Origin of the sequence: Sphingopyxis sp. OPL5 (assembly GCF_003797775.2) — a bacterium.
In the GTDB taxonomy this organism is placed as follows: domain Bacteria; phylum Pseudomonadota; class Alphaproteobacteria; order Sphingomonadales; family Sphingomonadaceae; genus Sphingopyxis.
The window spans coordinates 342,221-396,040 of record NZ_CP060725.1 but is presented as its reverse complement, the minus strand read 5'-3'; the positions used below and the strand labels follow the sequence as shown (position 1 = coordinate 396,040).

The following is a 53,820-nucleotide window of genomic DNA, read 5'->3' as shown; positions in this document are numbered from 1 at the left end:
TTGGCTGTGGGTTCTGGTCCAAGAAACCCTTGGACGCGGGCGAAAGTTGCCTGCGATCGCCCAGATTTATCTTCGCCGCCGTGCGCAACTTTGGCCGCATCGCGGCGTTTCGCGGCGCGAATAAAAGAGTGACGACGGCGAGGCTTGGCCATTGCCCTGACGCCTGCGAACGCCCTTCGGCGATCGTCGCCGAACCGCAACTTTTGTACCCTGCAGGCGTTCGCCCGTCATCATCGACGGGAGACGGGCGTGATCCACCAACAGTTCGAACTTGACCGCATCGATCGAAGCGCGCCCGACGCGATGCTCGCCTGGGCGCGCATATTGGGCGTCAGCCAGTCCGAGATATTGATCGCGGTCGCGGCAGTCGGCGATCGCGCCGATGCGGTTCGTACCTATCTCGCGCGGCCGTGGCCGGAGCCCCTCGCTTGACGGCGGGCCCCGAGGGGACGGGCGGCGACGCGGCTGCAGCGAACAGCCGTCGCCCGGACGGAATCAGCGAGAAGATGATCTCCGGGCAGCGCTGGCACCGCCACGCGAGCCCCGTTTCCTTCGTCCTGCTCGCTGCCATCGTCGCCGTCGCGCTATCGGGCCTCGTCGGTGGCCAGCCTAGTCCGCTGCGCGTCGAGGATTTTGGAGCAGCGCGGCTCGAGGTGAAGACGCCCTCGGTCATTCGCAACGGCGAGTTTTTCGAAACCCGCATTCGTGTCGAGGCGATCCGCGATGTTTCCGATGCGGTGCTTGCGGTCTCCCCGTCGCTCTGGACCGACATGACGATCAACACGATGCTCCCCGCCGCCGCCGAGGAAAGCTACAAGGACGGCGCCTATCGTTTCTCCTATGGGGAGCTTCGCGCGGGCGAGACGCTGGTCGTCAAGATCGATGGCCAGATCAACCCGCCGCTCTTCGCAGGAACCAAGGGCGAGATTGCGCTGTTCGACGGCGAGCAGCGGCTCGGCAGCATGCCGCTAGAGATCAAGGTCCTGCCCTGATGGATATCGTCCTTCGCGCGAGTGCGATGTTTTTCCTGCTCTATGCGCTCCTCCGTCTCATGGGGAAACGCGAACTGGGGCAGATGACGCCTTTCGAGCTGGTTCTGCTTGTGGTGATGGGCGACCTTATCCAGCAGGGCGTCACCCATAATGATTTCAGCCTGACCGGCGCGTTGCTCGCGATCGTGACCTTCGCCTTCTGGGCGCTCACCCTGAGCTGGGCGACCTATCTCTTTCCGCGACTCAAGAATCTGCTCGAAGGCCATCCGCGCGTCGTGGTGAAGCAGGGCGAGATCATCCGCGACAATCTTCACCGCGACCGGCTTACCGCCGACGAGATCGAGTCCGAGATGCGGCTCGCGGGGATTGCCCACATTTCAGACGTGGAATGGGCGATCCTCGAGCCGCAGGGCAAGATCAGCTTCATCAAGCGGTCCGAAGGCGCGTCGCGCCAGCGCGATGCCGACGACGGCGCGGTTTGAGCGGATCGAGCGCAACTTTCGGGCTCGCCGCGCGCTGAACAGGCGCGGGGCATGACGATGGAGACTGCCATGAAACCGACCGAAATCGACACCGACGCCACCCATATCCTCGCGGCCGATCACCGTGCCGTCGAAGCCCTGTTCGAGGAATTCGAGAAGGCCAGCGGCACCGATCGCAAGGCGAAGATCGCCGACCGGATCTGCACCGAGCTCAAGATCCATGCGCAGATCGAGGAGGAGGTCTTCTATCCGGCGCTCAAGGGAAAGATCGACGACGATCTCCTCAAGGAAGCCTATGTCGAGCATGATGGCGCCAAGATCCTGATCAACGATATCGTCGCTTCGGGACCCGACGACGAATTTTTCGAGGCGAAGGTCACGGTGCTGTCGGAAGAGATCAAGCATCATGTGAAGGAAGAGGAAAAGCAGCACGACAATATGTTCCAGCAGGCGCGTGCCGCCGACGTCGACCTCGACGCACTCGGCGAAAGGATGCTTGCCCGGAAAGAGGAGCTGAAGCGTCAGGCCGAGACCGCGGGTCTTCCCCCCGCCGAACTCGCCACGATGTAGGGTGAGCGCTGCAACGCTGATCGAACAGCGGACGCGCAAGCTGGCCCGGCATCTGGCCGGAAAGACGCTGCGTTTCGTGACAGCCGAAAGCTGCACTGGCGGTCAGCTCTCAGCGGTTCTCGCAGCCGATGCCGCGCTCGGAGTTCATCTCGAGCGCGGCTTCATCGTCTATTCGGTCGACGCCAAATGCGAGATGCTCGGCGTCGCCCGAGAAGACGCCGAGCGAGATGGAGCGGTGAATCCCGAGGTCGCCGCCGCGATGGCGACTGGCGCTCTTCGGACAAGCCATGCCGACATTGCAATTGCGATTACGGGGTTCTGCGGCCCTCGCGAAGGCCGCGAAGAGGTAGGCCTTGTCTACATCGGCGCCGCCGACGCCGACGCGGTGCGGGTCATGGATTTTCATTTCGGCGATATCGGGCGCCGCAATGTGCTCGATCAGGCCGTGGCCGCAGCGCTACAGATCATGATCGATGCGGCATCGTGAACGAGCGTGCGGGCGCTCCCGCGGGCGGGACCGGAGGCGGGAGCAGAGCCGAGTTCGGCAGCCGTCCTTAGCGCGGCGCTTTCCGCTTCAAGGCGCCGGCCTTGTGGGCCGCCCGCTTGCCTTCGGCCGTTTCGACCAGATATTCGGGGTTCGCCGGCGATGCCGCGACATGATGGCCTTTGATGTCCATTGCTTTCGTCACTTTTCGCACGACCTTGCCCTCGGCGCGTCCGCCGTGGCTCTTCCACGTCACCTCGTCGCCCTTCTTGGGTTCGTCTTTCATGGTCGCTCTCCTTTCCGTAAAACAGTCCGCGTGCGCGGCAAAGGTTCCTCTCTTGGAGCGGCGAGCAGCAAGACATCTGGCGCAGGCCCGTTCGTTGCAGTTGCAGGTTAAGGTGGGGAGGCTGCGATGAATGACGATCATGCCCGCGGACAACGCGACGGTTTGCGGCTTGCCCTGGCCGTCCTTGCCGCTGAAGAGGCGAAATGGGCGGCGCTGCTCGGGGAGAGCCGATCGTGGCGGACCAATCGCGAACGCGAGGTACGCCACAAGGTCCTGCAAGTCGCCCAGAAGCGGATTCAGACATTGCTCAATCGGCTGGCACCCCAAGGGTCGGATGCGGCCGATCGCGAAGTCGCCGCCGCCCTTGAGAAAGCAGGTCTCTGATCGGCGGTGCGATCTTGCGTCATTTTGAAGCGAGGCTGGCTAGCGCGGCTTCGAGGCTGTCGACGGTGAAAGGCTTCGCAAGGATCGGTCGATCGTTCCAGCAGGGGCCGGGCTGACCGACAAAACCGCCCGTCGCGACAAGGAAAGGGATCGAGCGTGTCGCGAAAGCCTCGGCTACCGCATCGCAAGGCAAGCCGGATTCGAGGTAGACGTCTACAATCGCGGCATCGAATTCGCCTGTCGCGATATGTCTGAGCGCCGATGCGATATCGCCGGCGTCTCCGACAATATCATGCCCCAGCGCGCCCAGCGCATCTTCGAGCATCATGGCGACAAGTGGATCATCTTCTACGACCAATATCCTTTTGGGCATATTTTTCCTGCATTATCTGCGAGGCGCTTGCGGCGCGCTCACGAAGCTCGTCTTACGGCGGCATCCGAGTGAATGTCCTCCCGGTGCCGCGCCTACGCCCGAGCATCGGCGACCCTCATCCAAAATCATATTGATCCATGTTAATCGCCACCCAGACCGCCTGCAATCTCGGCAGATAGGGCTAGCAAGGCTGCTTGCCACGAAGGGCATGGCAGTGCATGCACGGCACAAATTGTTCGACCGGGCCGAGGGGCATATCGATGGAATCGGCCAGGATCTCGTCGCTCGGCCGCGACACGCGGGCGAGTCGCCTCATCATCCTTCTCCTGACGATCGGATTTGTTGCGCTCCTCGCGGCGGCATTGACTGCTTTTTATGTGCAGCGTCAGAATGAGGCCGACGCCCGAAAGGTGGCGCACACGCTCGCTGTCGAGGCAAATCTCGGGGCTTTCGCCAGCGCGACCGAAAGAATGGAAACGGCGCGCCGCGGGCTGATCCTCACGCAGAACCCGGCCTTCGCGGCGATCATGGATGAGGCCGAGGACCGGTCGCGCGCCCAACTCGCCTCGCTCGAGGCGCTGATTAGCGACAATCCAAACCAGCGCGGCCGCGCCGCCAGACTCCGCGCGCATCTCGACGCCTATGGCCGTCATTACCAGGCGACTCTCGGCCTTCGCGGCACGGACCGCGCGGCACTGATCGCCGACTTCGCGAACGACAAGGGGGTGCTCGAGGTGCGCGCTGCGCGCGCGGTCATCGAGACGATGCTCGAGAGCGAACTCGCCCTCCTCAAGGATCGCGAAGCACGCCAGCAGCGCACGCAGTCGCTGTTCACCCTGACGCTGATCGGAACCGGCATTCTCCTGCTGGTCGTTGCAGCCGCCACGCTGCTCCTCGTTCGCAACAATCTCGTCGAGCTCCGCGCATCGCGCGCGGAACTTCGCCGTCTCAACGAAGGGCTTGAGGAACTGGTCGATGCGCGCACGGGCGAACTCAAGCGCGCCAATGCCGAAATCCAGCGCTTCGCCTATATCGTGTCGCACGATCTGCGTTCGCCACTCGTCAATGTGATGGGTTTCACGGCCGAACTCGAGACCGCGCGCAAGGCGATCTCGGGCTATCTCGAACAGGGCGATGCGCAGGGCTGGAAGGCGCCCGACGCCGCGACGCGGCTCGCGATCGAGGAGGATCTGCCGGAATCGATCGGCTTCATTCGCACCTCCACGCAGAAGATGGACCGGCTGATCAACGCGATCCTCAATCTCTCGCGCCAGGGTCGCCGCACGCTCGCGCCCGAAACGCTTGCTCTCGGCGACGTCGTGGGCGCGATCGTCGGCAGCCTGCAGCACCGCATCGACGAGACCGGCACGACGGTCGAAGTGTCGGACCTGCCGACCGTGATCAATGACCGGGTCGCGGTCGAGCAGATCCTCTCGAATCTCATCGAAAATGCCCTCAAATATCTGCAGCCGGGGCGCGCCGGTATTATCCGGATTGCGGGCGGCGCCGATCTCGGGCGGGCGTGGGTGTCGGTCGCCGACAATGGTAGGGGCATCGAGCCGCGCGATCACGAACGCGTGTTCGACCTCTTCCGAAGGTCGGGCGTCCAGGACCAGCAGGGGGAGGGGATCGGTCTTGCCCACGCCCGCGCGCTTGCCTATCGCCTCGGCGGTAATATCGAAATCCAGTCCGAACTCGGTGCGGGTTCCACCTTTCGGCTGATCCTGCCCCTCGTGTGGCAAAGCGGAGAAGAAGATGCCTGACCAACTGCCCGTAAACATCGTGATGATCGAGGACGATGAGGGGCATGCGCGCCTTATCGAGAAGAACATCCGGCGCGCCGGCATTTCCAACAAGATCCATCATTTTCTCGACGGCACCTCGGCTCTCGAGTTCCTGTACGATGCGGCGGAGGGCCCGGTGCGCAACGGGCCGGCGCTCGTGCTGCTCGACCTCAATCTGCCCGACATGAGCGGGACCGACATTCTCGCCAGGCTGAAGGCCGACAGCAGTCCGCTGCGCCGCACGCCCGTCGTCGTGCTCACGACCACCGACGACAAGATCGAGATCCAGCGCTGCTACGACCTCGGCTGCAACGTCTATATCACCAAGCCGGTGAACTATGAGAATTTCGCCGACGCCATTCGCCAGCTCGGTCTCTTCCTCTCGGTGATCCAGGTCCCCGATCCCGACCCGGCTTGAGACCCGCCCTGGCCCACATTCTCTATATCGATGACGACGACGGCATGCGGCGGCTTGCGTCGCGCGCGCTTGGCCGGAAAGGTTATGAGGTCAGCCTCGCGGCAAGCGGCGGCGAGGGCGTCGACATGGCGAAGGTCACTGCCTTCGATCTCGTTGCCGTCGATCACTATATGCCCGGGCAGGACGGGCTTGCCACGCTCGAGGCGCTTCGCGCACTACGCGACTGCCCGCCCGTCGTCTATGTGACGGGCTCCGAGGAGAGCCGCATCGCCGTGGCGGCGTTGAAGTCGGGTGCCGACGATTATGTGGTAAAGTCGGTCGGCGAGGATTTTTTCGATCTCTTGGCCTCGAGTTTCGAGCAGGTACTCGAGCGTGCCCAGCTCCGACGCGCGCGCGCCGAGGTGGAGAGCGAGCTGCGCGCGACCAATGCGCGGCTGGAAGCGCTGCTCAAGGAAGTGAACCACCGCGTCGCGAACAATCTCCAGATGGTGATGTCTTTCGTCGCCCTCCAGTCGAAGACGATCGCCGATCCCGCCGCCCGCGAGGCGCTGCAGAAGACGCAGCAACGGATCGCGACGGTCGCGCAAGTCAACCGGCGCCTCTACACCACCGACGACGTCGAATATGTGGCGATGGACGACTATCTGGGCGGCCTTGCCGAGGATCTCTCGGCAACCTGGTCGACGGGGGTCGCCGCGCGGCGTGTCATCGCCGACGTCGAGCCCATGCGTGTGGCCACCGACAAGGCCGTTGCGCTCGGCATGATCGCCAACGAATGGGTGAGCAACGCGTGCAAATATGCCTATGGCGACAGCCATGATGGCGAGATTCGGATATCGCTTCGCCGGGCCGACGAGACATTGCTCGAACTCGCGGTTGTCGACGACGGGGCAGGGATGCCGTCCGACGGAACGGCGCGCGGCACGGGTCTCGGAACGCGCCTCATCGAAGCGTTGGCGCGGACCCACAAGGCGGCTGTCTCTTACGGCGCGGTCGATGCATCGCGCGATATGCCGGGCACGAGCGCGCTCATCCGGATCCAGTTGCGACCGGGCGAGCTCAAAGCCTAGTTTGCGCCGCGCGGCTGCCGCGCGGGTTCGGCCGCCGCTGACGGGCGAGGCTGGACGAGCGCATCGGACTGCTTTTCGGGGCGGATGTAGATCGAGCTGATATCGCTCGACGCAGCCTTGAGCTCGGCCTCGATCGCCTCGATCAGCGTCTCGGCCTCGCCCATCGCGAGACGATCCTCGAAGTCGGCGCTTACCGCGACGAAGATCGAATTGGGTGCGGTGTGGATCGTGCGCACATGATTGACCGCTGTAATTTCGCGGCGCCGTTCGACGATGGTCCAGATACGCGCGATCAGTTCTGGGTCCGCAGCCTCGCCGATCAACAGCTCCTTCGCCTCGCGGGCTAGAAGGATCGCGACCGCCGCCAGGATTGCGCCGATCGCCATCGAGGCGATGCCGTCGATCCGCGGATCCCCTGTCGCATGGCTCAGCCATATGCCGCCGGCGGCGATGGCGAGGCCGGCGAGCGCGGCGCTGTCTTCGAACAGGACGATGAAACCTGCGGGATCCTTCGACCGCCGCACCGCCGTCCACCAGCCGAGCCCGCGCCGCCCGGCGTTGAACTCGCGCACCGCGATCGTCCACGACGCACCCTCGAGCAGGAAGGCGATGGCGAGCACCACATAGTTGATCGTCGGATCGCGAAGCGGCTCGGGATCCCGGTAGTGAATCCAGCCTTCGTAGATGGAAATGCCGGCTCCGACGGCAAAGATGAGGATTGCGACGACGAACGCCCAGAAATAAAGTTCGCGGCCGTAGCCGAAGGGGTGACGATTGTCGGGCGGCCGCTTTGCCTTCGCTTGGCCGTAGAGGAGCAGCATCTGATTGCCGCTGTCGACGAGCGAATGGACCCCTTCCGATAGCATCGACGAGGAACCACTAATCGCCGCGGCGACAAATTTGGCGACGGCGATGCCGAGATTGGCAAAGAGCGCACCGTAAAGCACGATGTTCGCCCTGATATGATGCGCCCTCGAGCGCGGCTTGCCCGTATCAGACTGGTCTATCACCGAGCTACCTTCGCCATCGCGGCGCAAGGGGCCGCGCAGGCTCTCGATATCGATAGACAGGGGATGGGACGCGTCATGGGACAGCTACGCCCGGCGGGGCGGCACGTTCCCGAGACGCGTCGCTATGTCCCCGCTCCATCAGCGCCGCCCAGCGCGCGTCTAACGCTGACCGCGCGCCGCGGGGGCGCGAAGGTGCCGGAAGGCGGAAGAAGGTGGGCAGTGCCACACCTTAGCGCGAACATGGCGGCGTTCTTCGCTTATTTTATCTGGCGCTTGATCCGCTTCAAGCCGGGCGGCTCCGCCTGATTATCTTTTGCTGGCTGCAGCAGCGACCGGTGATCCCATCGCGAGCGCGCGAGGTCCGGTGACGCGCCACACCGTGTTCGAGAGATCGTCGGCGATCCAGAGCGCGCCGCGCGCCGGGTCCCAGGTGACGCCGACCGGGCGGCCGCGCGCTTTGCCGTCCTTGATGAAGCCGGTCACGAAATCCTTCGGCTTGCCGGCAGGACGTCCGTTGGCGAAGGGGATGAAGCTGACCTTGTAGCCGGCGAGAGTCTGGCGGTTCCAGCTGCCATGCTCTCCAACGAAGGCGCCCGTCTCATAGCCCGGTAGCCCGCCTTCGGTCGCAAAGCTCAGCCCGAGCGGCGCGACGTGCGAACCGAGCGCATAATCGGGAGTGACTGCGGTCCTGACGAGCTCGGGCTTTTGTGGATGAACGCGCGGGTCGGGATGGCGTCCCCAATAACTGTAGGGCCAGCCGTAGAAAGCGCCCTCGCGCACCGAGGTCAGATAATCGGGTACGAGCTCGGCGCCAAGCTCGTCGCGTTCGTTCACCACCGCCCAGAGGACGTTCGACGATGGCTCGAAGGCGAGGGCGGTCGGGTTGCGGATGCCCGAGACGAAGATGCGGCTCGCGCCGGTGGCGGCATCGACCTCCCAAATGACGGCGCGATCCTCCTCGATGCTCATTCCCCGCTCGCCGATATTGCTGTTCGAGCCGATGCCGACATAAAGTTTCGACCCGTCCGCGCTCGCGGCGAGCGATTTCGTCCAGTGATGATTGACCGCTGCCGGGAGCTTGGTCACTTCCTCGCCCTTGCCAGCGATGCGCGTTGCGCCCGGCGTGTAGGCGAAGCGCAGCAGCGCACCCTGATTGGCGACATAAAGGTTGTTCCCGACGAGCGCGATGCCATAGGGCGCATCGAGATCCTCGATGAAGCTGGTACGAAGTTCGGGTTTGCCGTCGCCATTCGCGTCGCGCAGCAAGGTGATGCGGTCGCCGCCCTTTACCGAGGATTTTCCGAGGCTCTTGATATAGCCCGCGATCACATCCTTCGGGCGGAGCTTAGGCGCATGGCCGCCGGACCCTTCGGCGACGAGGATATCGCCATTTGGGAGGATGAGGATCTGGCGCGGGATCTTAAGGTCCGTCGCGACCGGCACGATCGTGAAACCGGCTGGAACGGTCGGAAGCTCGCCGTTCCATCCTGCAGGCTTGGCGATTTTCATCGGTGGGACGAGCGTCTCGTCGATCTTCGGCAGGCTTGGGCTGGCGCCCGTCTGGTCGAGCTTTTCATCGCCTTTGCCGCAGCCGGCGAGCGCGGCCGCTAACGCCGCCGCAGCGACGAGGCCGAGGGAGGTCTGGCGGTTCATGCGCGGGGCTCCTTCGCTGCGTGGAGAAGCCAGGCGGCGGCAATCGCTGCAAGTGTGGATAGGGCCGAGAGGGTCACGCCGGTCGTGCCGACCGAACTCCAGGCATCCTGGCTATGCTTGAAGGCGTTCACGAGGCCCGCGATCCACATAATGAGGATCAGGAGGAAATAGGCGAGGGCGGGGGTTCGCGTGGGCAGCTTCCGGCGGCGGACGAGGGCTATGGCGGACCACAGGAGCACCGGAGCCCCGAATATCAGCCCGCCCGTGATCAACCAGGCCGAGAAATTGCTCCACTGCATCTCGGCGCTGTTGAGATAGGTGATGTCGGAAAGGAGCGCGCTGCTGAACAGGGCGACCGGAAAGGCGAGGAGAATGGCGTGCAGCGGATGGGGCGCGTGTCGGCGATAGGGCGGGTCGGTGAGAGGCGATGGGGCCGTTGCCATATTGATCTCCATGCAGGCCCCCGTCTGGATAATGCGCCGACCGCCCAATAGTTTCCCGGAACCCGCGCGCCGGGCGCGACGTTGGCAATTGGATGGATCCGTCCTCGATTCCTTATTGTGGTCCCGCGCCGATCCCGGCTGACTGGATGCTGCGCTGGAATCTCGATCCCGGGCTGCTCGCGGCGCTGGGCGCCGCGGCGCTGATGGCGTGGCGATGGAAAGCGCGCGGTCCCTTCTGGGCCGGGTTCGCGCTGATCGTGCTGCTGTTCGTGTCGCCGCTATGCGCCCTGTCGTCGGCGCTCTTCTCGGTGCGCGTCGCGCACCATATCATCCTGACCGCAGTTGCGGCTCCGCTGTTTGCGCTCGGCCTGCCGCGGTTTCGGCCGCGCGGCGGTGCGCCGCTATGGGCGGCCGCGCACATTCTCGCATTCTGGATCTGGCACGCGCCGGCGCCCTATGCTCTCGCGCTGGCGAGTGACGGCACTTTCTGGTTGATGCAGCTTTCGTTGCTCGCGACCGCGTTCGGCTTCTGGGCTTCGCTCCGCTCGTCGTCGCCGCCGCTCGCGATCGGCCTGCTGCTTGCCATGATGGTGCAGATGGGGCTGCTCGGGGCGCTCATCACCTTCGCGGGCACGCCTCTCTATGCGCCCCATCTCGCGACGACGATGGCCTGGGGGCTGGCGCCGCTCGAAGATCAGCAACTGGCGGGGCTCATCATGTGGGCTCCTGCCGCGGCTCTTTATCTCGGCGCGGCGCTCTGGACCGGCTGGCGCCTCCTCGGCGAGCCGCCCCCGGTGGCAGCATGATCGAGGCGATCCAGGCGTGGGCGGCGCGCTATGCCGCCGACCGCCGCTACTCGCCCGTCGGGCAGCTATTCCACTGGACGATGGCCGCGCTCATCCTATTCCAGCTCGGCTGGGGCTGGCGCATGAGCCGCATCGATGCGGGCGGCGACAAGTTGGAGGCGTTTCGGGTTCATGCCGAACTCGGCCTGCTGATGCTCGTGCTTGCTGCGCTGCGCGCGATCTGGCGGATGATCGTGCCGGGTCCCATCAACGATGCCGACCGGCTGGGCTGGCAGACGGTCGCAGCCTATGTGACGCACATACTCTTTTACGTCTGCTTTTTCGGTTTGCCGCTCTCGGGATGGGCGATGTGGTCGGTGGTCGGCGGCGAGCCGCTCGAGGTGGCGGGAATCCTTCCCTGGCCGCACATGCCGTTCGACAGTCTGGAGAAGGGTATTCAGTGGTGGATCCTCGACTGGGCGGAGGGAATCCATGCGCTCCTGATCATTCTCCTCGTCGCGATGATCCCGCTGCACGTGGGCGCGGCTCTGAAACATCATTTCTGGGATCGGCACGACGTGCTGCGGGGGATGTTGCCCGAGCTTCCGGAGGATGGTGCGGAAAGGACGCCGCATGACGCGACACCGCCGCAAGCTCGGCGAACGAGAGCAGACGGCTGACGCGGCGCATCTCGCCTAGCGGGTCATTGTTGCGCTTCGCTTCGCGCCACGCGCGAAGCTGACCCGAGATATAGGCGGCGGGCTGACCGGCCAGCGGCGGATTAGCGGCATCGCCCACGCCGCCCACACCGTGGCACGAGGCGCAGGACGGCAATCCCCGCGCGGGATCGCCCTCGTCGTAGAGGCGGGCGCCCGCCGGAATTCCGGCTTCGACAGGCCAGGCTACCGGCTGCCGCGCTGCGTAGAAAGCCGACACCTTCGAGCGGTCGTTGTCGCTGAGCTTGCGGGCGATTGCTCGCATCGCAGGATGCTCGCGGCGACCGTTCGCATAATCGTCGAGCTGGCGGTGGAGATAGCCCGCGTCGAGTCCGGCGAGGCGCGGCGCGTCGCGCCCGTCGCCTTCGCCCTGCAGCCCGTGACAGGTGAAGCAGGCCGCTTCGGCGCCCGCATCGCCGCCGCTCATCGCGATCGTCTCGCCCGTCGCGCGGAAGCGATCGGGCGGCGCGGGCGCTTGGCATGCGGACAGGAGGAACAGGAGGAGGAGGGGGGCTTTGCGCACGCTTCGGGAACCAATGGCCGCGCGAGGTGGTTCCCAAAGCGAAACGAGGACGGTGAACGGCTATGAAAGGGGGCGCTGCGATTTCGGTCTTGATGCTGCTCGGCGCCTGCGCGCCCGCCCCGGTTGAAACGCCACCTGCCGACCCCGCCGCCGTAGCGCGCGGGCGCGATGCGGCGTCGCGGCTCGGTTGCGGCGCCTGCCATGCCATGCCCGGGATCGCCTGGCCGAAAGGGCGCGTGGGACCGCCGCTCGCGGGCTTCGGCGCGCGCCCGCTGATCGCGGGCGAACTGCCCAATCGCGCGCCGCTGCTTGCCGCCTTCGTCACCGACGCGCCGGCGATGGCGCCGGGGACCGCAATGCCCGCGATACCGATGAAAAAAGCCGAAGCCGACGATATCGCCGCCTGGCTGCTGAGCCTCGATGACTGAGCGAACGCTGCCTTCGGAAGGCTGGCCGCCCGCCGTGCTCGATCCTGCCGGCCCCTATTCGGAGCCCGTGACCCTGCTTGCCTGGGTGCTGCTTGCTGGCGGAACCGTGATATTGGCGATCGTGCTTGGCGCACTCTGGATCGCGCTGCGCGGATCGCCTCGGCTCAAGACCCGGCTCGGCGGCGAGAAGGCGATCTGGATTCTGGGATTTGCGTTTCCCTCGGTCGTGCTCACTGGTCTGCTCGTGTGGGGCCTCATGCTCACCAGTTCGCTTTCGGCGGCGCGCGTTTCCGAAGGCGCCATGCGCGTCAAGGTCATCGGCGAGATGTGGTGGTGGCGCGTCCATTATCAGGACGGACAAGGCCGCGAGACGCTGCGCGATGCGAACGAACTCCACATTCCGATAGGACAGCCCGTCCTGCTCGAACTCGAGGCGGCCGACGTCATCCATAGCTTCTGGGTGCCGCGGCTTGGCGGTAAGATGGACATGATCCCGGGGCGCACCAATCGCCTGCTGATCGAGGCCGATGCGCCGGGTATCTACAAGGGGCAATGCGCCGAATATTGCGGCGGCCCGCACGCGCTGATGGGGTTTGTGGTGGTGGCCCACACCCCGGCGGACTTTGCGCGGTGGCAGGCTTCGCGGCTCCCGTCGCAAGGCGCCGGCGGCGAGGGGCTTGCACTTTTTCTCTCGAGCGGCTGCGCCGCCTGTCACACGATCCGCGGCACGCCGGCGCGCGGGCTTGCCGGTCCGGATCTGACGCATGTCGGCTCGCGCAGGACGCTGGGCGCGGGCATATTGCCCAATAATCCGGGGACGATGGCGGGCTGGGTCGCCGACAGCCAGGCGATCAAGCCCGCGAACCGTATGCCCGCCTATCACCAGTTCAGCGGCGAGGAACTGCAGGCGCTCACCGCCTATCTGGTCTCGCTCAAATGAGATCGGAAACGGGCTTCGATCCCGCGCTTTATGACCGCTTCCCGACCCGGGACGAGCGACCGAGGGAAGAGGAAGAGGACCTCCGCCGTATCTGGTGCAAGCCCAAGGGCTGGGAATATCTGTTCGCGGTCAACAATAATTACATCGGCATCTATTATCTCGGAACCGCCTTTCTCTTTTTCCTGATGGCGGGGGTGCTCGCGCTGCTCATGCGTGCGCAACTCGCCGCGCCGATGCTCGAGATCCTGCCGCAGGGCACCTATAATCAGGTCTTCACCATGCACGGCACGGTGATGATGTTCCTCTTCGCGGTGCCCGCGGTCGAGGCGGCAGGCGTGCTCCTGCTCCCGCAGATGCTCGCGGCGCGCGATCTGCCGTTCCCGCGGCTGTCCGCCTATGCCTTCTGGGCCTATGCCGTCGGCGGACTTTGTTTTTTCGCTTCGATCTTCGTCGGGCTCGCGCCCGACGGCGGCTGGTTCATGTATCCGCCGCTCACGTCCAAGGCCTATTCGCCGGGAATCAACACCGACTTCTGGCTGCTCGGCATCGGCTTCATCGAGATCAGCGCGATCGCGGGGGCGATCGAGATCATCGTCGGCGTGCTGCGGACGCGCGCGCCCGGCATGCGCCTCGACAGGATGCCGATCTTCGCCTGGGCGATGCTCGTCTTCGCAGTGATGATCGTGATCGCCTTTCCGAGCATCATTCTCGGCACCTTGCTGCTCGAGATCGAGCGCGCGTTCGGCTGGCCCTTCTTCGACGCGACGCGCGGCGGAGACCCCTTGCTCTGGCAACATCTCTTCTGGTTCTTCGGTCACCCCGAGGTCTATATCATCTTCCTGCCCGCCGCCGGGATGATGAGCATGATCGTCGCGACCGTCGCGGGCGAGAGGCTCGTTGGCTACCGGCTCATCGTCCTTGCGATGATCGCGACGGGTTTCATCAGTTTCGGCGTGTGGGCGCATCATATGTTCACCACCGGCATGCCGCCGATGACCACGGGCTTCTTCTCGGCCGCCTCGATGGCGGTCAGCGTGCCGGCGGGCATCCAGGTCTTCTCGTGGATCGCGACGCTCGCGATCGGCAAGCCGAAGTTCAATGCGCCCGGCCTCTTCGTGATGGGCAGCATCGTCATTTTCGTGACGGGGGGTCTGACGGGTGTGATGGTAGCGATGGTGCCCTTCGACTGGCAGGCGCACGATAGCTATTTCATCGTCGCGCACCTCCATTATGTCCTGATCGGCGGCATGGTCTTTCCGCTGTTTGCGGCCTTCTATTACTGGATTCCGATGGTGAGCAAGCGGGCGCTGTCGGAGCGGCTCGCGAAATGGGTGTTCGGCCTCATGTTCATCGGCATGAATGTCGCTTTCCTGCCGATGCATCTGGCGGGGCTGCAGGGCATGCCGCGCCGCGTCTACACCTATCTGCCGGGGCAAGGTCTCGATCTGCCCAATCTGGTCTCGACGGTCGGCGCCTTCATGATCGGTCTCGGTGTGCTCCTCTTCCTCGTCGACCTGGCGCGCAATTTCCGGCTCGCGCCGGGCGAGGGCAATGCCGGAAATGTGTATGGCGGCGGCACGCTCGAATGGTTGCCGAGCGAGCTCTATTCGACGCGCTCGATCCCGGTCGTCACGAGCCGCGAGCCCTTGTGGGACGATCCTGCGCTCGCGGATGAGGTCGAGGAGGGGCGCTATTTCCTGCCGCGCTCGGCGACGGGCCTTCGCGAGACGATCGTCACCAGTCCGCTGCTCGCCGAGCCCCAATATCTGCAGATCATGCCGGGGCCGTCGCCATGGCCCTTCGCCGCCGCGATCTTTACTGCGGGCTTCTTCCTCGCGCTGACGGTGCAGGCCTATATGTTCGCATGGGTGAGCGGCGTGCTCGCGGTGATCTCGGTACTGCGATGGCTTTGGGAAACCGACCGGCCGGTCGAAATCGAGGGTGTCGACATTGGCGCAGACATCCGCGTCCCGACCTACGTTACCGGGCCGTCGAGCCATGGCTGGTGGGCGATGGTCATCCTGCTTGTCGTGATGGGCATGATCTTTCTCATGGCGCTGTTCAGCCTTGCCTTCCTGTCCTCGAACCAGCCGGGCTTCTGGCGGCCGCCGCCGCCCCTCGGCGAGGCGATATCGATCCTGGGGCTCTACGCTGTCGCAATCGGTCTCGCGCTCACGGCACGCGCATGCCTTCGACGCTCGCCCTTCTGGTCGGTATTCGCGCTTCTTTTGTCCGCGGCGGTTTCGGGTGCGGCGCTTGGAATGGATTACGTGAGTTGGTCGAGTAGCGAACTTGATCCCACTGCGAGCGGGCAGGGGGCTGTCGTCTATGCGCTGCTGGCCCTTCAGGCATGCGCAGCGGCGATTGCAATCTTGATGGCGCTTTACTGCGCGGCGCGTGCTGTGCGGGGCCTTGTCCCGCAGCCTAGGAACAACAGCATCGACCTCGCGATGCTCTTTCTCGTCTACACCGCGGCACAGGGGGTGACGGGCGCACTCGTCTCGCGACTGGTCGGCGCTGGCGGATGAAGAGTTGGTTCATCATGATGGGCGGTCTCGTCCTGTGGGCCGTACATTTCTTCCTCCTCTACCTCCTCGCCGAGTTCGGAGGCAGCGGACCTGGCATACGCCTCGCGGCATCGCTCTTTACCTTGGTTATTCTCGGCGGCGTGGCATGGATGTTCGTAGCGGTGCGGCAAAAAACGCCCGGCGATCCCTTCGCGCGGTGGCGACGGCGTGCCGCCATGCTGGCGCTGGCGTTCGGCGGGCTCGGTATCGTCTTTCAATATTTGCCCATCCTGCTCGTTGATCGATAGGACGGCGGGAACGAGGGCCGCGCCGGATCGGGCCGGCGGCCAGATTCGGGAGTAGGATGGATGCCGCTGATCGAGGCGATTGCGAGGTGCGAAGAAGAGCTGCGGGCTGCGATGCTGGCCGGCGATGTCGAGGCACTGGAGCGGCTGCTTGCGGAGGACATGATCTTCGTCGATCAACAGGGGGTCAGGCGATCGCGGGAGGGTGATATAGCGGCGCACCGTTCGGGCCTGCTCGACCTGAGTTCACTCGATTTTCGCGGCGACCGCCGCATTTGGTCCCACGGCGACGTGGCGAGCGTCGTCGTAACGGCCGATGTCGCGGGAACCTATGGTGGCGCGGCTTTCTTCGGGACTTTTGCCTATCTCCGGCTCTGGAAGCAGCAGGGCGACTGTTGGCAGATCATTCTCGCTCAATGCACGGCTTGTGCCTCGTCGGAGCTGTGATCGAAGTCCGCCTCGGGGAGGTTGAGCGCGGCATCTGTCGAGCGCGCTCTGGCCTCGCAGGCTCGGCCAGGGGTCGCACGGATGTAGGGCCGCGCGTGCACACTTGCCTCGCTTCTTGCCGGTGCGGGCGCGCGCTTTCACGGCGGGCAAGCCGCGCTGCGCGCGGCTCCGGCCACGGCTCCGCCGCGTCCGAGCCGCCGCTCCCGCCCGCACGCCGCCCCGGCTGCGGCTCCGGCAAGAGTGCGGCTTTCGGCCCTTCGGGCCAGCGTTCTCGCTGCCAAGGTCAATCCGGCCTGGCGCGAAGCTTGCGGCGGATCGTTTTCAGCGCATTCTCGAGACCTTGCGAGCGATATCCGCCTTCCGGCGTTTCACGATCGAACAGGGCGCCGTCGTCATCCCGGCCAAGCAAGAATTCAAGCGCTTCGACAAGGTCCTGATCCATGGTTGTTCTTCCCGTCACCGCGCCAGCGTCACCGATATGGGACAATGATCGGAGTAATGCTTGGTGCCCGACCCGTAGAGCGTCTCGGCAAAGCTCAGCATGTCCGCGCCGGCGCGCCGGTCAAGGACGATATGATCGATGAAACTGTCGTAGCGCGGATCGCATTTCGGTCCCGTCCCGGCAGCTGCGAGACGGAGATCGGCGTTCAAGGGCGTGCCATCATCGAGCTCGGACCAGACGCGGTCGGCTGCAAGGCCGAGCCGGCGGTTCCAGTCGCCGAGCAGGGCGAAGCGCACAGGCGCCTCGGCAGCCGCATCGACCCACGCCTCGAGCGCGGGGATCTGCTCGGACAGGATCGGGCACGCCTTGGCGGTATCTCCGGCAAAGCAGCCCGACTTCAAGTGGATCGAAAGCAGACGGAGCGGCCTCGCGCGCTCAGGTCGGAGCGTGATGTCGACGCCCGAGCGCAGTTGAGGATTGCCGAGCATGAGGCTGGTCACATCGGGGTGGCGGTCGAACGCAATGGTCTTGCGGATCGCGAAGCCGACAGCCTGGCGGATCACGCGCTGCGACTTGTGCTCGCCGCCGCAGGTCCCGCTGGGCGCACCGGCGCGCTCTTCCATGACGACGGTATAGCGGGCGGGGTCGAACACGCGCTCTGCCGCCGCGACACTCTCCGCTTCCTGAAACGCGATCACGTCGGCGTCGAGCCCATCGGCGATCTGCCGCATGGCGGCATAGTCGGCGTCGGTTCGCGGCTGACATCCGTCGCCGTTACGCTCGGCAAGGAATTCGAGGTTCCAGCTCGCCAGGGTGAGCGGCCGGTCTTGCAGGACAGAGGGCGAAAAGGGCTGCGAAGCTTGCTCGGCCCCCGCGCAAGCGCTGAGCGAAAGGAGAGTAGCAGCTATAAAAAGGAGGCGCTGGTTCATCGGGCGCTTCTGGCCGCGTCGCGGGGCGCTTTCAACCTCTTCGTTGGCAGCAATATTATCTGGGGAGAGAACCTCGTCTCCCGGGAACCAGGGGGAGAGACGAGGCACTACAAGAATGCGCACCTACGAGGAATTGTTCCGAATGACGTGTAATTTGATATTGATTTCGATCAAGTTTACCCGAATTTCTGTGCGGTACTCGACTTTCCAACAAGGAGGTTCGTGATCCATTGTTCGGCGCGGCTGATGTCTGGCTTCGGCGATTCATAGGGACTTCGTGATCGCGGGAACAAGGCTGGCTCCCTTGCCGTTGTTAAAGAGCCTATATCGGAGACCGATGCATGCAGCAGCAGATTGCAGTCGTGACGCTCGGGATCGCGGATCTCGTCCGGTCCCGCCGCTTCTATAGCGAAGGCTTCGGCTGGACGCCGGTGTTCGCGAACGAGGAAATCGCCTTCTATCAGATGAACGGTCTGATCCTCGGCACATGGCTTGAGGCAAAGCTCGCCGAGGACATGACGCGGACCTCGTTCGGAGGCCTGGGGGCCTTCGCGCTCGCCCATAATGTCGGGTCGGCGGAAGAGGTCGATGCGGTGATCGCGGCACTGGAAGCTGCAGGCGGGCGGGTGCTCCGGCCAGGCGATGCACCGCCGCATGGCGGCTATCGGGGCTATGTCGCCGATCCCGACGATCACGCCTGGGAAATCGCTTGGAATCCGGCTTGGCCGATCGACGCCGAAGGCCAAGTGACCTTCGGCGCCTGACGTCGGGTCTTAGCCGTTGAGGCGATCCTTGACCGCCTTCGCCGCGCCGAAGCCGAGCTTTTTCGAGGCCGCGATCTGGATGGTCTCACCGGTCGAAGGGTTGCGGCCCTCGCGGGCTGCGCTTTCCTTGACCTTGAACTTGCCGAAGCCGTTCACCGATACTTCCTCGCCCTTGGCGGCGGCGTCGGCGATCGCGGCGAACACGGCGTCGACAGCCTTCTTGCCGTCGGCCTTGCTGGTTCCGAGCGCGCTAGCAACTGCGTCCGAAAGGTCGGCATGGTTCATTCAATATCTCCCTTATGCGGTCGGCCCCTCGCCGACCGGGCGGTCTCTATAGGAGCGAATATTTGCCTTCGCTATCGCGATCAACTCGCGAGGCTGCGGAAGGTGATCGACCAGCGCGCCGTCTCGATCGGCGCGATGCTATGTTCCCACGCGTGCCGCGCTTCGCCGGTGAAACGATAGATCGAGCGGGGCGCGAGCGGCAGTGCAAAGCGGTCGAACTTGTCTCCTCGGCGGCGCCGGAAGCGCATCGCCGCCTCTGCTCCCAGCGAAATGCCGACGACATGCTCGAAGACGGGCCGGTCCTTATGCCAGCCGATGCCGGCCCCGGGGCCGTATGAAATCAGCAGCGCCTGCGCGAGGGCGCCCGGCGGAAGTTCTGAAAAACGCTCGGCGCGAGCGGCGATCGGCGCGAGCCAGTCGGGGATCGGCGCGGCGCGTGCGAAAACCCCCGTCTGGAAATCATAGCTCCATCCAAATGAGCGGGTGAGGCGTTTGCCCTCCCATTGCTGGAACTTGAAGGCCTCGAGCCCAGCATTTTCGATATGGGCTATGAGCGCGGCTTCCTCGGCTTCCGTGACGAAGGCTTCGGCCGCTTCGAGACCGGGAAGCAGTGCACGGCCAAACAGATCGGCCTGCGCCGCGGCACTTTTGCTGACAGGGCCGTGCTTCATGTCCTTGCGAGTGCGTCCAGTTTCGCCGCGATCGCTTTCCAGCGCTCGACGCCCGCTTTATCCCCCGCGAGCGCGAGCGCACCGATGCGCGCTGCGACGAAGCGCGGTGCGCCCGCGCCATGCTGCTTCTCGACGGCGAGGGCGCAGGCCCAGAGATGGCGGTCTTCGGTGAGCATCAGAGCAGGGTCGGCATATCGGGGAGGGGGGGCGACGTCCTGCCGCGGTTGTTCCAGGGGTCGTTGCTATACTCGGCAACGAGGCGGTCGCCGGGATATTTGCGCACGAGCCCGAATGCTTCGTCGGCGGGCGCATGCAGCCAGGTCTCATGATCTTCGGGACGGAGGATCACCGGCATGCGGTCGTGGATATCGAGCAGTTCCTCGGTCGCGTCCACCATCACGCCGGTATAGGCGTCGCCCCATTCGTCGGTGGGGCGCCATAGTCCCGCCCAGGCCGCAAGCGGCTGATCGGTGACGCTGATCCAGGTCTTCGTCATTGCGCCTTTTTCGCCGACGGCTTCGGCAAATGCGGTGAACGGGATCAGGCAGCGATGCGCCGACTGGGCAAACCATTGGCTCCACATACCATAAGGATTGAAGAGCTGATCGTCGCGTGCGTTGTTCGTCGGGCTCGGCTTGTTGGGCAGACCTGTCTTCTTGCTTTTGGAGTGGCGCGGAAAACCCCAGGTCATCGAGCGCAGGACGCGCTTTCCCTGCTCTTCGCGGACGACCATGCCCGAATAGCCGGGATACACATCCTCGGCGCTGTTGAACGCCGGTACGGGGAGGTCGACGCCGAAATGCGCCGCAACCTCGGCCGCGCTTTTGCGCTCGGTGTAGAGATTGCACATGGACGTCAGTCTATCAGCATCAGGCCGGGAAGGAAGGGCATGGGCGGAAACGGCGCTCTGCTTGAGCAGCGCTTGCTGGGGCCGCGCGCTCGGCGGCAATTTGCCGCTGCGCCAAAGATCGTCGGTATGCTCGGCGACAAAATTTTCTGCGGGCGGTGGCGGACGAAACTGGAAGCCGATGACATCCTTGATCGAGCCGTGGAGCCAGCGCTCATATTCATGGGGCATGAGGAGGACGGGCATGCGATCGTTGGTGGGATGCACGAGCTCGTTCGCGTCCATCGTCATGCCGGCGTAAACGGGACCCAATTCGGGGGTGTTCTTGGCGAAGCCCGCCCAGGCCATGATCGGCTGGCCTTCGGCAGAGAACCAACTGCGTGTCTTCTCGCCCGGCGAGCCGTTGGGGTTCGCGAAGTGGGTCAGCGGAATGAGGCAGCGATAGCGGGGCTCGACGACGAGACCTTCCCACATCGGGTTGGTGAGATCGGCGACGAGACCGATGCGGCCCGGCGGATCGCCGCGCAGCCGCATCTCGCGGGTGAGGCGCGGGAAGCCCCAGAGCATCTGGCGAAGGTGCCGTCGGCCGTTCGTTGCATGGACGACGAGGCCGGGGAGGGCCTCGATCGTCTCCGAGGGCACGGCGATATCGGTAAAGCCGCCGGCGCCGAAATGATCGGCGACGTCCGAAGCCGTGGCGGCCAGAGTGTAGAGGCGGCTCATCTCTCGGCGTTCAGGCGAAGATCTTCGTCCATTTTTCGACTTGTTCCGCAAAGCTCGCCGGCTCGAAACCGTGACCGATCTCGGTCTCGACGAGCGGAGCGCTGCCGCCGGCGGCGTAGAAGCCGCTGATATCGCTCTCGCCGAACGGGTCGAATTCCTGCGCCCAGCGATCGAGGGCGATCACGCGCGCGTGGAGCGCGGCACCGCCATGATCGCCGAGCCCGTGCTCCCGCGCGAAACACTCGAGGAGACGGCCATGCTCCGCGATGTCGCTCGAACTCTTCACCTCGATATGCCGGATCGTCTCGATCGCGCGGGCGAGATGCGCGCCGGTGATATGGACCGCATTGACCGCGGCGAGAAAACCGCCGGGTGCGAAAAAATCGTTTGCGGGCGCATGGCCGCGGATGCGGTCGCCGCCGTCGGATCTTTCGAACTGGATTACGTCGCCCATGGCCGGTCCTTCGCTGCGAGTCGGTCAGGGAGTATAGAACAAAAATAGAACAAAGGCGAATCTGCGCCGTGTCGATCAGGGGTCGACGTGGGCGGGCGGAGGAACAAGGAAGAGTGTGCGGCCCTCGACGCGCCAGGCGGCGAGCTGGGACAGAAAATTCATACCGAGGACGTCCGTATTGCGGAGCGCGGGCGAAATCACGACTTTCAGCCGCCGCGCTTCGATGGCACCGACCGCGAGCGCATCGACCGTTCCCGCCTTGGCGTGCACCGTCCCGTTTGCCGTTTGCATAAGAAGAGGCATCAGCGTTGCATCGGCTTCGACCGCGGCTGCGCGCGCTGTCTCATGCGACACGGCCGTCATGGTGGCGCCGCTGTCGACGAGCATCTTTCGCTTGATGCCATTGATTTCGGCATCGACCCAGAAATGCCCGTCGCGCGCCATCGGGATTCGCACCTCGCTGCCGACCACCTGCTGTCGATCGAGACCGATCGCAGAGGTGAGTCGACCGAGGTTCGGATCGAAAGGGGCGTGCTGAAGAATGAGGAAGATCGCGAAGGCAAGGAGCGCGAAGGAGAAGAGGCCGCGTAGCACGCGGCCGACATAGGGGATTTTGAACAGCAGAATGAGGACCAGCGCCGCGCCAGCCGCATAGATCGCGAGCTGTTCCCAAGCGAGATCAGTGGTGAGGGACATATCAGGCCTCTAGCGCTGGCCTCGTGTCGCGGGGCTGAACGATCAGCTCTCCGAGATCGTCTCGTCCTCTATTGCTGCGGCGATCATGCGTTCCCAGACCTGGGCATCCCCGACCGCCAGCATGCGCCCGCTCGGCTCCCGCATCGTCTTGAGGATAGCGAGCGCCGCGGCCGTGTAATCCGGCCAGAGAACGTCGACCGCAGCGGCCGCCGATTCCAGTTCGCCTTCGCCGTTCCGGCTGAGCTCATGTCCGGCAAGGACCCGGGCGATGCGCTCGATCGGCGCCGTTGCGGCAGCGTCCCAAGTCATCGGCCGTTGTTCAGATAGGCGCGAACGGCGTCCGCGCTATTCCCAACGGCATCGACCGCCTCGCGCAGTTCATCCTCGCCCACGCCGAGGCTCTGGGTCCAGTCGCGGATCTCATAGTCTTCGGAAAGGCTGATCCGATCGCGATCGGGGGCGCCCGTCAGTCTCTTGTCGTCCGCCATCATGATCTCCTGCGTGAGAGGCCCGCGAAGCCGGGCCGCGCGGGAGCTGCGGCCCGGCCCAGAAGGCGCAGAATTTCCGCGCCCGTCTGTGCCGCGATCCTGTCGGTACCTTGCCTTTGATAGGCCCTCCCGCCGGTTCAGGGGAAGGCATCTCAACCTCGAATGACGCACCGATGGCGGCAAGCGTTCCCGAGAAAATTTTCGGATTAACACAGGTTATTCGGGAGAGCGGATGCTCTTGTGGCGCGGAACTTTCGAAGCGAGCCAGCGTTACCCGGACATCCACCAAGGATGAATTGGCGCGGCCTTCACCGTCCCCCGCAAGTGCGGTCGGGCGACTGGCGGACTGCGTCCAGACGGGAGATTTATCATGTTCAGATGGGCTATCATCTTTGCCGTCGTCGCGCTCGTCGCGGCGCTTCTCGGCTTCGGCGGCATCGCCGGCCTTTCGGCCGACTTCGCCAAGATCTTGCTCGTGATCGGCGTCGTCCTCTTCATCGTCGCCTTCGTCTTCGGGCGCGGACGCCGCACATTGCCCTGAGTTTCCGGGATGGCCGAAGTTTCCGACTTTGCCATCCTCACGGGTGCCGGCGATCACAAACCCCTCGGTCGCCGGCACACGACTATAACTTCTCCCCATATCGGCCGTGTCTGAGCACCGGCCCGACACACTGAATGTCACGCCGGACGGCCGCTATTTCGTTATTCGCGGCCGACTTTGGCGTAGGTCGAACCCGGCGTTAGAGCCTAGCCAGCGCGAGCGACTAGTATCCGAACTGATGACTGCCCGGCGGGGCGTGCGAGCGGCGCTCGCAGCCAAGGACGGCATACGCTTCGGCAGGCTCGCTCCGCGGTCGATCGCTCGAAGCGCGCGCTTGGCGAGCGCGGGCCGGTGTGGTGGGACGATGGAGCCCCGGACTTCAATCGACACATGGCAGTCAACACGCCCTATGCGCAGTGGTTCGAGGAGTTGACCGACTAAAGTCGGCCTTCTTTCGCCTGGCAGCGGTTCAGGACTTCGCCGTCATCAGCGAAGACGGCGCGCCGCGATGGAGCGTCAGCGTGGCGGTTCCGATCCCGGCCGCGGGGACGACCTTCATCCGTTCGGATGCGATGCCGCGATCCTCGAGCAAATGGGCGAGAAGGCTAATCTGGGCTTCGTCGCCGGCTATTTCGATTGTCGCGGCCGGAGCTGCGCGAAGGACGGTGGCGAGGTCTGCGGCTCGCCCGAGTCCAATGCTTGTCAGTTTGGGCCTGTCTTCGTCGAAGCCATGAAAAGTGAATGTCTCGCTTTGGCCATCGCGCGATGCAAGCCAATCGGCCATCTCGCGCGTGAGCGATCCGGATGCTGCCCCCATCGTCGATCCATCGGGCAGCGTGACGAGCGCGCTCGTCGCTGCTTCCGGCGGTGCGGCCTCAACCGGTTCGCTGCCGCAGGACTGGAGCGAAAGGGTGGCGGCACCGATTGCGAGAACGGACGTCATGAGCAATAGAATACGGGGCATCATTTATCCTCGATCCCCCTCGCAGCACCAACGCGCGACGTGAACGGATGTTGCTGCTCCCGGGCCGTTTTTAAGCCGCTGCCTGTACCTCGGCAGCGTCCTGATATCGGCATATGCCGCGGCCGCTTCGCTTTGCGGTGTAGAGCGCCTCGTCGGCGAGGCTGATCAGTTGTTCAAGGTCGCGCGACAGGTCGTCGCAGACAATGTAACCGATCGACGCCGAAACCCGGACATCATGGCTTCCGACGGCAAAGGGGCGCGCGATCGAGGCTGCAACGCGTTCCGCGAGCATATAGGCCTCGTCGGGATTGCCGATCTGAAGCTGGACGATCACGAACTCGTCGCCGCCAAGCCGCGCGGCAATGTCGCCTTCGCGCAAGGTTCCCGAAATTCGTCTCGCGACCGCTGTGAGCAACGCGTCGCCTGCGGGATGGCCGAAGCTGTCGTTCACAGGTTTGAAGCCGTTGAGGTCGAGGCAATGAAGCGCGATCGGGCGGACTTTAGCGGCGCGCACATTGCGATCGAACCATTCGCGCAGCGCCAGCCGATTGGGCAGGTCAGTGAGCCCGTCGCATCGCGCGAGCGAGGCGAAGGTGAGCCGGCGGCCGATGTCATCGAGAGCGCGGGCGTGTCTTTTTCGCAAGCTGAAGATGCCGCCGGCGAGGAAGGCGGCGGTCATCAGCGCGGTTGCGATGTGGAGCGGCGTTCCGGCAGCGAGCATCGTGACGACCGGCGGCAGGACGGCGAGAAGGAGCGAGGCTATGGCGATGCGCGGGCGAAAGCTCGTCCCCGCCGCGACGCCGGCCGCATAGCCGATGACGAGACAGATCGCGAGCTTGTCGATGGCTGGATCGGGTAGGGCAAGCGCCCGCGCGGCGAAGAAGCCGAGCATGGCTGCAAAGACGGTGTAGCTCGCCGCGTAGCGGCGCTCGAGCCGGCGGGCCTCACCGAGTGCGATCGCGGGATTATCCGCGACGGTTGCGTCGCGTGAGGCAACGAGGAGCCGGGCGATCGAGGCGAGGACGCCGATCGCATAGGGTCCGGCGATCAGCATGTCGCCCGATTGTTCGATGATCAGCGCCCCGCATATGAGAAAGCCGAGCGACATGACGCGCGAGGGCAGCATGCCATCGTAGAGACTTCGGATCAGTTCGATTTCGATCGCGTCGGGAGAATATTTGACCGGGGTCGACATCGCTCAGCTCCTTGCCGAGAATTACCGCCCTCCGGGAGGATCGGTTCCTCCTGCGGACGGCCGAACCTCCTGAAATCCCGCACGCTTCAGCCTAGACGCCGAGCGTTAACAAAGTTGGAAGCGTGGGAGCATTCGCCGAACATTCGATGCCCGAAAAGGTAAAGCCCCGCTGCACAAGGCTGCGGGGCTTTCCTGAAGTCGGGTCCTGAGACCCGAGCTTGCATACTATCGGCGCGCGGATGGCCGGATTGTTCCCGTGGCCGTCGATATTATTTCAATCATCGGCAGCGCACATTGCTACGATCGATTTCGCGCCCGACGGCTGCCCCGCCGAGGGCGCCGATCACGGTGCCGAGCGTTTCCGACCTGCCGTCGGCGATCACGTTGCCGAGCACGCCGCCCGCGATCCCGCCGACGATCAGGCCGGTCGATCCGTCGTTTCGGCGGCAATAATATTTGTTGTCGCGGCCGCGATAGATGCGGTCGTTGTCGCTAAGGCGGCGTTCGCGATAGCGCCGGTCGTTGCGATAATAATTCTCCGCATAATAGCCGCTGTAGCGCGGGTCGGGGCGATCATAGTCATAGCGGCCATATTGGTCGTAATAGGCGCGATCATAATAGCCATAGCCGCCGTCGTCATAGGCATAGCTGCTGCCGGTCGAGGCGCAGGCACCGACCATGGCGGTCGCGGCGGCGAGAGGAAGGATCATCAGGCGGTTCATCGGCATCACTCCATTTGGTTGCGTGCCGGGCCGACCTTGGCGGGGCATGCGCTGGCCCCTCATGATCTAGACCCCTGAAAGCATGTCGAGTTCCGCCCCCTGCCATTTGAAAGCTAACGGAAATCCCGAGGTTTGATCTTGATGCCTTCGGTCGGTTGGCCGGGAATGATGCCGGACCCGAGGCGGAGGTCGGGAATATAGATGTCGCGCGGATTGCGGCCGAGCGGCTTCGTTTCCGGATCGCGCGGGTCGGGGCCGACGGGGCTCTTGACGACGTCGGCGCGGCCGACCCTGTAGATATCGGCGATGTCCTTGCGTTGCCCGACGCTCGCGAGCAACGGGGAGAGGTCGTCGAGCCTTTGCGCGACGATATGGATGACCTCGCCCTCGCGCTGAACCTGACCGCGCACACCCATCATCGCGGCGCCGAGGACGACGCGGCGATATTTCTCGAAGACATTGGTCCACACGACGAGGTTCGCGACCTCGGTCTCGTCTTCGAGGGTGATGAACATGACGCCCTTCGCCGAGCCCGGTTTTTGCCGGACGAGAACGACCCCGGCGAGGTTCACCCACCGGCCGTCCTTGATGCCTTGAAGCTCCCGGCAGGTGATGATCTTTCGCGAGCGAAGCTCGTCGCGGAGGAAGGCGAGGGGATGGGCCCTCAGTGAAAGGCCGGAGGCTCGGTAATCCTCGACGACCTCGGCGCCTTCGCCCATCGGCGCGAGCAGCGTCGCTGGTTCCAGTGCTTCGCGCTGGAGACGTCCTGCGCGTTCGTCGGCAGCCTGGAAGAGGGGAAGGGCGGCAGGTCCCAAGCCCTTCACCTCCCATAACCCTTCCCGGCGCGAGCTTCCGAGCGAGGCGAAGCCGTCCGCATCGCCGATCCGGTCGAGCGCTCCGCGCCCGACGCGTGCGCGGCGCTGGATTTCCTCGGCGCTGCTATAGGGTACGCCGGCACGGGCCGCGGCGATCGCGGCGCCATCTTCGTTGGCGAGGCCGCGGACCATGCGCAGGCCCAGACGCACCGCATGATATTTGCCGTTGGCAGTCTCTTCGAGCGTGCAGTCCCAGCGGCTGTGATTGACATCGATGGGCCTGATCTCGACGCCATGATTGCGGGCGTCGCGGACGATCTGCGCGGGCGCGTAAAAGCCCATCGGCTGGGCGTTGAGCAGCGCGGCGCAGAATGCGTCGGGATGATGGCATTTCATCCACGACGAGGCATAGGCGATGAGAGCGAAACTCGCGGCATGGCTCTCGGGAAATCCGTAGGAGCCGAAGCCCTCGATCTGCTTGAAGGTCTTTTCGGCAAACTCGCGGTCGTAGCCGCGGCCGACCATGCCATCGATCAGCTTGTCGCGGAAATGGCTGACCCCGCCGGTGAGCTTGAAGGTCGCCATCGCACGGCGGAGGAGATCGGCCTCGCTCGGCGTGAAGCCGGCGCATTCGATCGCGACGCGCATCGCCTGCTCCTGAAAGAGCGGGACGCCCAGCGTCTTTTCAAGCACGCGCCGTAGCTCGGGCGTCGGATAAGTGACCTCCTCCTGTCCGTTTCGGCGGCGGCGATAGGGATGGACCATGTCGCCCTGGATCGGGCCCGGCCGGACGATCGCGACCTGAATGACGAGATCGTAGAAGGTGCGCGGCGCCATAAGCGGGATCGATGCCATCTGCGCGCGGCTCTCGATCTGGAATACGCCGAGCGTGTCGGCCTTGCGGATCATCGCGTAGGTCGCCGGATCTTCCGCGGGAATGGTGGAAAGATCGTGCTTCAGTCCTTTGTGATCGTGAAGGAATTCGAAGGCACGGCGCATGCAACTCAGCATGCCCAATGCAAGGATGTCGACCTTCATGAAACCGAGGGCGTCGATGTCGTCCTTGTCCCATTCGATGACCTGCCGGTCTTCCATCGCGGCGGGCTCGATCGGCACGAGTTCGTCTAGCCGGTCGCGCGTCAGCACGAAGCCGCCGGGGTGCTGCGAAAGGTGGCGGGGCGTGTTGATGAGCATGCGCGCCAGCTCGAGCGTCAGCGCGAGGCGCTTGTCCCCGAGATCGAGGTTCAGGGCTTCGGCATGCTTCTCCTCGACGCCCTCGCGGCTATAGCCCCAGACCGCGCCGGCGAGCCCCGCCGTGATGTCTTCGCTAAGCCCGAGCGCCTTGCCGACTTCGCGGACGGCGCCGCGCGAGCGGTAACGCGTGACGACCGCGGTGAGTGCGCTGCGGGTCCGGCCATAAGTCTCGTAAATCCACTGGATAATTTCCTCGCGCCGCTCATGCTCGAAGTCGACATCGATATCGGGCGGCTCCCGGCGCTCGGCGCTGACAAATCGCTCGAACAGGAGTTCGGACCGCACCGGATCGATCGAGGTGATACCGAGGACGTAACAGACCGCGCTGTTCGCCGCGCTGCCGCGGCCCTGACAGAGGATCTCGCGGCGACGTGCTTCTGCGACGATCGAGTGCACCGTCAGGAAATAGGGCGCGTAATCGAGTTCGCTGATCAATCTGAGTTCATGCTCGAGCTGGGTACGGACCGCCGGGCTGACGCCTTCGGGGTAGCGGAGCGGGGCCTTTTCCCATGTCAGTCGCTCTAGCTCCTCCTGCGGGGTACGTCCGGGAACCTGGATCTCGTCGGGATATTGATAGCGCAGCTCTTCGAGACTGAAGGTGCAACGCTTCGCGAAATCGACCGTGCGCGCGACCGGCGAACGATCCTTGAGGTAGCGGAGAAACAGGCGTTCCATCTCGGCCGCCGTCTTGATGTGGCGGTCGGCGAAGCGTTCGCGGCGATCGCCAAGCTCGTCGATCGTGCATTTCTCGCGGATGCAGGTGACGACATCCTGCAGCAGGCGCCGGTCGGGCATATGATAAAGGACGTTGCCGGTTGCGAGCGTCGGCACTTTCGCTTTGGCGGCCAATGCTGCGAGATCACGCAGCCTGATCGCATCGCCGGGGCGGCGCCGGATCGTGAGGGCGAGATAGAGGCGATCGCCGAAGATGCGCCTTGCGCGGGCGATCGCCGCCTCGGCTGCGCTATCGGCGCGGTCGGGAAGCAGGATTGCAAGCAGGCCCTCGGTCCAGTCCTCGAGATCGGGCCAGTCGAGATGGCAGGAGCCCTTGCCGGCGCGCGTCTTGCCGATGCTGAGCAGCCGGCACATCCGGCCATAGGCCATCTTGTCGGTTGGATAGACGAGAAGGGCGGTTCCGTCGGCAAGATCGAGACGCGTGCCGGTCAGGGCGCGGACCCCGGTGACCTTCTCGGCGTCCCACGCGCGCACGATCCCGGCGACGCTGTGCCGGTCGGCGACGCCGAGCGCGGGCAGGCCGAGCATTGCAGCGGCGGTGAACAGCTCTTCCGGCGAGGAGGCGCCGCGCAGGAAGCTGAAATGCGTCGTGACCTGCAGCTCGACATAGGCCGGTCCTTCATCGGTCATGCTAAGGCGCCGCTATTCGGCGGCCGCACTCTCAAGCGAATGCGGTTCGATGCCTGCTGCCTTCTCAAGCGAATGCGATTTGATGCCGGTCGCATTCTCAAGCGAACGCTCCGTGAATAAACCAGCGCATGGAGCCGGTGGCCGGATTGACCCCGTCGCCGAGGCGGAAGAGCCAGTAACGGCCGCCCGTCTCGGTCTCGACCTGATAATAGTCGCGGACGGTGAGATGGGTTTCGCCTTCAATCCCGCCCTCGCGCCACCATTCGCCCTGCAGTCGTTCGGGTCCGTCGCCCTGCGTGACCCGGTAGCGTTTGCGGCGCCAGATGAAGAGGCGCGGCGCATCATCGGGAAGCAAGGCGACGACATCGACCGGTTCGGGCCGCGCGAGCATACGCGACGGGCGCGGCCAGTCGCTCCAGCTCTCGCCTGTCTCGGGCGCGAGCGCGGGGAGGGCGGCGACCGAGCGCTCGGGCATCGCGCTCGGTCGCGGCGCCGCGCGCTGGAGCGCGCGCTGCCCGAAGCGGTTGGCGAGCGTGTCGACTAAGGCGGGAAGATCGGGTCCGCGGCGTCCGATATTTTCGAGCGCGTCGGCCTGGCTCCCTTGCTGCCGCTCCGCGAGCGCCGCGATGAGCGTCATCGCCTCGATCCCGAGACCGGGATCGACGCTCTCGATCCGCGCGGCGAGCAGTTTCGCAAGATGCCTGGGATCGCGCGAAGGCGAGGCGGTTCCGATACGGATGGCCTGCGTCTGCCCATCGACGCGGTGGAAATAGCAGTCGAGGCGCCGCGCGCCCGTTCCGGCGCGGTTGAGCTGGCCTGCGATATCGTGCGCAAGGTCGCCGATCACCTGCGCCAAGGCATCCGCCGTCGCGAGCGGCTCCATGAAGCCGCGCCTGGCTTGCGGCAGCACTTCGGGGAAGATCGGTTCGATGGGCTCTGGGAGCGTGCCGAGTGCCTGGTCGAGGCGGCGATGCAGTTCGCGTCCGAACCGTTTAGCGAGCGGACCGCGGGGACTTCCGATCAGCTGCTCGATCCGCTCGAAGCCGAGTTTGCGCAGGCCTTCGACATCGGCGGACGGCAGGCGGAGCGCTGCGACGGGAAGGAGCGCGATCGCCTTGCGATGCGCTCCGGGTTCAACCGTGACGGGCCGCCCGGCGGGGACATGGCGGGCGGTCGCATGCGCGCAGCCGGCCGTGTCCGCGACCGCAATTTGCAGGCTGAGACCGAAGGCTGCGACGCGGCGGTGAAGATCCTTGAGCAAGGCTCGCTCGCTGCTGAAGATAGCCGCGCAGCCGGTAATGTCGAGCCAGAGCCCGTCGGGCGGATCGGGCGCGACAATCGGCGAATAACGCTCGCCTGCCCAGAGGGCGAGGCGCCGCAGCCCGTCGAGATCGGCTTCGGGCTCGCCGTCGACGACATCGAGCTCGGGCGCGAAAGCCCGCGCTTTCGTGATCGTCATGCCCGTCTGAATGCCAAGCATCCGCGCCTCCCGGCACGTCGCCGCGACGATACGCCGGCCATGGTCGGGGATCGCGGTGACGAGCGGGCGGGGCGGGGCGCGGCCGTCAGGCTGCGGCTTGCGCATCTTCCTGCGCAGCCGGTCGGTCGACCAGTGCGGCAGGAAGAGCGATACGACCCGTCGCATCGCAGCCCTCCACGATCCAGTTGTGCGGATTGCCGCCGCGCGCGCGCTCGAGCGCGACGCGCCAGCGCGCGCGTCCGATCGCGGGGATGCCCAGATCCTCGGTCGGACTCGCGGTGACGCGCCAGCGGGTCACGGCGGCGCTGCCTTCGGCAGGCTCGCCGGCCTTGCAGGCGCGGCGGAAGATGAAGGCGGGGACTCCCGAGGCTTCGGCGGCAAGCTGCAGCCGCTTCGAAGCGATGGTACTGTATTTCTTGACCTCGCCGACGACCCCCGCGAGCCCCGGATGGCGGAGGCACTCCTCCATCGCGAGGAGGACGTTGGTGTCGCTGCCCGCTTCGACATGAATCAGCCGGTCGGGATGGAGCCCGGCAAGATGGAGCGCGGGGGCGAAGAGATCACGCCAGCGCAGGCACCAGAAAACCGGGCCGTCGCTCCTGGCGAGGATACCGGCAAGGAAGATCGTGGCGCTCGCATCGTCCGCCAGTTCGGGACTGCCGGCGAGCTCGTGAAGCGCGCCGGTGGCGATTCCGCGCGCAGGAATTCGCGAGTCGAAATCCTCGATACCGAACGGGATGACGTCATGACGAGCGCCAACGCCTTCGATTTGCGCTATTTTCGCGCGAATTTCTTCAAGAACGGCGGACTGGCGCATAGGTGCGGATAACTCGGCAAGCTGGTCTTATGTTCCTTCTTTGTTCTCATTGCCTGCTCTTCGTCAAGGCGCGCTGCGGCGAAGCGGTATCATCGCTGTGGATGAAAAGCCGGAAAGCGAGGGTGCCGGGGGTTTGCCGCGGGGCGGAGATACGAGCCGGCGGTGCGGCAGATCGAAGGTGCGGGGCATTGCGCCGGGAAGCGGGGACGGGGCGTGGAGCGGGGTGGGCCGGGCAGCCGTGAGCCCCGGCTTTCGCATCCGGAGTCATGAGTTCCGCTGTGACCCCTCGGCTCCCGTTGCATGGGACCTTTCCCTCATTGGCTGCCTGATTGCGGGGCTCGGCTCGCCTAATGCCGTCAACCCCCTGCGGGGGTTCGCCCTCGCATGCGCTCGGTGACGGCGGCTCACGGCCCCTCCTTCTGGCGCCATCGGGGATGGTCCCCGAGCATCAAAGGAGACTGGACATGGGTACCACCATCGGAAATCTGACCCTCAAGGACGACGGCAGCTATGAAGGCACGCTCGCGACCCTGATGGTCACCGTGCCGATCGCAATCGTCCCGAACGGCCGCAAGATGAAGGAAAGCGAGCCCGTCATCAACACGAGCCGCCGAACTTACCACATTGAACTGCGCGCGACGCCTTCGACCTATATGGCCGCAGTCTCGTGGCGCTATCCGCAGGACGAGCTGATCGCGCTTCGCGCGGCCGAAGCCGAGCGTGTGAGGGCCGCGCCCGCCGCCAGCGGGATCAATCTGCCGTCGCTTAACTTCGCCTACCGGATCAGCGGCGACAAGGCGCCATGGCGCCCGGTGCGCGCGTTCGACGACGGCCGACAGCTCTTTGTTGAGTTCAGCCCTTCGATCGCGACCGGCGAGATGCCGCCGCTCTTTGCGGTCGGCGAGAAGGGCGTGGCCGAGCTTCTGAACTACCGTGTCGACGGCCGCTTCATGATCGTCGACCGGTTGTTCGTTCGCGGCGAGCTTCGCTTGGGCGCCGGAAAGGCGGCGAAGAAGGTCCGTATCGTTCGCGATGCGTCGGCTGCGCGGGTACGCCCGTGAGCCGGCCCGAGGACGCCGAAGGCGAGGCTCCGACCGCTGAAATGGCACCTGACGCGGCAGTGGTAGCGCCTGCGAGCCCCGACGGTTTTCGTCTTGAGGGCGAACTGCCTCGCGTCATGCGCCTTTCGCGCAAGACGCTTGCGGTGCTCGGCGGCACCGCCGGGATCGCAATCGGCGGCGCGCTTCTCTGGGCGCTGCGCCCGGTCGATCCGAAGGCGGCGCAGGAGCTCTACGAGGTTACGTCGCCGAACCGGTCCGAGGCCGTGACCGGGGCGCCCGCAGACTATGGCGCCGTCCCCAAGCTCGGGCCGCCGCTCCCCGGGGACCTCGGTCGGCCGATTGTGTCGGCGCAAAAGGCGGGCGAGCCTGTTCCCGTCCCGGCGATGGGGCCGCCAACGCCTGATCCCCGGCAAATCGCGCGGGAGCAGGCGAGGCAGCGCGCACTGCAGGAGCGCGAGGCGGCCGAGGGAAGCCGCCTGTTTCTGGGCGGCGGCAGCGCAGTGGCCGCCGCGCCCGAAATTCTCGATGGCCAGCCGGCAGCCGCAGATCCAGCCAAGGAGGCGGGTACGCCTACGGCGGCGCGCAAAGCCTTTCTCGCCGGCGGGCCGCAGCGCGCGTTCGAAAGCTCCGAGCGGATCGTCGCGCCGAGTTCGGCGGCCGTGGTTCAGGCTGGCACGGTTATCCCCGCCGCTCTGATCACGGGAATCCGGTCCGACCTCCCCGGCCAGATTACCGCGCAGGTCACGCAGAATGTTTATGATAGCCCGACTGGGCGGCTGCTCCTCATTCCACAAGGTGCGCGGCTTGTCGGCGAGTATGACAGCGACGTCGCAGCCGGCCAGCGCCGCGTCCTGCTTGCATGGGATCGTCTCATTCTTCCGGGCGGGGGGTCGATCCGGCTCGATCGCCAGCCCGCGGGCGACGCCTCGGGTTTGGCCGGTGCCGAGGACCGGGTGAACAATCACTGGGGCCGGATGCTTCGGGCAGCGTTGGTGTCATCGTTCCTTGGGATCGGCACGGAGCTTGCCGCGGACGGCGATGAACTCGTCCGGGCACTACGCTCGGGTTGGCAGGACAGCACGAACGAGGCCGGGCGTCGGATAGTCGAACGCGAACTTTCCGTTCCGCCGACGCTCACAGTGCGGCCGGGCTTCTCCTTGCGAGTGATCGTGACCCGAGATCTTATTCTCGAGGAACCGCTGGCGAGGAGCCGGCGATGAGCAAGCTGCGCCTCGGTCCGGTCGTCGAGGAGCGGCCGGTCAAGCTGACTGTCGAGCTGCCAGGATCCCTCGTGCGCGATCTTGCGGACTATGCGGCCATCCACGCAAGATTGAACGGGTTGGCCACCCCGCTCGCGCCCGAAAAATTAATCGCGCCGATGGTGGGACGGTTCATCGGCAGTGATCGGGAGTTCAGCAAACAACGCCGGAGGAAAGCATGAGCGGAGGAACGGACAGACTCGTACGCCTCCCGACGGTTATTTCGCGAACGGGACTGTCGCGATCGACGATCTACGAGAAAATCGCTGAAGGGACTTTCCCGAAGCAAATCCGTCTGAGCAAAAGCTCGGTCGGCTGGCGTGAATCGCAGCTTGATCAATGGATTGAGGACCCACCTTCTTACCGAGCCGACATCTGAGAATGGGTTGCCGCGCGCCTTCTCACCCGCGTGGATAGTTGATTGGCTTGACGATAAGGCTCGGCCATTGCCAAGCCGCACTCAAACAGCGTCTCGGGCACCCGCGCGACAAGCGCTGCCCGACTGTCTCCATACGGCGCATCATCCGGTATGCGCGGTCGCCGCAACTCTCGGATCTGCCCGAATGGTCGCCGCAACACTCCCCAGCAGAAATCAATCGCAGGCTGTCGCTGCCCACTCCTCGACGGTGTTCCGGCCGGAGCAATGCTGTGACCGCTCCGGCTCATTCTCATCGTTTGCATTGATCAGACGAGCGAGTGTTCTCTCATTCGAAACGGGGGTTGATCGAGACGAGATTTTCCACGAAAATGGATGCGCTTCTGAATACGGTCGTTCGAATCTTTTCGCCTAATGAACGAAAGTGTGGGGGAAAGTGTGGGGGAATTAAGCCCTCTTGACGACCTAACCTATTGTTAAATTAGACGCTAATTTCTGCGTTCGATACAAGCCCTGCCACCATTTCCAACAGAATAGCTTCCCCGCCCCGCTTCGCGCGGATTGCGAGGCGTGCCGCCTTTCCTTCGATGCGAATTTGAATGACATCGATATCAATTTTGATTATGCGCGGCCCATAACGGGAGAGAGCGATGGATTCGACACAGGGCAGCGCGTCGCCGCGAACGGTTTCCGGCGGCGCTGATCCGGGCCGGCTCGGGTTCGGCGTGTCGGGCCTCTATCTCGCGCTCTATGTCCATTATGGCTTTTTCGCCTTCCTGCCGCTGTGGCTGAAATCCACCGGTGCCTCGGCCGAGGAAATCGGCGTGCTGCTCGCGATCCCGATGATCCTGCGGCTGCTGACCGTCGCGCCCTTTGCGGCCTTCGTCGGGCGGCGCGGATGGGTGCGCAATGCGATCGCTTATACCTCGCTCGCCTCGGCCGCGATCATCCTGTTGCTGCTCGGCGAGCCCGATCATGCCGGGCGTATCGGCATCGTCATCATCTTTTCGATCATGTGGGACCAGATTCCGGTCCTCACCGACGCCTATGCGGTGATGGCGGTGCGCAGCCGGTCGCTCGATTTCGGGCGATTGCGCGTCTGGGGATCGATCGCGGTGGTGGTGTCGAACGCCGCCGCCGGCTGGGCGATCAGTATGTTCGGCCTTAAGATGTTGCCGTTGATGGTCGCGACACTGCTGATCGCTCCGGCGATCGTCGCGGTCCTGCTGCCCGCGGACCGCAAGCTGACCGCCGTCGATGCGGCGGTCGGCGGCCGCTGGCGCGACCTGTTCGGCGACGGGGGCCTGATTCTCGCGATGGTCGCGGCGTCGCTGATCATGGGCAGCCACGGCGTTCTGACGAGCTTCGGCGCGATTCAGTGGGAAGCGCAGGGCATTTCGACCACGGTGATCGGCCTGTTGCAAGCGCTGGCGGTCGCGGCGGAGATCGGGGCCTTCTGGTTCGGCGCGAAGCTGCTCGGCAACCGCGACCCGCGTCTGCTGATCGTGGCGGGGGCGATTGCCGGCGCGCTGCGCTGGGCGATCATGGCGACGAGTCCCGGCCTGCCGGTTCTGGTCGTGGGGCAGCTTCTCAACGGCATCACCGCGACCGGGACGATCCTCGGGATCATGCTGGTGATCGCGCGCCGGGTACCCAGCCATCTTACCGCCACCGCACAGGGGATGAACGCGGTCCTGCTCGGCGCGGTTCTCGCGGTCGCGATGGTCGGGTCGGGGCTGCTGTGGAACCAGGGTCTGGCGGTCGCCTATCTGGCCATGTCGGTGCTCGCGCTGCTCGGCGCGCTCTGCGCCTGGCCGCGGCGCAGCGCCACCGACACCCACCCCAATCAGGACGCCATGTCCGTATCGGGAGCCGAATGATGAAGCGCCGCATAACGATCCTTCTCGCCGCACTGTTGACCAGCGCGATGCCGACTCCCGTCGCCGCGCAGGTCGCGCCCGCCGCTCTGCCGACGCTGGGCCTGCAGAACTGGCCGCTGCCCGACACATTGAGCCCCGAAGGCAAGGCGGCGGCCGCCGCCGCGGCGGCGCAGGCGATGCCCGATCCGCTGCCGCCGCTCCCCGACATCCGCGCCTTCATCGGTGCGATGCAGGCGAGCATGGGGGCCGCGCTTCAGAAGCGGTACGAGGTAAGGGTCGAGGAAGCGACGATCGCCGGGGTGCGGGTGCGCATTATCTATCCCAAGGGAGTGAGCGCGCTCGGCAAGGGGCCGGTGCTGCTCAACCTGCACGGCGGCGGTTTCGCGATCGATTCGGGATCACTGACCGAGACGATCCCGATTGCCGCGCGCACGGGCCTGCCGGTGGTCGCGGTGCTCTATCGGCTGGCGCCCGAGAACCCCTATCCGGCAGCGCTCGACGATGCGCTAGCGGTGTATCAGGCGCTTGAGAAGGAGCGGGGCGCGAAGCAAATCGCGGTGTTCGGGACGTCGGCGGGCGCGGTCCTGTCGGGGCAACTCGTCGCGAAGCTCGCGAGCAGCGGCCGGCCGATGCCGGCGGCGCTCGGCTTTCTCTCGGGCAGCGCGGACCTGGGGGTGCGCGGCGATTCCGAAAGCTGGATGCCGGGCCCGGGCTTCGACTGGGTCGCGGCCTATGCGGGCAAGACGGCGATGACCGACCCGATCCTGTCGCCGATCCGCGGCGACGTGTCGAAATTTCCGCCGACGCTGTTGCTCACCAGTTCGCGCGATTTCTTGCTGAGCCCGACAGCGATCTTCGCGCGGGCGCTGACCGAAAAGGGCGTCGACGCGCGGCTGGTGGTGTTCGACGGGCTGCCGCACGCCTTCTGGGCCTATATGGCGGCGCCCGAGAGCGATCAGGCGAACGAGCTGGTTGCGCGGTTTTTGAAGGATAGGCTGGCGGGCGCGAAATAGCGCGCGGGGCGGCGGCTTTGGGGTGGGACGCGGGCGTAGCCTCATGTCCCGTCGTCATTCCGGGCTTGACCCGGGACCCGCCTTCCTTCCGTCGCCGTCGATCGAAGACAAGGCAGGCCCCGGGTCAAGCCCGGGGTGACGGCAAATTGGAGGCCGCGATCAGCCCTTCGCCAGATGGTCGCGGTAGCGGTCGCGCAGCGTCTTTTTGTCGATCTTGCCCGTCGCGGTGAGCGGGACGGTGTCGAACAGGATATCGTCGGGCATCCACCAGCGCACGACGCGGCTTTCGAGATGGGTGCGGATTTGCGCGGCGGTGACCCGCTCACCGTCGTGCGGCTCGATGACGAGCAACGGTCGTTCCTCCCACTTCGGATGATGCACGCCGATGACCGCGGCGATGCGGACGCCGGGACAGCCGACCGCGGCATTCTCCAGGTCGATCGAACTGATCCATTCGCCGCCCGATTTGATGACGTCCTTGGCGCGGTCGGTCAGGCGCAGGAAGCCGAAGCGGTCGATCGTGCCGATATCGCCGGTGTCGAACCAGCCGTCGGCATGGGCGGCGGGTAAGTCGGGATAATAGCGATCGACGACCCACGGCCCGCGCACCTGCAACGCGCCGGCCTGCTCGCCGTCCCACGGCAGCGGCGCGCCGTCGTCGTCGATGATGCGCAGTTCGATGCCGAACTGCATCCGGCCCTGCCGCGTCAGGATCGTCTCGGTCGCATAGTCCTCGCCCTCGGCTGCCAGCAGCGGGGTCGGGGTCGAAATCACGCCGAGCGGGTTGGTCTCGGTCATGCCCCAGATCTGGAGCACGGTGACGCCATATGTTTCGCGGAAGGTCTCGGCCATCGCGCGCGGTACCGCCGATCCGCCGATGACGAGGCGCTTCAAATCGCCGACGCCCTGGCCGCTGGCCTCAAGATGCGCGAGATACATCGTCCAGATCGTCGGGACGCCGCCCGAGAAGGTCACGCCCTCGTCGGCGATCAGTTCGGCGAGGCTGGCGCCGTCCATCCGGTCGCACGGCAGCACGAGCTTGCAGCCATTGATCGCGGCGGCGAAGGGCAGGCCCCAGGCGGTCGCGTGATACATCGAAGAGCAGGGCATGATCGTGTCGAAGGCGCTGAACCCGAAGGCGCTGCTCAGCCCCGCCGCCATCGCGTGCAACACGATCGAGCGATGGCTGTAGAGCACGCCCTTGGGATCGCCGGTGGTGCCCGAGGTGTAGCAGAGAAAGGCCGCGGCCTTTTCGTCGAAGCGCGGCCAGTCGAATTCGCCATCCTCGGCGGCGATCAGATTTTCATATGGATCGCCCAGCAGGACGAAATGTTCGATGGCGGGAAGCAGCGGTTTCAGCCGCTCGACGAGGTCGGCGAGGTTTGCCTCGAAAAAGAGGATGCGGCTGCCCGCATGGTTGATCGTGAAGGCGATCTGCTCGTCGCTGAGCCGCGGATTCGCCGTATGGAGCACCGCGCCGATGCCGGGGACGGCATAGAAAAGCTCGAGGTGCCGGTGGGTGTTCCACGCCAGCGACGAGACGCGGTCGCCCCCGGCGATGCCGAGCGTGCCGAGCATCTGTGCCGCCTGCCGAGACCGCCGCTCGCAGCCGGCCCAGTCGTAGCGCCACAGGGGTTCGTCGACGCACTTTGAGACGATCGCGCGCGCGCCGTGGGCGCGGGCGGCGTGGGTCAGGATCGCGCTGATCTGCAGCGGGGCATCCTGCATCAGGCCGGGCAGCATCGTCATTTCTCTCCCGCAGTGCGTCACTTGCCGGAGGGCAGGAGCGCGTAGCCGTCGATAAAATCGGCTGTGACGCCGTTCGTCCAGCCAAAACCGATCTGCGCCTCATATTCGCCGCCGCCGCCGACGGTGGCCGCTTCGATGTCATATTTCTCGAACAGTAAGCCGGTGCGGGCGAAGGTCGCGCCGACCGTGTCGACCCAGCGGCTGGCGATGTCGCGTGCCAGCGCGTCATGGCCATAGCGTTTCAGACCCGCGACGCCGATCCATTGCAGCGGCGCCCAGCCGTTCGGGCGGTCCCATTGCTCGCCGGTCTCGACGAGCGTCGTGCGCAGGCCGCCGGGCGCGACAAGGTGGCTTGCGACCACGCGGGCGGTGCTGTCGGCTTGCTCCTGCGTCGCGGCACCGACGGCGAGCGGGGCGAGCGCGGCGGCGGTGAGCGGCGTGCGCAATGCGCCGCTGTCGATGTCATGGTCGGCGAAATAGCCGCCCTCGGCGTCCCACAAGTGGCGGTTCATCGCGTCGCGCCGCTGCTCCGCCAGTCGGGCGTAGCGACCGGCCTCGGCGTCCGGGCTCGCGGCGATCGCGGTTTCGAGACCGAACAGAAAGGCGTTGAGGTCGACCGGGGCGATCGCCGTCGTCCGGATCGACGCGAGCGTGCCGTCGCCCAGCCAGCGCGACGAGAAATCCCAGCCGCTTTCGGCCCCGGCGCGCAGGTCGCGGTAGACCTCTCCGGCAGGGCGGCCGCTTTTTGCGGCGGTCGCGACATCTTCGCGCCAGCTTTCGTCGCGCGGTGTGTCGCGCGGATCCCAATAGCGGTTGAGCAGCCGCCCGTCCGCCAGCCGCGCGCCGCGCGCCGCGCACCGACCGGGCGCCAGTTCGTCGGTGCCAGCCATCCACCAGCCATGTTCGCGCTTCATCGCCGACAATCGCCGCGCGGCGACATCGGGACGGCGGTCGTCGAGCAATTCGACCATCATGTGAAACAGCGGCGGCTGCGACCGGCCGAGATAATAGGTCCGCGTCCCGTTGGGGACATGGCCATGCGCCTCGATCAGGTCGGTCATCGCGTCGACGATGCCGTTGGCGAGTTCGAGCTCGCCGTCGCGGACGAGGCCGAGCATGGTAAAGAAGCTGTCCCAATAATAGATTTCGCGGAAGCGTCCGCCCGGTACGACGTGCCGGTGCTGGACGGGCAGTGCCGACCCGCCTGTAACAAGGTCATCGGGTGCGCGCGCCAGTTCTTTCCACATCGCGCCGATCCGCGCGCGGACGGGCTGGGCGGAGGCCGTGCGTCCTGCGGTTTCGGTGGTCGCGGGCAGATCGAAATTGTCCGCGATAAAGGCGCGCAGCGCGTCGTCGCCAGCGGGCAGGCCGGCGAAGTCGCGCATGATCTCGGCGACCGGGCGCTTCGGCAGCGCGTCGACGAAGGTCTTGCCGTCGGGCAGGATCGCGCGCTCCTGTACCTTGGCGAGGAGCGGGCCGAACAGGTCGGCGGGACTGGGGTCGGGGCGCATGGGTGATCGGGTCAAGGCTCAGCGGGCCAGGTGGCGGCTGAAAAAGGCGGCCTGCGCCGCGAGCGCGTCTTCGGTTTCCGGGCATTCCATATAAGCCCAGAAGGCATGGAGCATGCCCTCATAGACCATCAGGTCGGCATCGACCCCGGCCTTGCGCAGCGCCAGATGGAAGCGCACGGTCTGGCTGAGCAACTGGTCGCGGGTGCTGGTCATCAGCAGCGTCGGCGGCAGGCCGGACAGGTCGCCATAGAGCGGCGACAGCAGCGGGTCGGTGCGCTCGGTCCCGGCGCTATAGTCGGCCAATGTGTCGGGCGCGGTCCGTGCGCCCATGATCGACGGCAGAAAGGCTTCGCAATCGCTGACCAGCGCGAGGTCCGCCGAGCCGGAAAAGACGCCCGCCGCTGCGGGCATCGGCAGGCCTTCGGCCTTGATCCGTGCCAGAAGCTGTCCCGTCAGAACGGCGCCGGCGGAGGTGCCGTAAATGCCGATCGCGGTCGCCGGTCGCTGCGAGAGAGCATCGGTGTAGACCGCCAGCGCATCGTCGACCGCGGCGGGGAAGGGGTGTTCGGGCGCCATGCGGTACATCACCGTGACGACCGATATCCCGGTCAGCCCGGCGATCGGGATCGTCTCGGTCTCCGACCCCGAATCGACCATGAAGCCGCCGCCGTGGAAGTTGATCAGCAGCCGCTGGTCCGCGGCCGCTTCGCTTGCCCGGCGCCGGACGAGCTTGACCGGCACGCCCGCGATCTTGTCCTTGCTCACCGCGACGTCGAAGCGCCTGGCGCGGCTCTTGTTCAGCGGCCTCAGATGATTGGCGGCGGCGGCGCGGACCGCCTTGCGCGTGATCGTGTTGCGCATCAGCGTCGCGGTCATCTCGGGTGCCGAGCCGGCCGCCAGCAACGGCGCCATGGCGGCGCGCGCTTCTTCGCTGACGGTCGGCGCGAAGGGTGGTTGCACGGGGCGGTCTGCCATCGGATCAGTTCCCGAACCGATAGCCGATCCGCACCCCGTACATCCGCGGCTCGCTATAGGTCAGCCCTACCATGCCCGACGACTGGGCATATTGGTCGAGCACCCCGACCGGCTTCGCCTCGTTGGTCAGGTTGTTGACGAAGAATGTGAAGTCGATCGGCCGCCCGCCGACGTCCTTCAGTCCGATGCTGCCGTTGAGCAGGCCATAGGCGGGAAGGAAATTATAGAAGCTGCTGTTGGTCTGCGCGGTCGAAACCTTGGTCTGACGCACATAATTGGCCGCGAGCACCAGGTCGCCCACGCTGCCGAGCGAGGTCTCGTACGAGCCGCCGACCGAGAATTTATGCTTGGGGGTGTAAGGGAAGGGCGCGCCGTTCAAGATGGCCCCCGCGCTCGCATCCGCCACTTCGGTGTAGCGCGCGTCGATGTAGGAATAGCTGCCGTTGAGCGTCAGCCCCTGCACCGGCATGACCGCGAGGTTCAGCTCGATCCCCTGGATCTTGCCCTTCGCCGCGCTGCGGGTGACGTTGAGCAGCACGGTGCCCGCGGGCGTCTGCACCGCTTCCGCGGTGGTGCGCTGGATATTGTCGTAGATGCCGCGATAGGCAGCGACATTGGCGCGAACGTCGACGTCGCCGAGCGAGAATTGCGATTTCAGCCCGACCTCGATGTCGGAGAGGCGTTCGGGTGCATAGGTGCGGAATGCCGACCCGATCGGCACCGGGCCGTTGACGCCGCCCGACTTATACGCGTCGCGCGCGGTGACATAGACATGGACGCCGGGTGTCACATCATAGTCGAGGGTCGCGGTGTAGCTCGGATAATCGCTGTCGACCGAGCCCGAGACCGCGGGCGGACCGCCGATCGTCTGCGAGGTGAAGCTATGTTCCCAGGTGTAGCGGAGGCCACCGGTGACACTGAGCCCGGTCAGCGCAGGGGACAATTTGCCGAGGTCGACGGTCGCCTGCCCGAAGACCGCCTCGCTCTTGTTCGTCTGGGTGAAGAAGCCCGAGATCGTCGGAAGCAGGGTGCCGATGGGGAAGAAAGTATATTGTTCGATCCCCGCGGGATCGCTCCAGCTCTGGCGGTCGAGATAGCCGCCGACCGAGAAATCGACCGCGTCGTCGAACAAAGTGCCCTGCAGCTGCAGTTCCTCGGTGAAGAAATTGGGTGCGACGGTCGGGATGCGCCCGCGCTGCCCGGCGATCGGGAAGGGCATCGCGTCATAATCATAGCCGTAGATCGTGCGCAGCTCCGAATAGCTGACGATGTTGCGCAGCTTGATGTTGTCGGTCAGCTGGACCGACGCCTGGTTGATGACCTGCCAATATTTCGTCTCCGAGAATTGGTCGAGGTCATAGGAGACGCGGCGCGGGCCGCGCGCCTGCTGTTCGGCGACCGCGGTCAGCACGCCTGGATAGAAGGCCGCCACCGGCAGGAAGCCCAGCCCCAGCGGCGTGGCGTCGAAACCCGCCGCCGGGTTGTACGCGCCGAGCACGGTGCCGCCGCCATTGTTGTCCGAGTGATAATAGCGCAGCATCGTATAAAGTTCGACATTGTCGGTCGGGCGCAGGGTCAGCCCGAAGCGGAAGCTTTCATAGGCGAGATTGTCATAATCCTTGCCCGCGAAGAACGGGCCGACGTCCTTGGTATAGCCGTCGCGGCGGCCGACCTCGCCCGCGATGCGCAGCAGCACGCGGTCGGGGACGATCGGCGTGTTGAGCGCGCCCTCGATCCGGCGGTCGTCATAATTGCCGAGCTGGATGCGGACATAACCCTCGAACTCGTCCTTCGGCTTGACCGGTTCGAACAATATGTTGCCGCCGGTCGCATTCTTGCCGAACAACGTACCCTGCGGCCCCGCGAGCACCTGGATGTTGGCGAGGTCGAAATAGGTGCCGACGCGGCCGTCGACGTTGACGCTGTTCGGGACCTCGGCGAAATAATTGACCACGCCGGGGGTCGAGCCGAACGCCGGCCCCTGGCCGCGCAGCGCAAAATAGGCGAACTCGCGCGGGTAGCCGCCGCTGATCGTGAACAGCGAAGGCGTGTTGTCGGCGAGCGAGGTGCGGTCGGTGACCCCTTTTTGCTCAAGCGCCTCGTCGGTAAAGGCGGTGACGGCGATCGGCACGTCCTGCAGCTTTTCTTCGCGGCGCCGCGCGGTGACGATGATGTCATTGAGGCCGCGACCGTCTTCGGCCGACGTGTCCGGCTGGTCGGCGGGCGCCGCATCGGCCTGCGCGAACGCGGCGGCGGGCAGCAAGCTGGCGCTGCAAGCCAGTGCGACAAGAAAGGCGGAACGCATCGACATCATCTCTTCCCTCCCAAAGGATAGCCGGATTCATCCGGTCGAGACAGCGGATGAAGGAAAATGATATCGATGTCAATAGCTCTTGCTTCAAGCCGCCGGGGCGCTATCAATAGGGCAAGTCGATAACTGATATCGATAGCAGGATGGGGATGTCATGAGCGATATCGAGCAATTCGGCCCGTGGGTCAGCACGGAAGCGAAAGCGCGGTTTGCCGCTTTCCTGACCGAATCCGCGACTCCGGCGGACCTGTCGGAAGCGCGTCCCTATTTTGCCGCCTACAACCAGCGCCTGCTCGACAAGGCGACGGCCAGATATGCCGTCGATATTGCCGAGCGCGAGATCGCCGGGGTGAAGGTTTATGACGTCGTGCCGTCGGGCGGCGCCTCCGGATCGCCGGTGCTGCTCTGCCTGCACGGCGGCGCGTTCATGTGGGGCGAAGGGCCGGGGGCGCTGCTTGAGGCGGTGCCGATCGCAGCGGTCGCCGGCATGCGCGTGCTCGCGATCGATTACCGCCTGGCGCCCGACCATATCTATCCCGCCGCGGTCGACGATATCGTCGCGGTCTATCGCGCGGTGACCGAAACGGTAGATCCGGCGAGCATCGGCATCTACGGCTGTTCGGCGGGCGCGGTGCTGACGACGCAGGCGGTGGCGCATTGTCTTCATCAGGGCCTGCCGCCGCCCGGCGCCATCGGGCTGTTCCATGGCGCGCCGGTCCCCTTTGCGGGCGATGCGGCGCTGGCGCAGGCCTTATTCGATCCGCGCGTCCGCTCGGGTGCGACCCCGAAGATCGAAGACCTGCCATATTTCTCGGGCGCCGACCTTTCTGATCCGCTGGTGCTGGCGGCCGGGCACCCCGAACTGCTCGCGCATTTCCCGCCGAGCCTGCTGATCTCGGCGACGCGCGATTTTGCCGCGAGCGCGGTGTCGGTGATGCACCGCCGCCTGCTCGCGGCGGGTGTCGAGGCGAGCTTCGTCCTGTTCGACGGGCTGTGGCACGCGCATCATATGGACGTCGACCTGCCCGAATCGGTCGAGACCTATAAGATCGTCGCCGGCTTCTTCCGCAAATATCTCGGCTGAGACGTCAGCGGCTCGTTTCGCGCGCGACGAGTTCGACGGGAAGCGCATGCGCGGTCGTGCTCGTATTTCCCTCGATCAGCGCGACGATCGCCGCGCCGAGGGTGCGGCCCGCGGCGGCGCCGTCCTGCCGGATCGAACTGATCGACGGGCGGTGGACGCTGGCGATCGGCGCATCGTCGAACCCGACGATCGCGACGTCGCCCGGCACCGTCGTGCCATGCGCCAGCAGCGCGTCGCACGCGCCGGCGGCGATGAAGTCGCTCGCGGCGAAAATGGCGTCGAACGCCGTGCCGTCGTCGAGCGCGCGGCGGACGACATCGGCCGCGCCTTCGGGGGTGAAGGGGCAGGGCAGCGCACCGACCAGCCGCGCCTCGCTGGCCGCCAGCGCCTCGCGAAAGCCTTCGAGGCGGGCGGCGATCTCGGGATGCTGCATGTCGCCGAGGAACAGCAGGCGCGTAGCGCCGTGCGCGACGAGATGCTCGGCGGCGAGCTTGCCGCCCATGCGGTTGTCGCTGCCCACCACCTTGATGCCGACCCCCGGCACCGGTTCGCCCCAGGCGACGATCGGCAGGTTCATCGCGGCAACCTCGGTCACCCGCTGCGCGCCTTCGCCCTGACCCAGCATGACCGCGCCGTCGGCGCCGACCGCGTTGGACGACAGGAAATGCTCGTTCGTCGTCAGCAGGATCGAATAGCCCGCCGGGGTCAGCGCCTCAAGCAGCCCGCCGATGATCGCGAGGATCAGCGGATCGGTGTGCGATTGGTGGTCGGGATCGCGATGGTCGATCACCACCGCGATCGTCCGCGTTTCGCGCGTCCGCAGGCTGCGCGCCGCGACGTTCATGCGATAGCCGACCTGCTTCGCCACCTCTGCGATGCGTTCGCGCACTTCGGGACGGACGAGGTCGCTGCCGCGCAGTGCGCGCGACACGGTGATCTTGGAGACACCGGCCAGCGCCGCGACCCTTTCCATGGTCGGTCGTTCGCTCTTGCCGATTCTGCTCATCGCTGCACGTCCCCTGAAACCCGGTCCCTATCTACAGGCGAAGTAGCGGCGGACCAGCCCTCCGATCAAGTCATTGGCGGCCGCGACCGCCGCGATGGTGATGGGGAGGAACTGAAAGCCGTGCGGCAGGCCGGGAAGGCGGCAGGCGAGCGTTTCGACCCCGCTCCGGACCAGCGCCGCGGCATAATATTCGCCGTCGTCGCGCAGCGGGTCTTCGGACGCGGTGAGGACGATCGCGGGCGCGAGGCCCGTATGGTTGGTGGCCAGCAGCGGCGAGACGAGCGGATCGGATTCCGGCGTATCGCCCAGATAATATTCGCGGCACGCATCGAGATAGGGTTTCGACAGCCCCGGTGCGGCGACTTCGGCGAACGATGGCAGGGAAAAGCTCATATCGGTCGCGGGGTGGATGAGCAGCTGGAACAGCGGTTGCGGTTTGCCCTCGTCGCGGAGCCGCAGGGTCGCCGCGGCGGTCAGGTTGCCGCCGGCGCTTTCGCCGCCGAGCGCGACGCGGACCGGGTCGCAGCCGAGGTCCGCCGCCGATCGGCGCGCCCAGTCGAAGGCGGTCATCGCATCGTCGAGCCCGGCCGGAAATTTATGCTCGGGCGCGAGGCGATAACCGACGCCGAGGACCGCGCAGCCGCTCGCCGCGGCGAGGTGACGGGTCATGGCGTCATGCGTATCGAGGTCGCCGAACATCCAGCCGCCGCCGTGGAGAAAGACGAGGAGCGGCAAGGGGCGGTCGGAAGCGGGGCGGTAGAGACGAACCGGAACGCCGTCGGCGTCGAAATCCTCGACCCGATCGATAGCGGCCCCCGGCATCGCCGCCGCCATCATCGCCATGTTCGCGCGAAGCAGCGGAACCAGTTCGGGCGTGAGCGCCGGCATCTCCTGCGGCGGACCGGCGAAGGCGGCAATATCGGGATCGAGCATCGAATATCCTTCCGATGACATCGATAACAACGCGAAGGGCATTTGTCCAACGACCTTTCGGGGCGGGTCATCGGCCTGCCGGTTTCGGTCCATCATCCACGCGATAATCGCGCACGGCGGGCGAGCGATGCTCGCCGGGCGCGGCGCCGGCGTCTAGCGTCGGCCTTTGGGGCGCAAGGCGCCCGATTGGCGCGAAGAGGAGATGGACATGTCGGCGCAGACGATTGCCGCGCTTTGGGATCGCGAGATGATCCGCGATTGCCTGTTTCGCTATTGCCGCGGGATCGACCGGTGCGACGAGGCGATATTGCGGTCGGCCTGTTGGCCCGGGGGCACCGACGATCATGGCGCCTATAATGGTACCACCGACGGCTTTGTCGACTGGGCGATGCAGGCGCTGCCGTCGATCGAGCGCGGCATTCACCAGATCCACAATATATTGATCGAGCTGCGCGGCGACGAGGCGGCGGTCGAAAGCTATTTCACCGCCTTGCAGCGCCAGCCCGGCGGCGAAGGCGCGTTGGTCGAGCTTTACATGGCGGGGCGCTATGTCGATCGCTTCGAGAAACGCGCGGGCGAATGGCGGGTCGCCGACCGCGTGGTCGTCTTCGACTGGGTCGACGAACGCCCGGCGCCCGACAAGAGCGAGGCCGAACGGTTCGCGCATCGCAAGTCGGTCGGCAGGCGCTGGCCTGCCGATCCGGTCTACGCGCTGTTCGGTACCACCGCGAAGGGAGAGGCATGATGGGGATCGAAACACTGGCGTGGGAGCCGCTGTTCGTGATGCGACTGAACGTCGCTTATGACAAAGCGCAGCCGATCGGCGGCGAGGGCCGGATGGGGATTTTCCCGGTCCACGGAGGCACGTTCGAAGGGCCGCGCCTGCGCGGGCGGGTGATGCCCGATGGCGCCGACTGGGTGACCTGGCGCGGTGACGGCACGATGATCATCGATGTGCGCACATCGCTGGAAACCGACGACGGCGCGCGGATCGCGATGCAGTATACCGGGCTGATGGCGCCGACCTCGCCTGAGGCGGCGGCGCGTTTCGCGCGCCGCGAGCCGGGGCCTTATGAGGATCTCTATCTGCGCACGACGCCGCGCTTCGTCACCGGCCACCCCGATTATGACTGGCTCAACCGGACCGTCGCCGTCGCCAATGGCATGCGCACCGACGACGGCCCGATGTATCACGTCTTCGCGATCAGCTGACCGCGTCCGCTGCCGCGGCGAAATGATCGCCGTGGCGCTTGCGGAGTTCGGTCTTGAGCAGCTTGCCCGTCGCGGTGTGCGGCAATTCCTCGACGAAAATTACGTCGTCGGGTAGCCACCAGCGCGCGACCTTGTCGGCGAGATGCGCCATGATTTCATCCTTCGTACAGGCTTCGCCGGGATGAAGCTGGACGAGCAGCAGCGGGCGTTCCTGCCATTTGGGATGCGCGACGCCGATCACGGCGGCCTCGGCGACTTTCGGATGCGCCACGGCGGCATTTTCGAGATCGATCGAACTGATCCATTCGCCGCCCGACTTGATGACGTCCTTGGCGCGGTCGGTGATCTGCAGGAAACCGTCAGGGTCGATCTTCGCGACGTCGCCGGTGTCGAACCAGCCGCCTGAGTCGAGCGCGCTGCCCGCCGGCTGGCCGTGATAGGCATTGAGCACCCACGGACCACGGACCTTGAGCAGTCCCGCGGCTTCGCCATCGCGCGGCAGTTCGTGGCCATCCTCGTCCTCGATCCGCAATTCCACCCCGAAGACCGAGCGGCCCTGCAGCGCGCGGAGGTCGATCTGTTCGGCGTCGGACAGGTCGGCATGATGCGCGAGCGGGCGGCACACGGTCGCGACCGGACTGGTTTCGGTCATCCCCCACGCCTGCATCGTCTCGACCCCGAGCAGGGTGCGGAAGCGTTCGATCAGCGAGCGCGGGGTGGCGGCACCGCCGGTGAAGATGCGGTCGAGCTTGAGCGCCTGCCGATCCTCGATCGCGCGTTCGCGTTCGAGATGGTCGAGAAAGGCGAACCAGATCGTCGGCACGCCGAGCGAGAAGGTCACGCCTTCGTCGCGCATCAGCTCATAGAGCGAGACGGGATCGAGCGCCGAGCCGGGCAGCACCAGCTTCGATCCCGCCATCGCCGCCGAATAGGGGATACCCCATGCGTTGACGTGGAAGAGCGGGGTGACGACGAGGATCGAGTCCGCGGCGCCGAGTGACATGCTGTCGTTGGCGAGCGCGCTCATCGCGTGGAGGATGGTCGAGCGGTGGCTGTAGAGGACGCCCTTCGGGTTGCCCGTCGTCCCGCTGGTATAGCAAAGCGCGCTGGCGCTATTCTCGTCGATATCGTGCCATGCGGCGATCGCGCTCGGGCCACCGATCAGGCTCTGATAGGATATCGGATCGGCGATGCGCGTTTCGGGCATGTCGGCCTGATCGGCGAGGACGATTACGCGTTCGATCTTCGGCAGGTCGGCGAGCAGCGGTTCGACGATCGGCAGCAGGTCGGCGTCGACGCACAGGATGCGGGCGCCGCCATGGTCGATGATGTAACGGATCTGCTCGGGGAAGAGGCGCGGGTTGACGGTGTGCAGCACCATGCCGGCACCGCTGACGCCATAATAGAGTTCGAGATGCGGCAGGCGGTTCCATGCCAGCGTCGCGACCCGGTCGCCGGGCTTGAGGCCGAGGTCGGCAAGGCCCGCAGCGATGTGGCGCGCGTGGCGTTCGACCGTCCGCCAGTTCGAGCGGGTGAGCGCGCCATCGGCGCCGCGCGAGACAATTTCACGCCGCGGATGGTTGGTCGCCGCGTGGCGGATCAGCATCGCCGTCGTCAGCTGCTGCGCCTGCATCAGGCCGTTCATCAACTCTCTCCCTTTCGATCCCTTGATTGCCGCGACGATTGCCCAGACCGCGAGCGGCGCGAAGCGCGGCGACCGGCGCACCTCGACAATCACATTTGGGAAAGTCGCACGATCCCGCCCCGCTAGCGCGCCAGCCGCGCGTTGCTGCGGCTAGGTCCGTCGCAATCGATGGGAGATGCGATCATGAATCTGGACCTGGCACCCGCAGACCGGGCGTTTCAGCAGGAGCTACGCGAGTTTTTCGCGAACTCGATTCCCGAGGACTGGAAAAAGACCGTCCGCGCCGGGCTGCGCCTGTCGCCCGAAAATCTGGTCGCCTATCAGCGCCGCCTTGCCGATCGCGGCTGGGGGGCGCCGACCTGGCCGAAGCAATATGGCGGCACCGGCTGGACGCCGCAGCAGCTTCACATCTTCTGGTCGGAGGCGTCGGCGGCCGATGCGCCCGCGCAGTTCCACCAGGGGCTCGAACTGATCGGGCCGATCATCTTCACCTATGGCAGCCAGGCGCAGAAGGATTTCTACCTGCCGCGGATCATCAGCGGCGAGGATTGGTGGTGCCAGGGCTATTCGGAGCCGGGGGCGGGGTCGGACCTTGCGGCGCTGCGTACGCGTGCCGATCGCGAAGGCGATGAGTATGTGATCAACGGACATAAGATGTGGACGAGCTATGCGCATGTCGCCGACCGCATGTTCGTGCTCGCGCGCACGTCGAACGAGGGGCGGCGCCAGCAGGGCATTTCGCTGATGCTCGTCGACATGGACACGCCCGGTATCCGGGTGAGTCCGATCCACACGCTCGATGAGAAGCATCACACCAACGAGGTGTTCCTCGACGACGTCCGCATTCCCGCCGCCAATGTCGTCGGCGAGGAGGGCATGGGCTGGAATTACGGCAAAGTGCTGCTCGACCGCGAGCGCATGGTCGCCGCGGCGACCGCGATGTTCCTGCCGCAGACGCTGCGCGCGGTGCGCGAGGCCGCGACGCGTCGCAAGACCGCGCACGGCCTGCTAATCGACAAGCCCGAGTTCAAGGCGAAACTGGCGCAGGTCGAGATCGAGGCACTGGCGGTGCAGGCGATGGTGTTGCGGCTGATGGCCGATGCCGCGGCGGGCGCCGACTCCGGGCCGCGCGGATCGATGGTCAAGCTGCGCTGGTCCGAACTGACGCAGCAGGCGACCGCTTTGTGGGTCGAGACGCTGGGACCGAAGGCACAGCATTTCGCGGCGCTCGACGATGCGAGCGTGCTGCCCGAGGATATGCCCTTCGCGCTGAAAGGCGCGCTCTATGCGCGTGTCACCACCATTTACGGCGGGTCGAGCGAGATCCAGCGCAACATCATCGCGCGCCGCGCGCTCGGGCTTTGAGGGAGATTAGCGATGCAGTTCGCCTTTAACGACGAGCAGCAAATGCTGCGCGACAGCGCCGAACGCTTCGGTGCGGAGGAATGGAATGCCGCCGAGCGGTTGAAGCGGCTGGCGGAAGTTGGCGAAGGTGCCGCGCAGCGTTGGGGCAAGATGGCCGAGCTGGGGTGGCTGATGCTGCCGATCGCCGAGGAAGACGGTGGGCTCGGCGGCGGGCCGGTCGAGGTGATGGCGATCATGGAAGCTGTCGGCCGGCACCTGATGACCGATGCCTATGTCAGCCATTGCGTGCTGCCGGCGGCGCTGATCGCGGGCGGGGGCGAGCATTGCGCGGCGCTGCTCGAGAAGGTCGGGGCGGGGCAGGTGCGCATCGCCGCGGCGCTGGTCGAGGAGGAAGGTTTTGATATCGCGTCCATTTCGACCCGTGTGGTTGCTGACGGCGATGGCTTCAGGCTGACGGGGGCCAAGGCGCATGTCGAGGATGGCGCCGACGCCGACTGGTATCTGGTGTCGGCTCGCAGCGCGGGAACTTCGGGCGAGCGCGACGGCGTCGGCCTGTTCCTGGTTCCGGCGAGCGCCGAGGGGCTGAGTGTCCAGCGGTTCCGCGCGGTCGACAGCCATCGCCATTGCAGCCTCGCGCTCGAAGGTGTCGCGGGCATCCCGGTCGGCACGGTGGGCGAAGCGGCGGAGCGGATCGAGGCGGCGCTCGACCTTGCGATCGTCGCGCACCTCGCCGAGGCGGTGGGGTCGATGGAGGCGGCGGTCGAGGCGACGCTCGACTATGTCCGCACGCGCCAGCAGTTCGGGGCGCCGATCGGCAGCTTCCAGGTCGTCCAGCACAAGGTCGTCGACATGAGCGTCGCGTGCGAGGAAGCGCGCGCGCTGATGATGGTCGCGGCGTCGCAGCTCGCGGGCGGGGGCGACGCGAGGTCGCTCATCGCGGCGGCGAAGGTCCGCGTCGCGCAATGCGGTATCGCGGTGGCGCAGCAGGCGGTGCAGCTCCACGGCGGGGTGGGGACGAGCGAGGAACTGATCGTCAGCCATCATTTGCGCCGCCAGATGATGCTCGACCTGTCGCATGGGGATCGTGATTATCACAAGGCGCGGTTTGCGGAGATGACGCGCTAGCGCGCGATGACATGAGATTGAATCGTCATTGCGCGGAACGAAGCGACGCGGCAATCCAGAGTGGCGTAATCCGCTCTGGATTGCTTCGCTGCGCTCGCAATGACGAGGTGTATTAATCCAATGTCATCAATATTCTAGGCGCCCTGCTTCGCCTCGTCGGCCTCGATCCGGCGCCCCGCCAGCCAGAACAGCAGCGACCCGATCGCGAGCGGCAGCGCGACGAGCGCCATCGCTACGCGCAGGCCTTGTTCGCTACCCAGCGACGGGGCGAGCAGGTCGCTCGCGATGCCGACGAACAGCGGCCCCAGCGCGAGGCCGATCGCATTGGTCACGAACAATTGCACCGCCGCCGCCATCGCGCGGACGCGCGCGGGGACGAGCGTCTGCACCGACGCGAAGACCGAGCCATAGTTGAGCGCGTGGACGAAGATCGCACCGCTCAAAAAGGCGAAGGACAAAGACACGGTCGGGGCGAGTGCGGCGCCCGCGAACAGCGGCGCCGCGATGACGAGCGAGGTCGAGGGGACGAGCGTATAGCCCCTGATCCCGCGCCGCGCGGCGCGGTCGGCGAGCTGGCCGCCGACGAAGGTGCCGACCATGCCGACGAACCCGACGATCAGCCCGAGGCTGAGGCCGAGGAACACCGTGGACGGCACGCCCCAGCTCGCCGCCAGCGCGTCGATGCCCGCGACATGGGTGCGCATGTAGAGCGAGCCGAAGAAGGACGCCTGGCCATAATAGCCGAAGGCGCCCATCGCGGTGCCGAAGGAGATGAGCCAGAAGCTCGGCAAGCCGCGCAAGGTCGCGAGCACCTGACCCAGCGGCATGTGCGGCGCGGCGGGCGTCTGCGGCGTGATCGCGCGCTTGCGCGGCTCGTCGAGGGTGAACCAGACGATGATCGCGAGCAGGATGCCGGGCACGCCCGCGATCAGGAAGGCGGCGCGCCAGCCGAGCGTCGCGAGCAGGATGCCGCCGAGGACGAGACCGGCGAGCGAGCCGACGGGCACCCCCAGCGAATAGAGCGCGAGCGCGCGGCCGCGTTGTTCGCGCGGGACATAATCGGTGATCAGGCTGTGCGCCGCCGGGGTGCAGCCGGCCTCGCCGACGCCGACGCCGATGCGTGCGAGCAGCAATTCGGTGAAGTTGCGCGCGAGGCCGCAGAGCGCGGTGAAGCCGCTCCACACCGCGAGCGCGATCGCGATCATGCCGACGCGGTTGCCGCGATCGGCGATGCGCGCGAGCGGGATGCCGAGCAGGGTGTAG

58 protein-coding genes and 3 pseudogenes (1 of these 61 running past the window's edge) are annotated in these 53,820 nt (G+C 65.7%); 31 read left to right on the top strand and 30 right to left on the bottom strand.

The features are described from left to right. Nucleotides 1-249: 249 nt before the first annotated feature. The 5 genes from EEB18_RS01870 (at nt 250) to EEB18_RS01850 (ending at nt 2,531) form a co-directional block, all read left to right on the top strand. Entirely contained in the window at nt 250-432 is a 183-nt protein-coding gene (locus EEB18_RS01870; RefSeq protein WP_056350250.1) for a DUF3606 domain-containing protein, read from the top strand. After that, a complete protein-coding gene (locus EEB18_RS01865; RefSeq protein ID WP_056350252.1) occupies nt 429-992 on the top strand; it encodes a hypothetical protein in 564 nt (187 codons plus the stop codon). Before EEB18_RS01870 ends, EEB18_RS01865 begins: the two co-directional genes overlap by 4 nt. Continuing rightward, nucleotides 992-1,474 (top strand): DUF421 domain-containing protein, encoded by a 483-nt coding sequence (locus tag EEB18_RS01860; protein ID WP_056350254.1) that lies wholly within the window; start codon nt 992-994, stop codon nt 1,472-1,474. The genes EEB18_RS01865 and EEB18_RS01860 overlap by 1 nt, the downstream gene beginning before the upstream one ends. A 69-nt stretch (nt 1,475-1,543) precedes the next feature. Continuing rightward, nucleotides 1,544-2,044, top strand: coding sequence for a hemerythrin domain-containing protein (locus EEB18_RS01855; RefSeq protein WP_056350256.1), 501 nt, complete (start codon nt 1,544-1,546; stop codon nt 2,042-2,044). Between the two features lies 1 nt (nt 2,045). Next, a complete protein-coding gene (locus tag EEB18_RS01850; protein ID WP_187140423.1) occupies nt 2,046-2,531 on the top strand; it encodes a CinA family protein in 486 nt (161 codons plus the stop codon). Nucleotides 2,532-2,598: 67 nt separating this feature from the next. On the opposite strand, the gene EEB18_RS01845 is transcribed toward EEB18_RS01850, so the two are convergent. Continuing rightward, on the bottom strand, nt 2,599-2,814 hold the full coding sequence (locus tag EEB18_RS01845; protein WP_056350261.1) for a DUF2945 domain-containing protein: 216 nt from the start codon (nt 2,812-2,814) through the stop codon (nt 2,599-2,601). 126 nt (nt 2,815-2,940) lie between these two features. On the opposite strand from EEB18_RS01845, the gene EEB18_RS01840 reads away from it, so the two are divergent. Beyond that, complete coding sequence (locus EEB18_RS01840; protein WP_187140422.1) at nt 2,941-3,198, top strand: hypothetical protein; 258 nt, start codon at nt 2,941-2,943, stop codon at nt 3,196-3,198. Between the two features lie 19 nt (nt 3,199-3,217). Here EEB18_RS01840 and EEB18_RS01835 read toward each other — a convergent pair whose 3' ends face one another. Further along, nucleotides 3,218-3,526 (bottom strand): response regulator, encoded by a 309-nt coding sequence (locus EEB18_RS01835; RefSeq protein WP_262408066.1) that lies wholly within the window; start codon nt 3,524-3,526, stop codon nt 3,218-3,220. 305 nt (nt 3,527-3,831) lie between these two features. On the opposite strand from EEB18_RS01835, the gene EEB18_RS01830 reads away from it, so the two are divergent. The 3 genes from EEB18_RS01830 to EEB18_RS01820 are packed head-to-tail and all read left to right on the top strand — an operon-like array spanning nt 3,832 to nt 6,843. After that, nucleotides 3,832-5,334 (top strand): sensor histidine kinase, encoded by a 1,503-nt coding sequence (locus tag EEB18_RS01830; protein ID WP_056350268.1) that lies wholly within the window; start codon nt 3,832-3,834, stop codon nt 5,332-5,334. Next, nucleotides 5,327-5,773 carry a response regulator gene (locus EEB18_RS01825; protein WP_056350270.1) on the top strand — a complete coding sequence of 149 codons (447 nt, stop codon included), beginning with the start codon at nt 5,327-5,329 and terminating at the stop codon, nt 5,771-5,773. Before EEB18_RS01830 ends, EEB18_RS01825 begins: the two co-directional genes overlap by 8 nt. Then, entirely contained in the window at nt 5,770-6,843 is a 1,074-nt protein-coding gene (locus EEB18_RS01820) for a sensor histidine kinase (protein ID WP_235535731.1), read from the top strand. Before EEB18_RS01825 ends, EEB18_RS01820 begins: the two co-directional genes overlap by 4 nt. On the opposite strand, the gene EEB18_RS01815 is transcribed toward EEB18_RS01820, so the two are convergent. The 3 genes from EEB18_RS01815 to EEB18_RS01805 all read right to left on the bottom strand — a co-directional run bounded on the left by EEB18_RS01815 (nt 6,840) and on the right by EEB18_RS01805 (nt 9,961). Beyond that, nucleotides 6,840-7,853, bottom strand: coding sequence for a cation diffusion facilitator family transporter (locus EEB18_RS01815; protein WP_235535732.1), 1,014 nt, complete (start codon nt 7,851-7,853; stop codon nt 6,840-6,842). The two genes, EEB18_RS01820 and EEB18_RS01815, sit on opposite strands and share 4 nt — an antisense overlap. Nucleotides 7,854-8,159: 306 nt before the next feature. After that, a complete protein-coding gene (locus EEB18_RS01810) occupies nt 8,160-9,506 on the bottom strand; it encodes a PQQ-dependent sugar dehydrogenase (RefSeq protein ID WP_187140420.1) in 1,347 nt (448 codons plus the stop codon). Further along, on the bottom strand, nt 9,503-9,961 hold the full coding sequence (locus EEB18_RS01805) for a DUF2231 domain-containing protein (RefSeq protein ID WP_262408065.1): 459 nt from the start codon (nt 9,959-9,961) through the stop codon (nt 9,503-9,505). The genes EEB18_RS01810 and EEB18_RS01805 overlap by 4 nt, the downstream gene beginning before the upstream one ends. 134 nt (nt 9,962-10,095) lie before the next feature. On the opposite strand from EEB18_RS01805, the gene EEB18_RS01800 reads away from it, so the two are divergent. Together EEB18_RS01800 and EEB18_RS22630 are read left to right on the top strand one after the other, a co-directional pair. Then, the gene (locus tag EEB18_RS01800; protein WP_235535733.1) at nt 10,096-10,755 is read left to right on the top strand and encodes a cytochrome c oxidase assembly protein; all 660 of its coding nucleotides are present in this window, start codon (nt 10,096-10,098) and stop codon (nt 10,753-10,755) included. Next, nucleotides 10,752-11,414, top strand: a complete 663-nt coding sequence (locus EEB18_RS22630) for a cytochrome b (protein WP_187140419.1) — start codon at nt 10,752-10,754, stop codon at nt 11,412-11,414. The genes EEB18_RS01800 and EEB18_RS22630 overlap by 4 nt, the downstream gene beginning before the upstream one ends. Nucleotides 11,415-11,439: 25 nt before the next feature. Here EEB18_RS22630 and EEB18_RS22830 read toward each other — a convergent pair. Continuing rightward, nucleotides 11,440-11,826: pseudogene (locus EEB18_RS22830) on the bottom strand (c-type cytochrome); the annotation flags it as partial. On the opposite strand from EEB18_RS22830, the gene EEB18_RS22625 reads away from it, so the two are divergent. From EEB18_RS22625 to EEB18_RS01765, 6 genes are read left to right on the top strand one after another with little or no spacing between them, the layout of a single operon-like run. After that, on the top strand, nt 11,722-12,039 hold the full coding sequence (locus EEB18_RS22625) for a hypothetical protein (RefSeq protein ID WP_187140437.1): 318 nt from the start codon (nt 11,722-11,724) through the stop codon (nt 12,037-12,039). The pseudogene EEB18_RS22830 and the gene EEB18_RS22625 sit on opposite strands and share 105 nt — an antisense overlap. After that, nucleotides 12,036-12,401, top strand: coding sequence for a c-type cytochrome (locus EEB18_RS01785; RefSeq protein WP_056350282.1), 366 nt, complete (start codon nt 12,036-12,038; stop codon nt 12,399-12,401). The genes EEB18_RS22625 and EEB18_RS01785 overlap by 4 nt, the downstream gene beginning before the upstream one ends. Beyond that, complete coding sequence (coxB, locus tag EEB18_RS01780; protein ID WP_187140418.1) at nt 12,394-13,341, top strand: cytochrome c oxidase subunit II; 948 nt, start codon at nt 12,394-12,396, stop codon at nt 13,339-13,341. The genes EEB18_RS01785 and coxB overlap by 8 nt, the downstream gene beginning before the upstream one ends. Beyond that, nucleotides 13,338-15,869, top strand: coding sequence for a cbb3-type cytochrome c oxidase subunit I (locus tag EEB18_RS01775; protein ID WP_187140417.1), 2,532 nt, complete (start codon nt 13,338-13,340; stop codon nt 15,867-15,869). Before coxB ends, EEB18_RS01775 begins: the two co-directional genes overlap by 4 nt. Beyond that, nucleotides 15,866-16,156 (top strand): hypothetical protein, encoded by a 291-nt coding sequence (locus EEB18_RS01770; protein ID WP_187140416.1) that lies wholly within the window; start codon nt 15,866-15,868, stop codon nt 16,154-16,156. The genes EEB18_RS01775 and EEB18_RS01770 overlap by 4 nt, the downstream gene beginning before the upstream one ends. 60 nt (nt 16,157-16,216) lie before the next feature. Next, complete coding sequence (locus EEB18_RS01765) at nt 16,217-16,600, top strand: nuclear transport factor 2 family protein (RefSeq protein ID WP_187140415.1); 384 nt, start codon at nt 16,217-16,219, stop codon at nt 16,598-16,600. Nucleotides 16,601-16,883: 283 nt separating this feature from the next. Here the strand turns inward: EEB18_RS01765 and EEB18_RS01760 are convergent, their stop codons facing one another. Both EEB18_RS01760 and EEB18_RS01755 read right to left on the bottom strand, forming a co-directional pair. Further along, nucleotides 16,884-17,042: a hypothetical protein gene (locus EEB18_RS01760; protein ID WP_187140414.1), complete on the bottom strand. Its 159-nt coding sequence runs from the start codon at nt 17,040-17,042 to the stop codon at nt 16,884-16,886. Nucleotides 17,043-17,056: 14 nt separating this feature from the next. Next, a complete protein-coding gene (locus tag EEB18_RS01755) occupies nt 17,057-18,094 on the bottom strand; it encodes an endonuclease (protein ID WP_222943136.1) in 1,038 nt (345 codons plus the stop codon). A gap of 218 nt (nt 18,095-18,312) precedes the next feature. Here EEB18_RS01755 and EEB18_RS01750 point away from each other — a divergent pair, with 218 nt between their 5' ends. Continuing rightward, nucleotides 18,313-18,735 (top strand): VOC family protein, encoded by a 423-nt coding sequence (locus EEB18_RS01750; protein ID WP_187140413.1) that lies wholly within the window; start codon nt 18,313-18,315, stop codon nt 18,733-18,735. Nucleotides 18,736-18,744: 9 nt separating this feature from the next. Here the strand turns inward: EEB18_RS01750 and EEB18_RS01745 are convergent, their stop codons facing one another. The 8 genes from EEB18_RS01745 to EEB18_RS01705 form a co-directional block, all read right to left on the bottom strand. Continuing rightward, nucleotides 18,745-19,020 (bottom strand): HU family DNA-binding protein, encoded by a 276-nt coding sequence (locus tag EEB18_RS01745; RefSeq protein ID WP_056350296.1) that lies wholly within the window; start codon nt 19,018-19,020, stop codon nt 18,745-18,747. Between the two features lie 80 nt (nt 19,021-19,100). Next, on the bottom strand, nt 19,101-19,691 hold the full coding sequence (locus tag EEB18_RS01740) for an alpha-ketoglutarate-dependent dioxygenase AlkB (protein ID WP_187140412.1): 591 nt from the start codon (nt 19,689-19,691) through the stop codon (nt 19,101-19,103). Beyond that, entirely contained in the window at nt 19,688-19,867 is a 180-nt protein-coding gene (locus tag EEB18_RS01735; protein ID WP_056350301.1) for a DUF6961 family protein, read from the bottom strand. Before EEB18_RS01735 ends, EEB18_RS01740 begins: the two co-directional genes overlap by 4 nt. Continuing rightward, nucleotides 19,867-21,312: an SOS response-associated peptidase family protein gene (locus EEB18_RS22620; RefSeq protein WP_262408064.1), complete on the bottom strand. Its 1,446-nt coding sequence runs from the start codon at nt 21,310-21,312 to the stop codon at nt 19,867-19,869. The genes EEB18_RS01735 and EEB18_RS22620 overlap by 1 nt, the downstream gene beginning before the upstream one ends. Then, on the bottom strand, nt 21,272-21,715 hold the full coding sequence (locus tag EEB18_RS01720; protein WP_056350307.1) for a hypothetical protein: 444 nt from the start codon (nt 21,713-21,715) through the stop codon (nt 21,272-21,274). The genes EEB18_RS22620 and EEB18_RS01720 overlap by 41 nt, the downstream gene beginning before the upstream one ends. Before the next feature lie 75 nt (nt 21,716-21,790). Next, on the bottom strand, nt 21,791-22,411 hold the full coding sequence (locus tag EEB18_RS01715) for a TIGR02281 family clan AA aspartic protease (protein ID WP_187140411.1): 621 nt from the start codon (nt 22,409-22,411) through the stop codon (nt 21,791-21,793). Between the two features lie 42 nt (nt 22,412-22,453). Further along, the gene (locus EEB18_RS01710; RefSeq protein WP_077029182.1) at nt 22,454-22,720 is read right to left on the bottom strand and encodes a hypothetical protein; all 267 of its coding nucleotides are present in this window, start codon (nt 22,718-22,720) and stop codon (nt 22,454-22,456) included. Continuing rightward, entirely contained in the window at nt 22,717-22,899 is a 183-nt protein-coding gene (locus EEB18_RS01705) for a DUF3606 domain-containing protein (RefSeq protein ID WP_056350312.1), read from the bottom strand. The genes EEB18_RS01710 and EEB18_RS01705 overlap by 4 nt, the downstream gene beginning before the upstream one ends. Before the next feature lie 370 nt (nt 22,900-23,269). Between EEB18_RS01705 and EEB18_RS01700 the strand changes: the two genes are divergently transcribed. Further along, nucleotides 23,270-23,440, top strand: a complete 171-nt coding sequence (locus EEB18_RS01700; RefSeq protein WP_077029184.1) for a DUF1328 domain-containing protein — start codon at nt 23,270-23,272, stop codon at nt 23,438-23,440. Between the two features lie 469 nt (nt 23,441-23,909). Here EEB18_RS01700 and EEB18_RS01695 read toward each other — a convergent pair whose 3' ends face one another. From EEB18_RS01695 to EEB18_RS01670, 6 genes are all read right to left on the bottom strand, one after another. Further along, nucleotides 23,910-24,407: a hypothetical protein gene (locus tag EEB18_RS01695; protein WP_187140410.1), complete on the bottom strand. Its 498-nt coding sequence runs from the start codon at nt 24,405-24,407 to the stop codon at nt 23,910-23,912. A 67-nt stretch (nt 24,408-24,474) separates the two neighbouring features. After that, a complete protein-coding gene (locus tag EEB18_RS01690) occupies nt 24,475-25,599 on the bottom strand; it encodes a GGDEF domain-containing protein (protein ID WP_187140409.1) in 1,125 nt (374 codons plus the stop codon). Nucleotides 25,600-25,877: 278 nt separating this feature from the next. Next, a complete protein-coding gene (locus tag EEB18_RS01685) occupies nt 25,878-26,321 on the bottom strand; it encodes a glycine zipper 2TM domain-containing protein (RefSeq protein WP_187140408.1) in 444 nt (147 codons plus the stop codon). Between the two features lie 113 nt (nt 26,322-26,434). After that, entirely contained in the window at nt 26,435-29,755 is a 3,321-nt protein-coding gene (locus EEB18_RS01680) for an error-prone DNA polymerase (protein WP_187140407.1), read from the bottom strand. Between the two features lie 97 nt (nt 29,756-29,852). Next, nucleotides 29,853-31,400 (bottom strand): DUF6504 family protein, encoded by a 1,548-nt coding sequence (locus tag EEB18_RS01675; protein ID WP_187140406.1) that lies wholly within the window; start codon nt 31,398-31,400, stop codon nt 29,853-29,855. After that, nucleotides 31,321-32,052 (bottom strand): ImuA family protein, encoded by a 732-nt coding sequence (locus tag EEB18_RS01670; RefSeq protein WP_187140405.1) that lies wholly within the window; start codon nt 32,050-32,052, stop codon nt 31,321-31,323. Before EEB18_RS01670 ends, EEB18_RS01675 begins: the two co-directional genes overlap by 80 nt. A 350-nt stretch (nt 32,053-32,402) precedes the next feature. On the opposite strand from EEB18_RS01670, the pseudogene EEB18_RS22825 reads away from it, so the two are divergent. From EEB18_RS22825 to EEB18_RS01640, 7 genes and pseudogenes are all read left to right on the top strand, one after another. Further along, nucleotides 32,403-32,636 (top strand): annotated as a pseudogene (locus EEB18_RS22825) (hypothetical protein); the annotation flags it as partial. A gap of 9 nt (nt 32,637-32,645) precedes the next feature. Continuing rightward, nucleotides 32,646-33,113: pseudogene (locus tag EEB18_RS01665) on the top strand (TrbG/VirB9 family P-type conjugative transfer protein); the annotation flags it as partial. After that, nucleotides 33,110-34,333, top strand: coding sequence for a TrbI/VirB10 family protein (locus EEB18_RS01660; protein WP_410468117.1), 1,224 nt, complete (start codon nt 33,110-33,112; stop codon nt 34,331-34,333). The pseudogene EEB18_RS01665 and the gene EEB18_RS01660, both read left to right, overlap by 4 nt. Continuing rightward, the gene (locus EEB18_RS01655) at nt 34,330-34,554 is read left to right on the top strand and encodes a DUF2274 domain-containing protein (protein ID WP_187140404.1); all 225 of its coding nucleotides are present in this window, start codon (nt 34,330-34,332) and stop codon (nt 34,552-34,554) included. The genes EEB18_RS01660 and EEB18_RS01655 overlap by 4 nt, the downstream gene beginning before the upstream one ends. Beyond that, the gene (locus tag EEB18_RS01650) at nt 34,551-34,751 is read left to right on the top strand and encodes a helix-turn-helix transcriptional regulator (RefSeq protein WP_077029207.1); all 201 of its coding nucleotides are present in this window, start codon (nt 34,551-34,553) and stop codon (nt 34,749-34,751) included. Before EEB18_RS01655 ends, EEB18_RS01650 begins: the two co-directional genes overlap by 4 nt. Before the next feature lie 647 nt (nt 34,752-35,398). Then, a complete protein-coding gene (locus EEB18_RS01645; protein WP_187140403.1) occupies nt 35,399-36,628 on the top strand; it encodes an MFS transporter in 1,230 nt (409 codons plus the stop codon). Next, nucleotides 36,628-37,641: an alpha/beta hydrolase gene (locus tag EEB18_RS01640; RefSeq protein ID WP_187140402.1), complete on the top strand. Its 1,014-nt coding sequence runs from the start codon at nt 36,628-36,630 to the stop codon at nt 37,639-37,641. The genes EEB18_RS01645 and EEB18_RS01640 overlap by 1 nt, the downstream gene beginning before the upstream one ends. Before the next feature lie 159 nt (nt 37,642-37,800). Here the strand turns inward: EEB18_RS01640 and EEB18_RS01635 are convergent, their stop codons facing one another. Genes EEB18_RS01635 through EEB18_RS01620 form a run of 4 tightly spaced genes read right to left on the bottom strand, consistent with a single transcriptional unit; the run spans nt 37,801 to nt 44,187 of the window. Further along, nucleotides 37,801-39,390, bottom strand: coding sequence for a long-chain fatty acid--CoA ligase (locus tag EEB18_RS01635; protein WP_316248982.1), 1,590 nt, complete (start codon nt 39,388-39,390; stop codon nt 37,801-37,803). A 17-nt stretch (nt 39,391-39,407) separates the two neighbouring features. Continuing rightward, nucleotides 39,408-40,901, bottom strand: coding sequence for an alpha,alpha-trehalase TreF (gene treF, locus EEB18_RS01630; protein ID WP_187140430.1), 1,494 nt, complete (start codon nt 40,899-40,901; stop codon nt 39,408-39,410). Nucleotides 40,902-40,919: 18 nt separating this feature from the next. Continuing rightward, on the bottom strand, nt 40,920-41,876 hold the full coding sequence (locus tag EEB18_RS01625) for an alpha/beta hydrolase (RefSeq protein ID WP_187140401.1): 957 nt from the start codon (nt 41,874-41,876) through the stop codon (nt 40,920-40,922). Nucleotides 41,877-41,880: 4 nt separating this feature from the next. After that, nucleotides 41,881-44,187, bottom strand: a complete 2,307-nt coding sequence (locus EEB18_RS01620) for a TonB-dependent receptor (RefSeq protein ID WP_187140400.1) — start codon at nt 44,185-44,187, stop codon at nt 41,881-41,883. 154 nt (nt 44,188-44,341) lie between these two features. Here EEB18_RS01620 and EEB18_RS01615 point away from each other — a divergent pair, with 154 nt between their 5' ends. Further along, nucleotides 44,342-45,271 carry an alpha/beta hydrolase gene (locus EEB18_RS01615; RefSeq protein ID WP_187140399.1) on the top strand — a complete coding sequence of 310 codons (930 nt, stop codon included), beginning with the start codon at nt 44,342-44,344 and terminating at the stop codon, nt 45,269-45,271. Nucleotides 45,272-45,275: 4 nt separating this feature from the next. Here EEB18_RS01615 and EEB18_RS01610 read toward each other — a convergent pair whose 3' ends face one another. Continuing rightward, on the bottom strand, nt 45,276-46,277 hold the full coding sequence (locus EEB18_RS01610; RefSeq protein ID WP_187140398.1) for a LacI family DNA-binding transcriptional regulator: 1,002 nt from the start codon (nt 46,275-46,277) through the stop codon (nt 45,276-45,278). 27 nt (nt 46,278-46,304) lie between these two features. After that, on the bottom strand, nt 46,305-47,210 hold the full coding sequence (locus EEB18_RS01605) for an alpha/beta hydrolase (protein ID WP_187140397.1): 906 nt from the start codon (nt 47,208-47,210) through the stop codon (nt 46,305-46,307). A gap of 208 nt (nt 47,211-47,418) precedes the next feature. On the opposite strand from EEB18_RS01605, the gene EEB18_RS01600 reads away from it, so the two are divergent. Both EEB18_RS01600 and EEB18_RS01595 read left to right on the top strand, forming a co-directional pair. Beyond that, nucleotides 47,419-47,955, top strand: coding sequence for a nuclear transport factor 2 family protein (locus EEB18_RS01600; RefSeq protein WP_187140396.1), 537 nt, complete (start codon nt 47,419-47,421; stop codon nt 47,953-47,955). After that, nucleotides 47,955-48,422 carry a DUF3237 domain-containing protein gene (locus EEB18_RS01595; protein WP_187669058.1) on the top strand — a complete coding sequence of 156 codons (468 nt, stop codon included), beginning with the start codon at nt 47,955-47,957 and terminating at the stop codon, nt 48,420-48,422. The genes EEB18_RS01600 and EEB18_RS01595 overlap by 1 nt, the downstream gene beginning before the upstream one ends. Here the strand turns inward: EEB18_RS01595 and EEB18_RS01590 are convergent. After that, complete coding sequence (locus tag EEB18_RS01590; RefSeq protein WP_187140394.1) at nt 48,415-50,067, bottom strand: long-chain fatty acid--CoA ligase; 1,653 nt, start codon at nt 50,065-50,067, stop codon at nt 48,415-48,417. The genes EEB18_RS01595 and EEB18_RS01590 overlap by 8 nt on opposite strands. Before the next feature lie 183 nt (nt 50,068-50,250). Between EEB18_RS01590 and EEB18_RS01585 the strand changes: the two genes are divergently transcribed. Both EEB18_RS01585 and EEB18_RS01580 read left to right on the top strand, forming a co-directional pair. After that, entirely contained in the window at nt 50,251-51,432 is a 1,182-nt protein-coding gene (locus EEB18_RS01585; RefSeq protein WP_187140393.1) for an acyl-CoA dehydrogenase family protein, read from the top strand. Between the two features lie 12 nt (nt 51,433-51,444). Further along, nucleotides 51,445-52,557: an acyl-CoA dehydrogenase family protein gene (locus tag EEB18_RS01580; RefSeq protein ID WP_187140392.1), complete on the top strand. Its 1,113-nt coding sequence runs from the start codon at nt 51,445-51,447 to the stop codon at nt 52,555-52,557. Nucleotides 52,558-52,691: 134 nt separating this feature from the next. Here EEB18_RS01580 and EEB18_RS01575 read toward each other — a convergent pair whose 3' ends face one another. Beyond that, nucleotides 52,692-53,820, bottom strand: partial view of a spinster family MFS transporter gene (locus EEB18_RS01575; protein ID WP_187140391.1) — the 3' portion only. It continues 200 nt past the right edge of the window; only the last 1,129 of its 1,329 coding nucleotides appear in the window; its start codon lies beyond the right edge, outside the window; its stop codon occupies nt 52,692-52,694.

Coding starts and splice junctions, on each gene's coding strand:
- EEB18_RS01860 (WP_056350254.1), top strand. CDS start 992: ATGGATATCGTCCTTCGCGCGAGTGCGATGTTTTTCCTGCTCTATGCG.
- EEB18_RS01855 (WP_056350256.1), top strand. CDS start 1,544: ATGAAACCGACCGAAATCGACACCGACGCCACCCATATCCTCGCGGCC.
- EEB18_RS01845 (WP_056350261.1), bottom strand. CDS start 2,814: ATGAAAGACGAACCCAAGAAGGGCGACGAGGTGACGTGGAAGAGCCAC.
- EEB18_RS01840 (WP_187140422.1), top strand. CDS start 2,941: ATGAATGACGATCATGCCCGCGGACAACGCGACGGTTTGCGGCTTGCC.
- EEB18_RS01835 (WP_262408066.1), bottom strand. CDS start 3,526: ATGATGCTCGAAGATGCGCTGGGCGCGCTGGGGCATGATATTGTCGGA.
- EEB18_RS01830 (WP_056350268.1), top strand. CDS start 3,832: ATGGAATCGGCCAGGATCTCGTCGCTCGGCCGCGACACGCGGGCGAGT.
- EEB18_RS01825 (WP_056350270.1), top strand. CDS start 5,327: ATGCCTGACCAACTGCCCGTAAACATCGTGATGATCGAGGACGATGAG.
- EEB18_RS01810 (WP_187140420.1), bottom strand. CDS start 9,506: ATGAACCGCCAGACCTCCCTCGGCCTCGTCGCTGCGGCGGCGTTAGCG.
- EEB18_RS01805 (WP_262408065.1), bottom strand. CDS start 9,961: ATGGAGATCAATATGGCAACGGCCCCATCGCCTCTCACCGACCCGCCC.
- EEB18_RS01800 (WP_235535733.1), top strand. CDS start 10,096: ATGCTGCGCTGGAATCTCGATCCCGGGCTGCTCGCGGCGCTGGGCGCC.
- EEB18_RS22630 (WP_187140419.1), top strand. CDS start 10,752: ATGATCGAGGCGATCCAGGCGTGGGCGGCGCGCTATGCCGCCGACCGC.
- EEB18_RS22625 (WP_187140437.1), top strand. CDS start 11,722: ATGCTCGCGGCGACCGTTCGCATAATCGTCGAGCTGGCGGTGGAGATA.
- EEB18_RS01785 (WP_056350282.1), top strand. CDS start 12,036: ATGAAAGGGGGCGCTGCGATTTCGGTCTTGATGCTGCTCGGCGCCTGC.
- coxB (WP_187140418.1), top strand. CDS start 12,394: ATGACTGAGCGAACGCTGCCTTCGGAAGGCTGGCCGCCCGCCGTGCTC.
- EEB18_RS01775 (WP_187140417.1), top strand. CDS start 13,338: ATGAGATCGGAAACGGGCTTCGATCCCGCGCTTTATGACCGCTTCCCG.
- EEB18_RS01770 (WP_187140416.1), top strand. CDS start 15,866: ATGAAGAGTTGGTTCATCATGATGGGCGGTCTCGTCCTGTGGGCCGTA.
- EEB18_RS01765 (WP_187140415.1), top strand. CDS start 16,217: ATGCCGCTGATCGAGGCGATTGCGAGGTGCGAAGAAGAGCTGCGGGCT.
- EEB18_RS01760 (WP_187140414.1), bottom strand. CDS start 17,042: ATGGATCAGGACCTTGTCGAAGCGCTTGAATTCTTGCTTGGCCGGGAT.
- EEB18_RS01750 (WP_187140413.1), top strand. CDS start 18,313: ATGCAGCAGCAGATTGCAGTCGTGACGCTCGGGATCGCGGATCTCGTC.
- EEB18_RS01745 (WP_056350296.1), bottom strand. CDS start 19,020: ATGAACCATGCCGACCTTTCGGACGCAGTTGCTAGCGCGCTCGGAACC.
- EEB18_RS01740 (WP_187140412.1), bottom strand. CDS start 19,691: ATGAAGCACGGCCCTGTCAGCAAAAGTGCCGCGGCGCAGGCCGATCTG.
- EEB18_RS01735 (WP_056350301.1), bottom strand. CDS start 19,867: ATGCTCACCGAAGACCGCCATCTCTGGGCCTGCGCCCTCGCCGTCGAG.
- EEB18_RS01720 (WP_056350307.1), bottom strand. CDS start 21,715: ATGGGCGACGTAATCCAGTTCGAAAGATCCGACGGCGGCGACCGCATC.
- EEB18_RS01715 (WP_187140411.1), bottom strand. CDS start 22,411: ATGTCCCTCACCACTGATCTCGCTTGGGAACAGCTCGCGATCTATGCG.
- EEB18_RS01710 (WP_077029182.1), bottom strand. CDS start 22,720: ATGACTTGGGACGCTGCCGCAACGGCGCCGATCGAGCGCATCGCCCGG.
- EEB18_RS01705 (WP_056350312.1), bottom strand. CDS start 22,899: ATGGCGGACGACAAGAGACTGACGGGCGCCCCCGATCGCGATCGGATC.
- EEB18_RS01700 (WP_077029184.1), top strand. CDS start 23,270: ATGTTCAGATGGGCTATCATCTTTGCCGTCGTCGCGCTCGTCGCGGCG.
- EEB18_RS01695 (WP_187140410.1), bottom strand. CDS start 24,407: ATGATGCCCCGTATTCTATTGCTCATGACGTCCGTTCTCGCAATCGGT.
- EEB18_RS01690 (WP_187140409.1), bottom strand. CDS start 25,599: ATGTCGACCCCGGTCAAATATTCTCCCGACGCGATCGAAATCGAACTG.
- EEB18_RS01685 (WP_187140408.1), bottom strand. CDS start 26,321: ATGAACCGCCTGATGATCCTTCCTCTCGCCGCCGCGACCGCCATGGTC.
- EEB18_RS01680 (WP_187140407.1), bottom strand. CDS start 29,755: ATGACCGATGAAGGACCGGCCTATGTCGAGCTGCAGGTCACGACGCAT.
- EEB18_RS01675 (WP_187140406.1), bottom strand. CDS start 31,400: ATGCGACGGGTCGTATCGCTCTTCCTGCCGCACTGGTCGACCGACCGG.
- EEB18_RS01670 (WP_187140405.1), bottom strand. CDS start 32,052: ATGCGCCAGTCCGCCGTTCTTGAAGAAATTCGCGCGAAAATAGCGCAA.
- EEB18_RS01655 (WP_187140404.1), top strand. CDS start 34,330: ATGAGCAAGCTGCGCCTCGGTCCGGTCGTCGAGGAGCGGCCGGTCAAG.
- EEB18_RS01650 (WP_077029207.1), top strand. CDS start 34,551: ATGAGCGGAGGAACGGACAGACTCGTACGCCTCCCGACGGTTATTTCG.
- EEB18_RS01645 (WP_187140403.1), top strand. CDS start 35,399: ATGGATTCGACACAGGGCAGCGCGTCGCCGCGAACGGTTTCCGGCGGC.
- EEB18_RS01640 (WP_187140402.1), top strand. CDS start 36,628: ATGAAGCGCCGCATAACGATCCTTCTCGCCGCACTGTTGACCAGCGCG.
- EEB18_RS01635 (WP_316248982.1), bottom strand. CDS start 39,390: ATGACGATGCTGCCCGGCCTGATGCAGGATGCCCCGCTGCAGATCAGC.
- treF (WP_187140430.1), bottom strand. CDS start 40,901: ATGCGCCCCGACCCCAGTCCCGCCGACCTGTTCGGCCCGCTCCTCGCC.
- EEB18_RS01625 (WP_187140401.1), bottom strand. CDS start 41,876: ATGGCAGACCGCCCCGTGCAACCACCCTTCGCGCCGACCGTCAGCGAA.
- EEB18_RS01620 (WP_187140400.1), bottom strand. CDS start 44,187: ATGTCGATGCGTTCCGCCTTTCTTGTCGCACTGGCTTGCAGCGCCAGC.
- EEB18_RS01615 (WP_187140399.1), top strand. CDS start 44,342: ATGAGCGATATCGAGCAATTCGGCCCGTGGGTCAGCACGGAAGCGAAA.
- EEB18_RS01610 (WP_187140398.1), bottom strand. CDS start 46,277: ATGAGCAGAATCGGCAAGAGCGAACGACCGACCATGGAAAGGGTCGCG.
- EEB18_RS01605 (WP_187140397.1), bottom strand. CDS start 47,210: ATGCTCGATCCCGATATTGCCGCCTTCGCCGGTCCGCCGCAGGAGATG.
- EEB18_RS01600 (WP_187140396.1), top strand. CDS start 47,419: ATGTCGGCGCAGACGATTGCCGCGCTTTGGGATCGCGAGATGATCCGC.
- EEB18_RS01595 (WP_187669058.1), top strand. CDS start 47,955: ATGGGGATCGAAACACTGGCGTGGGAGCCGCTGTTCGTGATGCGACTG.
- EEB18_RS01590 (WP_187140394.1), bottom strand. CDS start 50,067: ATGAACGGCCTGATGCAGGCGCAGCAGCTGACGACGGCGATGCTGATC.
- EEB18_RS01585 (WP_187140393.1), top strand. CDS start 50,251: ATGAATCTGGACCTGGCACCCGCAGACCGGGCGTTTCAGCAGGAGCTA.
- EEB18_RS01580 (WP_187140392.1), top strand. CDS start 51,445: ATGCAGTTCGCCTTTAACGACGAGCAGCAAATGCTGCGCGACAGCGCC.